The following is a 54,205-nucleotide window of genomic DNA, read 5'->3' as shown; positions in this document are numbered from 1 at the left end:
CGTGCGGCGAGCGCTTTGAGAGGACGTGAGTTGACGGACACGCTGGTTGCTCAAGACGGCGGAGTCGATCGGCCGAGCCGACAGGACCCTCCGGAACCCGCGATTCTGCCCACCGGTGTGCGGGATCATCTCGGCCTGCAGCTGCGCGCCGCCTACGAGGCCGTGACACGGGCACAGACACCGCCGCGTCTGCTGGACCTCGTCGCGCGGCTCGATGCAGCGCTGGAGGGGCTGCGCCAGGACGATGCCACCGCGTTTCGCGAGGGCCTGACCGAAACGCTGCCCGGCCTGCGCGCCTTCGCCCTCTCGCTCGTCGGCGATGCCTCGCGCGCCGACGATCTGGTCCAGGAGACTGTGCTCCGAGCCTGGGCGCGCCAGGACCTGTTCATCCCAGGTTCCAACCTGAAGGCGTGGCTCTGCACCATCCTGCGCAACCAGTTCTACACCGAGTGCCGCAAGCGAAAGCGCGAGATCGAGGACGTGAACGGTGCCGCCGCGGCGCAGCTCACGGCGCCCGCAGCCCAGGAGCACGGGTCCGATCTGCAGATCGTCTGGTCCCATATCGGCAAGCTGCCGGAACTGCAGCGTGAGGCCCTGCTCCTCGTGGGGGCCCAAGGCCTGACCTACGAGGCTGCCGCGGAGGTGATGGGCTGTCAGACCGGGACCGTGAAGAGCCGGGTGAGCCGCGCCCGGGCCTTGCTCGTCGCGCATCTCGCCTGAGACGGGCATCCTGACCGAGGGCGGATTTTCTACGCTCGACGGCCCCTGCATGGTTGAGACAGGTGCCCATCCGCGCTCCGCTCTGGGGCGAGTCCCGACGGGCGACGACCTGGGAACGGTCCCCCGCCGTCCTGGCCGGTGTCGAACCTCGACGGCTCGACCATCCTTGTCGGACGGATAGCCCGGGCAGAGAGACGAGGTGGGGCGCGCGACACGCTCGAAGGCCGGGGAAAGGCCAGGCGCAGGCCGGCAAAGCCGTCTCGGCCCCTATCGCGACCGCGAAACCGCAGCGGGACGCCCTCCCCCATCGCGCTTCAAGTCGCACGAGCGTGTCGCGAGCATCGACTGCACCACGCGGCCGCCATCGTCGATGGACACCGCCGCGGTTCAGTCCGCGCTTCGGCAAGGTTCGGGCCCGTCCCGGTCGCTGCCGCCGCAGCAGGCCGCTCGTCCCGGTCCGAGCCAGAGATCATCCCCAAGCACCTCGACGGACGCTCCGCCTCCACGCGCCGCCCGTGTCGCACGAAGGTCGGCCGTGGCGTCACCGACCATCGGGCAGTGCCGCGTCAGGCATCCTCGCCGCGGAGACTCTCGGCGCGGTCTCCGGTGCCGCTGCGGAACAGGTCGCCCTTAACAAACTCACCCATCCCCGTACGAATCCGGGTCGCCGCTGGACTCACTTTGCAGAATCGGTCCACATGAACAGTCACGTTGGCAGAATCGGGCGGGGACCGATGACCGCAGAGGAACGGCTGGCTGAGCTGAAGGCGGCGGACACGCGCCGTCAGACACGTCGCAGGGAGGCTCTGAAGCAGAAGGGCATGACCCAGCAGAACGTGTGGCTGAAGCCGTCGGTCAAGGCCGTCATCGACCAGGCGATCCAGAACGGTCGGTTCAGGAGCCGTACCGAGGCGATCGAGTGGGCGCTCGCGTCTGCCTTCGAGGAGAAGTCGGCATGATGTAACGGGCAAAGCAGAAGGCCCCGAGGCGGGAACCTCGAGGCCTTTGGACCTGACATACCCTGGGATGGGGCGCGACAGGCGATTCGCACCCCCTTTATGCCCCCTCCCCCAGGCCGTCGTCAAGAACACCCTTCGGGGTGAACGGTCCCGCTTTGCCTCCTGAGAGGAGGCGGACGAGGTGGAGACAGTTCATTCCGGTGGCCGGCCGCTCACGCGCGCCGCGCTCGCCGGCCGGAGACGTGCGCTCGAAGACGGGCGGACGGTCTCGCGCAGGGAGCTCTCGGCCGCGGGCCGGGACGCGGCCAAGGCCCTGAACCTGCGCCCTGCCCTGCGTTCGATCCTCTCGGCGCTCTGCGCCGTGTGGGGTGAGCAGGATTGGGAACGCTTGGTGGTGTGGCCCTCGAACGAGCACCTGTGCGGGATGACCGGGCTGTCGGAGCGCGCGCTCCGCTACGGCCTGCGCGACCTGGTGGCCCTGGAGGTCATCACACCTCGGGACAGCGCGAACGGCAAGCGTTTCGCCATCCGCGGGCCGGGCGGCGCCGTCATCGACGCGTACGGTTTCGACCTGACTCCCATCGTCGCCCGGAAGGGAGAATGGGCGACCGCGATCATGGAAGCCACCGCGAGGGACGCTCAGCGAAGCCGCGCGTTCGATCTCCTGACCGTTCGTCGCCGCGCGGTGTCGGAGGCCCTCGCCGCCCTGCGCGCCCGCTTCCCGGCGACGGATGCCGCCGATCTGCTCGCGGCGCAGGAGACCTTGGAGCGCAGCACGCCGAGGAGACGTGCTTCCGGCGCGGGTCCTGACGTCGTCCTCGATGCCTGGGGAGAACTGCAAGTCATGGCGGAGGATCGTTTCTATCAAGCCGCCTCTGCCGGCAACTCCGGCCGCCACATAGAACAAAACACCGGATCTCCTACCGATCCTTGTGCAAAGGCTCCCGAGAAGGAGCCTGAGCCGACCCGTAGGCCCGAACCGTCACTCGTCGCGGCTGCTTGCCCTGTCGCTGCCGAATTCGGCGTCACCCTCAGAACGGAAGCGGATGTCATCGAGATCGGCCGGCTGATGCGGGGCGGGATCGGCGCGCATCCGTCGGCCTGGAGCGAGGCTTGCGAAGCCCTCGGTCCGTTCCGGGCCTCGGTGCTCGTGCTGATCGTCGCGCAGCTCCACGACGACGACGTGCGCCGGGGTGAGATCCGCATCAAGAACCCAGGCGGCTACTTCAGGCAGCTCGTCCGCCTGTGTTCCGAAGGTCGCTACGGGCTCGAAGCCGAGCTCATGGCGATGCGCAGGAGGAAGATGACGTGACCTCGGGCGAACGTCACCCGCCCCGGACCGCGGAGCCCTGCAGATGCGCCACGCCGCGGCAGCGAATCCGGGCACCCGGATCCTGACCGATGTAGGTAGGCTCCGGATCCCGGAACTCACGCTACGCTTGCGCGGCCGTTGAACATGGGAGGCTTGCGGTGAAGGTGTTTCAGATCCGGCACGAGGTGACGGGCGCCATCCTCTGGACGGGCTCGGCGCCTGACCCGCTCGCTGCCCTCGACGCCATGGCCCACGAGGCGGGGTATTACGATCATTCCGACATCCCCGACCATCTCCGGGCCGGTGGACTCGCCATCGAGGAGATCCGGGTCTAGCGCGCCGACAACCACGCGAAGAGTCCGATCCCTGCGGGCGCCGGGCAGGCGCCCTCGCTTCACGGAAGATCGCCGCGGTGACGTGTCGGTGAGCGATACCGGATTGGTCAGGCGCCTGCAGTGCCGTTCCGCCAGGAGGCCGGGCAGGTTCCGCGGCACCCGGCGCTCTCGGTGCGAGGGGTTCGGCGCGTGATCGCCCCGAACCCGGTCCCCATCGGACAGGTTTGTGTGGGACGCAATCGGGATCAACTGCGTTACTGCGGCGACGAAGTGTGGAGATCCAGGATGGCAGACGCCGTCGCGTCGCAACGCGCTGTTCTGATTGTCGAGGACAATCCCGTGCAGCTCATGGATGCGGCTGCGGCCCTTCGCGACGCGGGATACGAAGTCGCGGAGGCCGCCACTGTCGAAGCCGCCCAGGCTCATCTGGCGGCCCGTCCCGAACTTGTGGCCATGGTCGCGGACGTGGACTTGGCAGGCGAGCCCTTGAGTGGCTTCACCCTGGCCAAAGCCGTCGCGGCGCGCTGGCCCGAACTGGCGATCCTGATCGTGTCGGGTGTGGCTTGGCCCGCCGAGGAGCAGATGCCGATGGGCGCTCGCTACCTGCGCAAACCGTTCACACCGGAGGGGCTGGCCGGCGCGCTGGGGGCTGTGCTGGCGACGCGGGGCGTAGGGTCCGTGCCGCATTGACGGTGGCCAGCCCAGCGTGCGCCGGCGCGGGAGAGCCGCGCCGTCGACGACGGGCCGCATCACGGCGAGGTTCAGGTCCCGCTGTCGCCGGCGCTGGCGTCGTCGCTACCGTCGAGCAGCCAGTCCGGTATCCCGGGAAGCACTTCCCCGGCGACCTCACCGGCGGTCTTCAGGGCCCGCTCCACTTTCGCTTCCGAGTACTCGCCGCGGACCTCGGCGAACAGCTCGCGCGCCAGACGGTCCAGCTCCTCGTCCGAGAGCGTCTGGTCCGGCTCGTCCCTCATGCGTGCCCCCCCAGCTTCGGCCGTCCTGCGCCACCGATCCCGTCACGGGGCGGGGGAGCGTCCGGTGTCACCACCCGTGAGCCGATACGCAACGCGGCCCGCCATCACGGTGCCTGGGCCCGGTTAGGGGATCGTCACCGGCGGGGAACCGAAGATGTCCCAGGCTGACGCTGACGCCGCCGATCCTTCCGTCGCGGTGATCGGCCACCCGCCTCAGTCCACGCCGCAGGCGAGGAGATCGCGCCTGCGCTGCTCGGACGTCTCTCGGGCCTCGTCCTGCCAGCTGGCCTCTGGCGGGTCTCGGTCGGCCTTCACCGGTCGCTCGCCAGGCAGGTACAGACTGCGGGGATCACCGGGCAACGCGCCCGTCGTCTCGGGGTCCCGGTCGCAATCCCGAGCCGGCTGATCGGCCAGGGCGAGCGCGGGACCCGCGCACACGACGACGGCCACGGCGAACGCGAGCAACTTTCTCATGGGGGTCCCGATGGGCCAGGCCCGGCGCATGTACCGCGTCGCCGGTAGGGCCGGAGGGCTTAACGGCGGTTCGCGATGGTCGCCACACCCGTGTCGGCACGGCAGACATGCGTGACCGTCGCCGCAGATCGATCGGCGCCCGGGGACGATTTCCACGTCGCCGGCACCGAACCGCGGCGGCCGGGCGTGGTGTCCGGACTGCCGCGTGCCCGTCACTCCGCTCGCGGCCTCGCCGGTCAAGGCTCGAACCGACGAGCCCCCACTGCGCCCCCGCGCGGATGTGAATGGCCGAATCCGCCCTGTCGGAACGGTCAGGCCTGCCGCATCTCCGTGGACGGCAGAAGCTCGGACCGGCGCGCGTGAGCGACGCCGCCCAGCAGGATGAGAAGCACGAGGGCGGGAAGCGGCATCAGAACGGGGTCGCCCGCGAGGAGATGGCTGCCGACCGCGCCGGCCATGAGCACGGCGAGAAGACCGGCGCCGAGGGCGACGCAACCGGGCGTCCAGAGGAGCACCGCGCCGAGGAGTTGCAGGGCGCCGACCACGTCCATGAACCACAGCGGGTAGCCGAAGCGGACGAAGCCCTCGACCTCGAACGGCACAGCGGCGAACTTCATGACGGCAGCCACCAGGAACACCGCGGTCAACAGGCGTCGCAGCGCCACGCTGCCGACACTCCGCCTATCCCGAACCCGAGCCATCCCCACACCCCTCCCTGCAGGCATCACTCTCGGCGGATCAGACGAAGTGCGTCGGCAGCGCCGCGGTCAGGGCGAGCTGGAGGACGGCGAGCGCCAAGCCAGTCAGCATCGACCAAGCCACGATGTGGTCGGTGACGGTCATGCCCTTGGTCATCATCTTGGTGGCCATCGGTGGTTGCCTCATCCGTGCAGCCGTGGATCGGCTGTCCCAGGACGGTCATATGGCCAAGCTGGATTGCGCCGTTATTGCTTCGATTATTGCGTTGGATTGCACCAAATCAGTTGAGACGCCGTTCTCGGTGAGCGATCCACAGCGCCACGCGCGATCGCCGGCACGCCTCCGGGATGCGCCGCGACGCCATGGCCGCGCGGCGACCGACCGCCGCCGGCCACATCGTCGGCTACATGCCGGGGTGAGGCCGTCCTCGCCCCCGCCGGCCCGGAGCGCCGTCAGTTTGCCGCCGTCCCGCTCGGCGGTGACGAAGGCCTTCGCGTCGGTAGGGATTGCCGACGGATCGACTGGCTCATAGGCGACGAACGGTGTCTCAGGCGACACCGCCACGGTCTCCGACGCGCCGCCCCCGTAAGCCTCCGCGGCGGGGACCCGACAATCCGGGAAGACGGGCGCGGCGCTCGGCGACGCCTGGAGTCCAGCCCGCCCGTCCGCGGGCGCGACGACGGTGCTGTCGGGAGGACGCTGCCGATTCAGGCGTCCGCGTCGGCGCGTCCGTCCCACGCGTCGAGGCGCGACGGCGCCATCGGTGCCGCGGCGGCGATCCCGAGTCGGGTCGCGGCGGCCACAGCGGCGATGATGAGGCCGATGAAGAGCAATGGTTCGAGCATGGCCGTGCCCTCAGCTATGGGCCCGCGCAGCGAGATGGCGGCGCGCCGAACGGTGGCGGGCACGCGCATTGTGCTGCCGCCGCATCTGTTCCTGGAGGATCTCGTCTTCGTGCTGAGGGAAAACTGTGATCGCGGTCGATTGCGGGACACGCAGACCGTCCTCACGCTGCGGATAGATTGGTTTCATGACCGCTCCCCCGTATTACCTACGTAGAAGCTTAACCGTTCTTTAACCGATTGCAACCCGGTGGCAGGGTCGGGTTCCGACGGCGCCGGCGCGCGCTGGAGATCCTTCTCCCTCGGGTAGTCCGCCCTGATCGCCGCGGCGACGCGCCTTCCCTCACCAGCCCGGGCACCGGCCGCATTTCGGGCCCGACGGCTCCGATCCCGGCAGACCCCCCGATCTCAGAGGCCGGGCGGCTGCTGATCCGGGCCGGGGAACTACCTCAGGCACGGTTGCCGCCTATGTCATCTGACCGGGAGCCGCCGTCGGACTGACTTTGATCGTGGAGGACGCAACGATGCCGCCCAAGCTGACCAAGACCATCATCGGAGCCGTTATCGCCGTCGCGCTCGCCGCTGCGGTCTCCTACGGAGTCATCAGCCAGCAGACGGCCGACAAGATCCAGACTCAGGCGAACCAGACCCTGCAGAACGATCAGGCTCCGGCCAGCACCGGTCAGCAGCCGCCGCCTCCGCCTCAGAACTCGATCCCGCAGGCACCCGCACAGCCGGGGGCGTCGCCGCAGAATCCCGCGCCGGCACCGCGTCAGTGAGCAAATCCGGGCGCGTCGATGGTGGATCCGCGACGTCGAGCATGCCCCGGGATCGGCCCGGGTCACTGGCATCGGGGTCGACGGCACATCCTCCCCTGTCGGCGATGACCTGAAGCCGCGGCAACGAGATCGCGGCCCTGTTCGAGCAGAATACTTCGGAGATACGGCGGTCATCGCGGAGGTGCCCTTGGCAAAACCGTTTGCCACGCTGCTGCTCGCAGCAGCCGTCTCTGTTCTGTCAGATCTGCCGGCGCGATCTCAGAGCCCGTCCGGTAAGGGTCTGAGGCGGGGTTGAGTGGCCGGGATGGCGATGATTCCAGGAGGGTGCTGAAGCCTGACCTGGAAGCGCCATGTGGACCCCGACCACCCGGCGGCAGCATAGCCGCGTGGGCCTTCGCTATGAAACCGACCTGACCGACGCCGAGTGGGCGGTGATCGAGCCACTGATGCCGAGGCCAGCGCCCTGTGGCCGGCCTCCGCTCTGGACGACACGGGAGGTCCTGAACGCCATCTTCTACGTTCTGAGGAGTGGGATCTCCTGGCGGTTGATACCCAAGGATCTACCGCCGCGCTCGACCACGTTCGGCTACTTCAGCCGCTGGCGCGACACAGGGCTGTTTGGCCGGATCAACCACCACCTGGTCATGGCCGATCGCGAACGAGTCGGACGGGAAGCCTCACCGTCTGCCGCGGTCCTCGACAGCCAAAGCATCAAGACGACGGAGAGCGGCGGCCCGCGCGGCTACGATGCCGGCAAGAGGGTCAAGGGGCGCAAGCGCCAAGCGCTGGTCGACATGGACGGGCGCGCTCGTCCTCGATCCTCAGCCTGCCGACGTCCAGGACCGCGACGGAGCCGTGCCGGTGCTGCGCCTGTCGCGTCGGACCTTCCCGTTCATCGCCAAAGCCTTCGCCGATGCAGGCTATGCCGGCAACAGACCGGCGACCGCCACGATCATCACGGTCGAGATCGTGCGCAAGCCGCCCCATCAAGTCGGCTTTGCCGTGCATCCACGCCGCTGGGTGGTCGAACGGTTCTTCGCCTGGATCAGCCGCAATCGCCGCCTCTGGAAGGACCCAGAGGCGACTCTCGCCTCGGCCAGAGCATTCCTCTACGCGGCAGCCGTCATGATCCTCGTCAGGCGACTGGCCCGCTCAGCCTGACTTCTCGGACGGACTCTCAGGTCGCGCCCGTCAACAACTGGGCTGAGTTCCGCGAGGCGATGGCCGCGTGCTGGACGGTGCCGCCCGGCACGGAGGGATCCCTGATTGCCTACCGGTTCGGCCTCGACAAGACGGGTGCCATCCGGGGCAAGCCGCTCACCACCGCGCGGCGACTGGTCGGCGACCAGGACGCGCACCGTCGCTACGAGGAGGCGGCATCCGCTGTGCTGGCACGCTGCTTCCCGCTCAAGGTGACACGGGCGTTCGGCGCGATCCTCGGCGAGAGCCCGATCTATCTGCGGTTGGTCAACACGAAGCCGACGGCCGCCTACCAGATCAACAGCAACGTGACGATCTTCGCGCCTCGCTAGGCTGCCCCTCGCGGATGCTCGCCTTGCCCGCCCGGGGGCCTCCCGAGACCGGCTGACAGGCGGTCCGGGAACGCAATGCCTTCGCGGGCAGCGCGCTCGACGGCCCGTTCCAACTGTGTTTGCTGACACGGCCGGCCAGGAGAACGAGCCGCGCGGGAGGGGGGACCATGCGGACCGGTTGGGTTCTTGCCGGCGCGCTCGGCTGCGCGCTCGGCGTCACGCCGACCCAGGCGCGCATCACCCAGATCGAGGTCGTCACCGTCGAGCCGTTCGCCGACGGCGCTGAATTCGGACCTGCCGGCGCGTACGAGCGGGTCATCGGTGCCGCCCGCGGCGAGCTCGATCCGGCAGATCCGGCCAATGCCGGCATCGTCGACATCGCGCTGGCGCCGCGCAACGCGCGCGGCATGGTCGAATACAGGACCGACCTGTTCATCCTGCGCCCGAAGGACCCCGCCCGCGGCAGCGGTACGCTGCTGTTCGAGGTGCTGAATCGCGGCCGCAAGTTCCTCTTCAACTGGGTGCTGGACGCGCCGGCCCAAGGGGCCCAGGCCGTCAACGATCCGCGCAACGCCGTCGACGCCGGAACCGGCCTCGTCCTGCGTCGCGGCGACACGATCGTCTGGTCGGGCTGGGAGGCGGACGCGCTGCGCCAGCAGGGCGGCATGGCCATCGACGTGCCGGTCGCCTCCAGGAGCGGCAAGCCGATCGTGGAGATCGTGCGCGACGAACTCGTGAGCGCGACGCGCGGGCCGCCGGAGGCGCCCTTCTATCTCACCTTCAAGGCGGCCAGCCAGGACAAGGCCGGCACGCAGCTGACCGTGCGCCGCCGGGAGGCCGACCCGCCTCGGCCGGTTCCGGAGGAGGCGTGGCACTACGCGACGCCGCGGCAACTCGAGCTCCTGCCCAAGGGAACGAAGCCGCTGCCGGGCTCGATCTACCAGTTCACCTACCGCGCCACCGAGCCGAAGGTGCTCGGCATCGGCTTCGCCGCGACGCGCGACGTGGTCGCCTACCTGCGCGGCGATGCCGCCGGTGGCGCCAACCCGGCGGGCGGAGCGATCCGGCACGCGGTCGCGCTCGGCATCTCCCAGAGCGGGCGGTACCTGCGCGACTTCATCGCCCAGGGCTTCAATCGCGACGAGGCCGGGCGCCGGGTCTTCGACGGCGTGCTGTCGCACATCGCGGGGATCGGCGGCGTCTTCCTGAACGCGCGCTTCGGCCAACCGTCCCGCACCAACACGCAGCACGAGGACCATCTCTATCCGGAGAATGCCTTCCCGTTCTCCGCGGCGGCTCAGCACGACCCGGTGACGGGACGGACCGGCGCGCTGCTGCGCGACGACGGCTTCGACCCGCTGCTGATCGAGGTGAACACCGCCACCGAGTACTGGCAGAAGGGTGCCTCGCTGCTGGCGACGGATCCCCTGGGCCGCACCGACCTGGCCTTGCCCGACACGACACGCGTCTACTTGGTCTCGAGCGGCTTCCACTACGGGCGCGCCGGACTGACCTCGAGCAGAGGCCCCTGCGCCAACATGCGCAGCACCCTCAATCCGGCGCCTGCCCTCCGGGCGCTTCTCGTCGCACTCGAGGACTGGGTGACGCTCGGCACGCCCCCGCCCGACAGCCGGATCCCGCGCCTGTCGGACGGCACGCTGGTGGAGCCGGCCGAGGCCGGCTATCCCTTCATCGTCGGTGTGCCGGTCCCGACCGCCCCGAACACGATCGCCCGCTTCAGCACCTACGTCGATCCCAAGCCCGAGAGCGGGCCGCAGTACCGGCCGCTCGTGCCCCGCGTCGACGCGGATGGCAACGACGTGGCAGGCATTCGCCTGCCGGCCGTCGCCGCACCGCGCGCGACCTTCACGGGCTGGAATCTCTACGCCGATCCCTTCCCGGCGGGGGCCCTCTGCGACCGGGAGGGGAGCCAGCTTCCGTTCGCCCGGACCCGGGCGGAGCGGGAGGCCAACGGGGATCCGCGGCCCTCGCTGGAGGAGCGCTACCCGGATCCGAATGCCTACCTGGCTGCCGTGCTCAAGTCCGTGGACGCGCTGGTTCGGGATCGCCTGCTCCTGCGCGAGGACGGCGACCGCCTTGTCCAGGCGGCGCGGCAGGAGTCCGCGCCATGACCGCTCCGGATTCGGTCGTGCCGCCGGCGTAGACATGCGTCGGGCGGACCTTGTCCTTCAGGGAGACGTCTCGGACAGTCGACGGTCTTCCAGGGCGGCGTAGACCATGGTGCGGGTCAGCGTGCGGTAGTGCTGGCGCTGGTCGGCCGAGGAGGTCTGCATCATCAGGAGCGCGAAGAACCCCTCTACAGGGTCAACCCAAAAGTATGTGCCTCCGACGCCGCTCCAGAACCAGTCGCCGACATTGCCGGGGAACGGCGCCTCGCCCGCCGCCAGGCGGACCGCCACGCCCAGCCCGAAGCCGTAGCCCGGCCCCGGCGGATAGTAGGCGGCCTTCGCGATCGCCGCCCCGAGATGATCCGAGGTCATGAGCCGCACGCTGGCCGGCGCCAGGATGCGCGCGCCGTCGAGACTGCCGCCGGTGAGAAGCATGCGCAGGAAGCGGGCGCAGTCCGCCGTGCTCGATACGAGGCCGCCATTGCCCCTCTGGCCGCGCCGCGGCTGCGCCGGATCGTGAAAGACAGGGCGCTGCCCCGGTGCTTGCGGCAGCGGTTGCGCGACGCGTGATCCCATCGCGGCCGAGATCTGGAACAGCGTGTCGGCCATGCCGAGCGGCTCGAGCACGGTCACGTCGAGGACCCGCTGCAGATCCGCGCCGCCCGAGATCTCCAGGACGCGGCCGAGCACGTCGGTGGCGTGCGAGTAGTTCCACACCGTGCCGGGCTCGTGCTCCAGCGGCAGGCGGGCGATCCGGTCGGCGAACGCCGCGTTGTCGAGATCCTCGGCGAGCAGGCCGTCGGCCGCGTAGGCGCGCCGCGCCGGCCCGTCGCCGAGATAGCCGTAGGCGATCCCGGCGGTGTGGCGCAGGAGATCCTGAACGGTCGGCCTGGCCCTGGCGGGCCTGAGGCCGCCGTCCGGATCGAGCACCGACAGGTGCTCGAAGGCGGGAATGAACGCTGCCACGGGCTGATCGAGGCGCAGGGCGCCGCGCTCGGCGAGCACCATGGTAGCGGCGGAGACGACGACCTTGGTCATGGAGTAGATGCGCCAGAGCGCGTCGGGCCCGAGGGGCGCGCGCGCGACGCGGTCGCGGTAGCCGACGGTGCGTCGCCAGATCGCCCCGTCCGCGCCGCCGACGAGCATGTCGGCCCCGGCGATCGCGCCGCTGTCGACATCGGCCGTCAGGCGGTCGCCGAGGCGGTCGAGGTGGCGGGAGGAGAAGACTGGCGCAGTCCGCATGGCACCGATGTAGCGCGCGCCACCGCGCCCGCATCGCCGCGGCCGCGAAAGGCCGGACGGCGACGCGCATCGGCTCCGGTGTCCTCGGGGCGCCGCGCGCCGGGGCGACGGTCCGGCCCGGCGAAGGATGGCGCGCCACGTAAGGACCGGGCGCGGCTCTAAGCCTCTGTTTCGACGCGCTCTCGTGCGCCGGACCGGTATCCACTTCGGTGCAGAGCGCTCTAGGCCGGCCTGACGTCGTAGAATTGCGGGAAGCCGTTGCGCACGCCCGTCAGGCCCCGATAGGCCGTCGCCTCGTAATAGGCGCCGAGCGGCAGGTACGGCACGTCGATGAAGAACTGTCGCTGGATCTCGGCGCAGATCGCCTTCTGCGCCGCAGAATCGGGCGCGGTGAACCACGCGGCGCGCAGCTCCTCGAGACGGGGCGCGCGGGGCCATCCGAACCAGGCCTGGTCGCCGTTGCCGCGGATGCCGAGCTGGCCGGCGGGATCGAAGTTGTTGGTGCCGTTCAGGTAGGTGACGAAGGTGCTCCAGCCGCCCTTGTCCGGGGGCTGGCGGCTCGCCCGGCGCTGCACCAGGGTCCCCCAGTCCATCGCGACGAGGTCCACGGCGAGCCCGCATTTCTGGAAGGCTTCGGCCGCGACGAGGGCCAGGGGATGGGTGGCCGGGTAATCGGTCGGGTCGAGCATGACGACGCGCTCGCCCCGGTAGCCGGCCTCCGCCAGGGCGCGCCTGACCGCGGCGTAGTCGCGGGGGCCGACCAGCCCGTCGGTGCCCGCGCGCGTCGCCATCGGCGCCTCGGGGCTGAAGACGCCGACATGGTCCTTCCACAGGGCGCGCTCGTCGCCCGCGACCGCGCTCATGAACTCGGTCTGGTCGATGGCGCCGAGCAGCGCCCGGCGGATCGCGGGATTGTCGAAGGGCGGATGCAGGTGGTTGAAGCGCAGGCAGCCGATGCCGCCGGCCGGATCGAGCACCTCCAGCCGGATCCCCGATCTGCTCCTGAGCAGCGCCTGCAGGTCCGGCGTCGGGTTCTGCCACCAGTCGACCTCGCCGGCCGCCAGCGCGCTCGCGGCGGTGGAGGCGTCGGGCACGATCCGCCACTCGATCCGCTCGAAATGGGCCTGCTTCGGTCCGGCGGTGAAGCTCGCCGCGCCGTCCGGGCGGGGCACGTAGCCGTCGAAGCGCTCGTAGACGGTGAGCGCCCCCGGGACGCGCTCGTCCGCCTTGAAGCGGAACGGGCCCGAGCCGACCATCTCGGTGACCTGCGTGTTCGGGTCGGTCTTCGCCAGGCGCTCCGGCATGATGCAGGGCATCGAGGTACCGGTCTTGCCCAGAGCCGCGGGCAGCAGCGGGAACGGCCGCTTGAGGCGGAACTGCACGACGCGGTCGGAGGTCGCCGCGAGTTCGTCGGTGGCGTCGATCAGCGCCCGGCCGAAGGCGTCGCGGGCGGCGAAGCGGCGCACGCTCGCCACCGCGTCGCGCGCCAGCACCGGCGCGCCGTCGTGGAAGCGCAGGCCCTCGCGCAGGGTCAGGCGCCACAGGCGGCCATCCGCCTCGACGGTGTGACCCTCGACCATCTGCGGCTGGAACTCGTAGCCCGCGGTCTGGCCGTAGAGGGTGTCGAAGACGAGGTAGCCGTGGTTGCGCGTCACGGTCGCCGTCGTCCAGATCGGGTCGATCACCGCGACGTCGCTTTCCGGGATGAAGCGCAGGACCTTGGCGGGCTGCGCGACGGCGGGCCGCGCGACCGCGGCGGCGGCCAGGGCGGCGAGGACCTCGCGGCGCCTCATCGGCAAGCGCTCGTGCTGGATGCCATCGGAGACCGTGCGCCCGTCACCCTCGTCGCGTCGCATGGTGCCCTCGGTGAGGCAGCGAGGCAAACGGGGGGCCGCGCCCCGCCGCGCGCGAACGCGTCACAGTGGGCGGTGTCCGGAGCACAGAGGCGGGGCAACTCGCGCCGCGAGCCCCCTGCACGACCCCGCGTCCGCCGGGCCGGAGCCTCCGTCCCGGCGCCTCGGGCCCTAGCGCTCGCGGTCGGCCCCGGAATCGGCCTGTTCGGGCGCGGTCATCTCCGGCGTCAGCAGACCGAGTTCAATCAGAAAGGCCGAAGTCGGTTCCAAGTAGACGCCGATCTGGATCGCATCCGGGTCCGAATGCGGCGTCACATAGGTGCGCCTCTCGTACAGCTCGGACTCGCCGCTCGCCAACAGGTCCAGCAACGCGCACCGGCGCATCCAAGAGATGATCCCGCGCGCGTAGGCGTCTTCGACCAGCTTGAATCCGCCGATCACGGCCTGTTCGAAATCGGGATCCGTTCGGATCACGACTCTGCGGGGTGTTTCCTGCATGTGTGTCCTGCGACGCTCTCGGATCGCGGCCAGCCGGCTCATGCTGATCTTGCGGCCGGCCGCCGAGGCTGACCCAGACTCGGACCAGTCCTGTCCAGGCGCAGAGCCCGCGCGGGCGTTTCCGTCGCCATCATTTGTGGTGCTCGGGGCTCGACCGAAGGACGTAGCACCCTGTCGCGGGCCGCCGCGCCCGCGGCTGAGGCCCCGCGGTCACATCGCTGCGCCGTGTCGTTCGATGTGCCGCACGCCTGCACGATCGCCGCGGGCCGCCGGAGGGGCCGTTCGGTCGGGCGCTCCCCGAGCCGGCCGCGGTCCGAGCCGGCGGCCACGGCGACCCCGTCGCTCCGGCAACGCCGCCGACGCGGGTGCTCCGGAACACGCCGGGCCTGAAAGCTTGAGCCTACATCGGGATCACACCGCGACGACAGTCGCGAGCCCGATGGAGACGACGATGACCTGGACGAACCGCATCACCGTAGCCGCGACCCTCATCGGCGGCGCGATCGCGCTGGTGACTTACGCGCAGGCCCTGAGTCTGCCGACGCACTTCGCCTGAGCCCGCCTGCCGGGGGAGCGCCCCGCGCCGCTCCTCCGACGCCGTCGTGACGGCCACCGTCGCGTTGAGACTTATCGCGCAGCCCACGATCGGGCCGCCTCGCTTCGTCCGAGGGGCGCCTGGCGGACCGCTCTGAGCCGCTCCGGGCCGCGCCGTCGGCGCGCGCGGTTCTCGGCAGGATCGGCCACGATCGCCCAGGATCGGGCGCCGGACCGCGTCGGCGCGGACGCGCCCGCCCCGCTTGCCGGGCCCGCCCTTTCGGCGTTTCAAGGCCGTGACCCCTGGACGTGGCCCGGCCGGCGATGGAACTGAAGTGGATCGAGGACTTCCTCAGCCTCGCCGAGACCCGTAGCTTCTCACGCTCGGCCGAGGCGCGGCACGTCACGCAATCGGCGTTCAGCCGCCGCATCCGCTCCCTGGAGGTCTGGCTCGGCACGGCCTTGCTCGACCGCAGCACCTACCCGATCACCCTCACGGCGGACGGGCGCCACTTCCTCGAGACCGCCGAGGAGGTGGTGCGCCTCCTCACCCTCAGCCGCGCCGACTTCCGCAACCGCAGCGAGAGGTCGAGCCTGCCCGTCGTCGCCATCACGGCCCTGCATTCGCTCTGCCTCTCCTTCCTGCCGCGCTGGCTCGGCACGCTCCGGGGCGAGCTCGGTGCGATGAGCAGCCGCGTGCTGCCGGAGAATTTCAACATCTGCCTCCAGGCCCTGGTCGAGGGCGGCTACGACCTCATGCTGACCTATCACCATCCGGGCATCCCGATCCCGCTCGGGCCCGATCGCTTTCCCTGCCTCGTCGTCGGCCAGGACAGCCTCGTGGCCGTGGCGGCGCCGGCGGATCTCCCCCGCGACCGGGAAGGCCGCCTGCCCCTCCTGCAATATTCCCGCGGCTCCTTCCTGGGCCGGCTCGCCGCCATCGCCCAGGCCCGGGAGGGCGCGCCCGCGACCTATCCGGTCCACACGAACGAGAACTCGATGGCCGAGGCCCTGCGGTCGATGGCGCTCGCGGGACACGGGGTCGCGTGGCTGCCGAGGAGCCTCGTCGCCGGCGAGATCGCGGCGGGCGCGCTCGCCATCGTCAGCCCCGAGATGTCGATGGAGATCCGGCTGTACCGCAGCGCGGAGCGGGCCCGGCCGTTCCTGGAGGCCGTCTGGTCGGCCGCCGCCGCGGATTCGAAGAACTATTCCGGTTCGGAATAGTTCTGGTCGCAACTAGCATTGGCGGCCCGCCGGCACCGGGACTATCAGACGCCGGCCGGTCAGGCGCGGTCGTCCGTGAGGGCGGGGCGACTGGCGGCGACCCTTCATCGCGCACCGTCGAGAGCGTCGACGCCCCCTCACGCGGGCCGGTCGCTCACGCGCAATCGTCTGCCCAACCGTCCTGCCCTACGGCGCGCCGGATCGCTTCCGCGCGCCAGGAGAGAGCCGTGTCCGAGATCGCTTCCGCCGCCGCCACCCGCACCGAGCACGACCTCCTGGGCGACCGCGAGGTTCCGCAGACGGCCTACTGGGGCATCCATACCCTGCGCGCGGTCGAGAACTTCCCGATCACCGGCACCACGCTGGCCACCTGCCCGGACCTGATCCGGGCGCTCGCGGCGATCAAGCAGGCGGCGGCGCTCGCCAACCGGGAACTCGGCCTGCTCGACGCGACGCGCTGCGACGCGATCGTGGCGGCCTGCGAGGAGATCCGGGCCGGCGGCCTGCACGATCAGTTCGTGGTCGATCTCATCCAGGGCGGGGCCGGGACCTCGACCAACATGAACGCCAACGAGGTCGTGGCCAACCGCGCGCTCGAACTGCTCGGCCACGCCCGCGGCGCCTACGGGCAGCTGCACCCGAACGAGCACGTCAACATGGGCCAGAGCACCAACGACGTGTACCCGACGGCCCTCAAGATCGCCGGCATCGGCGCGATCCGTCGGCTCGTCGCCGCGATGGCGTCGCTGCGCGGCAGCTTCGAGGCCAAGGCCGCCGAATTCTCGGACGTGCTCAAGATGGGCCGCACCCAGCTGCAGGACGCGGTGCCCATGACGCTCGGCCAGGAATTCGGCACCTACGCGCGCATGCTCGGCGAGGACGAGGCCCGGCTGGGCGAGGCCGATCTGCTGATCCGCGAGATCAACATGGGCGCCACCGCGATCGGGACCGGCATCACCGCGCATCCCCTCTACGCGGCCGCGGTCCGCGCGCGGCTGTCCGAGATCACCGGCATCCCGCTCGTCACGGCCGAGGATCTGGTCGAGGCAACCCAGGATTGCGGCGCCTTCGTGCAGGTGTCCGGCGTCCTCAAGCGGGTGGCCGTGAAGCTGTCCAAGACCTGCAACGACCTGCGCCTGCTCTCCAGCGGTCCGCGCGCGGGCTTCGGCGAGATCAACCTGCCGGCCCGGCAGGCCGGCTCCTCGATCATGCCCGGCAAGGTCAATCCGGTGATCCCCGAGGTGGTGAACCAAGTGGCGTTCGAGGTGATCGGCAACGACGTGACGATCAGCTTCGCGGCCGAGGCCGGCCAGCTGCAGCTCAACGCCTTCGAGCCCGTGATCGCCTACAGCCTGTTCCGCAGCTTCGCGCATCTCGAAGCCGCCTGCCGCACGCTCGATCTCCACTGCGTGCGGGGCATCACCGCCAACCGCGAACGGCTGCGCGCCAGCGTCGAGCACTCGATCGGGATCGTGACCGCGCTCAACCCCTATATCGGCTACCGCAACGCGACGGCCGTCGCCATGGAGGCGCACGCGACCGGCCGCGGCGTCTACGACCTCGTGCTCGAGAAGGGGCTGATGGCCCGCGCGCAGCTCGACGCGGTCCTCCGGCCCGAGCGGCTGACCCGCCCGCAAGCCCCCGATCCGGTCATCGCCCGGGCCGTCGCCGGGGCCTGATCCAGAAACCGGGATCCGCGTCCGCGACGCCAGCGGTCGGGTCCCGCACGCCGAACAACACGATCCCATGGGAGGACAACGGATGACGCACGCCGATACGGACCCGGATTCCACGACATCGCGCTCGGGCCGGCTCACGCTCTACACCGGGCTCGGGCTGGCACTCGGCATCCTCGTCGGCGCCGTCCTGCACGGACTGGCGGCCGGACCCGACGAGGCCAAGGCGTTCGCGGCGCACTTCACCCTCGCGACCGACATCTTCCTGCGTCTGATCAAGATGATCATCGCGCCGCTCGTGTTCGCCACCATCGTGGCCGGCATCGCGAGCTTCGGCGACGCCCGCTCGGTCGGCCGGGTCGCCGCGCTGGCCATGGGCTGGTTCGTCACCGCCTCGGTCGTCTCGCTCACCCTCGGGCTCCTGACCGCGTACCTGTTCCAGCCGGGCGCGGGCCTGGGCCTGCCGCTGCCCGACGCGGGGGCGCAGACCGGCCTGAAGGCCGCCTCGCTGAACCTGCGCGACTTCCTCGTCCACGTCTTCCCGACCAGCATCGTCTCGGCCATGGCCGGCAACGAGGTGCTGCAGATCCTGGTCTTCTCGATCTTCTTCGGCTTCGGTCTCAGCACGATCGACCGGCGCTACAGCGAGCCGATGGTGCAGCTTCTCGACGGCCTCGCCCGCGTGATGTTCAGGGTCACCGACACGGTGATGCGGCTCGCGCCGATCGCCGTCTTCGCGGCCATCGCGGCGGTCGTCACCGTCCAAGGGCTCGGCGTCCTTCTCGATTACGGCAAGTTCATCGCCAGCTTCTACGCGGGCCTGTCCCTGCTCTGGCTGCTGCTGATCGGTGCCGGCTGGGCCGTGCTGGGCCGGCGCGTGGTGGAGCTGCTGCGCCTGCTGCGCGCCCCGATGATCCTCGCCTTCTCGACGGCGAGCAGCGAGGCCGCCTTCCCGCGCACCGTCGAGGTGCTGGAGCGCTTCGGGGTGCGCCCGCGCGTGACGGGGTTCGTGCTGCCGCTCGGGTACTCGTTCAACCTCGACGGCTCGATGATGTACCAGGCCATGGCCGCCCTGTTCATCGCCCAGGCGTTCGGGATTCACATGGGCTTCGGCGAGCAGCTGACGATGCTGCTCGTCATGATGGTGACGAGCAAGGGCATCGCCGGCGTGCCGCGGGCCTCATTGGTCGTGGTCGCCGCCACCGTGCCGATGTTCGGTCTCCCGGCCGCCGGCATCCTGCTGATCATGGGCATCGACCAGATCCTCGACATGGGGCGCACCGTCACGAACGTCCTCGGTAACGGTCTCGCCACCGCGGCGGTCGCCAAGTGGCGGGGTGAGATCGCGGGCGGCGTCCGGGAGGTGGGCGCGGAGCCCGCGGGGCCGCGCCTCGACCTCGCCGCGGGGCCCGCGGCCGGCGCCGCCCGCGCTTGACGGCGCCGCCGTGGCCCGCTCGATGGCGGACGGGATCGCGCCGCTCGCCGCTGTCACGGATCGCTCCGGGCTCTGAGAGGCGACCGCGCCCGGGCACCGCTCCGGGCGCGGGGGCGCGGGGTCAGGGGCCGTGCCGGCCGGGTCCGGTCTGTCAGGTTCCGACCCGGAGCGGGGCTGTGAGCTTGCGCAGGTAGGCGATGGCCGACAGGGCCGTGATGCGGCCCGTGCGGGGGTTCTCGTCGGTCGGGACATTCTCGATCGTCATCGCGAAGCGCGCGGCGTCGGCCTCCACCTCGATGCGGTGCGTGTTGCGCTCCAGGCCGGGGTCGGCCCAGATCTCGAGCTCGGTCCGGTCGGGACCGATGCCGGCCAGCGAGAGCGCGACCGCGACGTTGAGATTCGCCGGGAAGCCGCGGGCCGCCTCGCGGGGGCTGCCGGCGAAGATGCGCATCGGCTCGGTGATGCCGCCGATCTCGATGCCGTTCTCCGCGAGGTAGGGGGCGCCGACGAGGCCGCGCACGGGCTTGCGGGTGATCATCCGCACCGTGCGGATGGTGCCCTCCGCGGCGGCCGTCACGGCGTCGAGGCCGAGCAGCGCGCCGGTCGGGACGACGATCTGACCGCCGTGGGCGCGGGCCGTCGCCACGAGGTCCTCGTGATCGAGGAGCGCGCCGCAGCTCAGCACGATCGCGGTCTTCCCCGCCGCCACGAAGGGCCGCACGATCGCCGGGAGATGCTGGGACGGCGCGCATTCCAGCACGATGTCGGCCCGCGGCTCCAGGGCGTCGAACGCGGTGACGACCTCCGGCGGCTCCGCGAGCGCCGCGAGCGCGGCCCGGGCTCTGGCGGCATCGCGAACCGCGACGGCGGTCAGCCTCAGCCCCGATATGGCGCCCGCATCGAGCACGCGCGCCACGGCCAGCCCGACGTTGCCGAGGCCGGCGATCGCGATGCGACCGCCGCGGATGGGCGACCTCGGGGCTTCCTGCAGCGGCATGTCGGGTATCCGTTCATCGGGGCCGGAGCGGCCGACCGCGCCAGCCCTCTGCATCGGCCATGCCGGGGGGGACGCGCCTCAGCCCTCGCCGCGGGCATCGCGCGGCCGGACCGCGTCGCCGCGCAGGGCACGCGCGGTCCGCGCGACGTGTCCGACGCCGACGTCACGGTCGTCGATCCTTTCCAGGGCGCCGTCGACGTCCCCCGCGACCCTGCCGCGCTGTTCCACGGCGCGCCGCTGCGCCGAGGCGAGGCGCGCCGCCTTCATCTCGAGGTGCCTCAGGCACGCGCACCGCAGGAGCGAGGCGAAATTGCGTGCCTCACCGTGGAGAGCGAGCACTTCGTCGTAGAGAAGCGTCACGAGGCGCGGAAGGGTCATGCCCTGAGCGGCGGCGATGTCCTCGAGCACGTTCCAGAACATCACCTCGATCCTGATCGAGGTCGAGTGTCCGCCGAGCCGGATGGAGCGGGTCTCGCCCTCGTAGTCGGCGGACGGCATCCCCGAGTACAGATTGCACATGTCCACCCCTGCGATCCGCGCCGCTCACCCGCGGCGACCGCCCGCGCTTCCCCGGGATGAGGAACAATAATGCAGCGCGCGCCCGTTTCCACCGCCTTCCGGGCTCTGGCATAACGCGCTCTGCGGATCGTCGCGGGCCCGCTCCGCAGTAGCATGATACTACCACCGCACGCTGGAGCGGCTCTAAGTTTCCGCTCGGCGGGACCCCTCGGGACCGTCGGGCTCGGGCCTCGACAGGGGGATCATGCGCGACATGTCCGACATGCCCGAGCGGATCCCCGCGATGATCCGGGTCCGGGACGCGGCGCGCTCCGCGCGTTTCTACCGGACCGCCTTCGGCCTCGACACCGCCGACCGGCCCGGCTTCGAAACCTTCACCCCGATCGATCTCGCGCATGCCGCGTCCGGTCTCGCGTCGGAGCTGACGGCCAACACGGGCCAGGACGGCGCCTGCGGCCTGGGCATGGGGGCCGCCCGGGGCACGGCGCGCTCCTGCTTCATCGACGACCCGGACGAGCACAAGATCGAGGTGCTCGCCCGCGGTTGGCGCTTCGCCTGATGACCCGCGACGGCCCGCCATCGGCCGCCGCGGCACCGGCACGACCGACACGGACAGGGGAGGACGGGATGAGGATGCAGGAGACGGGCGCGCACCTGTCCCGCCGCGGCTTCCTGGGCGCCGCGGGCTCGACGCTGCTCGCGGTCGCGGTCATGCCGGACGGCAGCGTGACCGGGCGGGCCTGGGCGCAGATGCCGAAGGCGACGAAGCCCGAGACCTTCGCCTCCCTCGTGCAGATGTCGCGCGACTGCTACCCGCACGACCGCGTCGCCGACAGGTACTACGCCGCCGCGGTGCAGATCCTCGACGACGCGGCGCGGACCGCTCCAGGAGAACTGACGCTCCTCGAGGACGGGATGGCCGCGCTCAACCGGGCGGCCGTCGAGAGGCACCGCCTGCCCTACGCCAAGGTTCCGCAGGACACGGACCGGGCGGCCCTCCTCGAGACCATCGAGCCGACCCCGTTCTTCCAGAAGGTGCGGGCCAACCTCATCGTCGGTCTCTACAACCAGAAGGAGCTGTGGCCGATCTTCGGCTACGAGGGCGCCTCCTTCGACAAGGGCGGCTACCTGGAGCGCGGCTTCGACGACATCGACTGGCTCTGACGGCGGCCCGGCGCCCGCGCCGGCGGCCGCGCGCGACACGCATTCACCGCTCGGTCCGACCATCCCGCGCGAAGACGGGACGGGGCCGATCCGCGGCAGGAGGAAACCATGTCAGCTCCCTACGACCTCAGCGACGGCTCCGTCTTCGTCATCGTCGGCTCGGGCGCCGGCGGCGGGACCCTCGGGACCCAGCTCGCGCTCAAGGGCATCGACACCGTCATCCTCGAGGCGGGCGACCGGCACGAGACCTTCGACTTCGTCAACGACGAGTGGGACTCGTTCGCCCAGCTCGCCTGGAAGGACAAGCGGCACGCCACCGGGCCGTGGCCGATCGCCAAGACGTTCCCCAACCTGCCGGCCTGGATCGTGAAGGCCGTCGGCGGCTCGACCGTGCACTGGGCGGGCGCGTCGCTGCGCTTCCAAGAGCACGAGTTCAGGACGCGCACGCATTACGGCGCCGTGAAGGGGGCCAACCTCCTCGACTGGCCCGTCGACCTCCCGGAGATGGACCCCTGGTACGCCATGGCCGAGAACCGGATGGGCGTCACGCGCACCAACGGCATCCCGGGCCTGCCGGGCAACAACAACTTCAAGGTGCTCGAGGCCGGCGCCCGCAAGATCGGCTACACGGAGGTGCATACCGGCCGGATGGCCATCAACTCCGAGCCGCGCGACGACCGCGCCGCGTGCATGCAGCTCGGCTTCTGCTTCCAGGGGTGCAAGTCGGGCGCGAAGTGGTCGACGCTCATCGCGGAGATCCCGAAGGGCGAGGCCACGGGCCGGCTCGAGGTCCGTTCGGGCTGCCAGGTCCTGCGGATCGAGCACGATCCCGGCGGCAAGGTCACCGGCGTGGTCTACGCCGACAAGGACGGCGTCGAGCACCGGCAGAGAGCGCGGGCCGTCGCCGTGGCCGGCAACTCCATCGAGAGCCCGAGGCTGCTCCTCAATTCGCACTCGTCGAAGTTCCCCGACGGTCTGGCCAACGCGTCGGGGCAGGTCGGGCGCAACTACATGCGCCACACGACCGGTTCGGTCTACGCCATCTTCGAGAAGCCGGTCCACATGTACCGCGGCACCACGATGGCCGGCATCGTGCGCGACGAGGCCCGGCACGATCCGAGCCGCGGCTTCGTCGGCGGCTACGAGCTCGAGACGCTCTCCCTGGGCCTGCCCTTCATGGCGGCGTTCCTCGACCCGCAGACGTGGGGCCGCGATTTCGCCGGCGCCCTCGACAAGTACCGGAACATGGCGGGCCTCTGGATCGTGGGCGAGGACATGCCCTGTTCCGACAACCGCATCACCCTGTCGGACGACACGGATGCCTACGGGATGCCGGTCGCGTCGGTCCATTTCGCCGACCATCCCAACGACGAGGCGATGCGCGAGCACGCCTACAGGCAGGGCAGCGCCCTCTACGAGGCCGTCGGCGCGGTCCGCACCATCCGCACCCCGCCCTATCCGTCGACGCACAACCTCGGCACGAACCGCATGAGCGAGAAGCCCCGGGACGGCGTCGTCAACCGCTTCGGCCAAGCCCACGATGTCGAGAACCTGTTCGTCTCGGACGGCTCCCAGTTCACGACCGGCGCCACTGAGAATCCGACCCTCACCATCGTCGCGCTGGCCCTGCGGCAGGCGGACCACATCGCCAAGCGGATGAGTCGCGGCGAGATCTGAGCGCGGATCCTGCGCCCGCATCCGGCCGGCGCAGGCGATCTCCGCGACCATCGCGATCGCGCTTCCCGCGCGGGCCCGCGGAAAGCTCGGCTCCCGCCCCCGGCGTCAGTGGAGGTGAAACTCGCTGCCGACGGCCCGCAATTCCGCGGGCCTGATCAGGCGGCTGTGGGCCACCTTCACCGAATGCAGCGGCCCATCGAGGGCGCCCTGCCAGAAGGCCAGGAAGCGCTTCAGCTCCGGGAAGACGGGGAAGAGGTCGTGCTGCTGCCAGATGAAGGTCTGGAGCAGGTGGGGATGGTCGGGCAGGTGATACAGGATCTCGGCTGTCGTCAGGCTGTAGCCTTCCAGCTGACGACGGAAGGCGGTCGAAACGCTCATGGCGGCCCCTCCTGCGCGCATCGTGAGAGTGACCCACGACGAAGCAAGAAAGTTGCCGGCTGAGCTGTTAACAAACGCCGAATCGCCCGCGATCTCAGTCGGTTAGCACTCAGAGCGGCCGATGGCTGCCAGAGCGGTTCGGGGTCGCGCGCACGCGCGCGCTGCACCGAGGTCGGGCCGCGCATGACGGGCTCGGCGACGCTCGGCTCCAACGCCCGGACCGCGAGCCGGCCTCTCCGTCGCCGGATCTGAACCTGTTCAGGACCCAAGTTTCTCAAATATTGCGCGTCTTCGAGCAATGAAACTCGATATTACTGCAGTCAAGGCATCGCTCGTGAAGCGTCTGCCGCGCCGATGTCATTCCTCCACCGTCGCGTGGGCGGCGAGGAAATCGACGAAGCTTCGGATGCGCAGCGCCAAGCGCGCGTGGCCGACATAGAGGACGTGGACGTCCTCGGCATCGCCGGGGTTGAACGCCTCCAGCACCGGCACGAGCCGACCGGCCGCGAGATCGGCCGCCACATGGAACCGGGCGAGGCGGGCGATCCCGGCGCCGCCGAGCGCCATCAGGCGCACCACCTCGCCGGAATTGCCGTAGAAATTCCCCTGGATCGGCCGCTGGTTGAGACCGGCTCCGACGCGGAACGGCCAGGTATCGAGGGAGCGGCGGAAGCTGAAGTTGAGGCACTTGTGCGCCGCGAGGTCGTCGGGATGCTCCGGGACACCTTCCCGCGCGAGATAGGCGGGGGCGGCGACCACGATCATCCGGCTGCGCCCGAGGCGTCGGGCCCGCAGGCGGGTGTCGCGGAGTGGGCCGATCCGGATCGCGACGTCCGCCTGCGTGGCGGGCAGGTCGATCACCTCGTCGGTCAGGGCGAGATCCAGGCTCATCCGCGGGTGCTGCGCGAGAAAGCGCGGCAGGACCGGCAGGACGACGTGGGTCCCGTACGGGACCGAGGCGTTCACCCGGAGCCGCCCGCTCGGCTCGGCGGCGGTCTGGGTGAGGCCCCGCTCCATCGCGTCGATTTCCGCCATCAGCTCGGCGGCCCGCTCGCGGTAGGCCTCGCCTTCCGGGGTCAGGGTCAGGGATCGGGTCGTGCGCCGGAGCAGCGCGACCCCGAGGCGCGCCTCGAGGCGGGCGACGGCCCGGCTCACGGCGGAGGGGGTTTGCCGCAGGGCTTTGGCGGCCGCCGCGAAGCTGCCGCACCGCGTCGCCTGGAGGAACGCCTCCATGTCCCCGAGCCGGTTGTCCATCGCGCCGCCACTCATGCATCCAAGTCACGATCATCGTGCCGCGATGCCTGCTACTCAGCAATCCGGCGGCCGTCCATCTCCTCGGGACCGACACGGCAACGAGGACGAACCGTCATGGATCTGCAGCTCACGGGACGAAGCGCCCTGGTCACCGGCTCGACCGCCGGGATCGGTCTCGCCGTGGCCAAACGGCTGGCCGCGGAGGGCGCGGAGGTCATCATCGCGGGGCGCCAGCAGGCCAAGCTCGACGCGGCCGCGGCCGCGGTCGCCGCGGCGGGCCGCGCGCGCGCGATCCTGGCCGATCCCGCCACGGCCGAGGGCGCTGCCGCGCTCGTGCGCGCGGCCCCCGCGGTCGACATCCTCGTCAACAATCTCGGGATCTACGAGGCCAAGGCCTTCCCGGATATCGCCGACGACGACTGGCACCGCCTGTTCGCGGTCAACGTCGTGTCGGGGGCCCGGCTCGCGCAGGCCTATCTCCCGGGGATGCAGGCGCGCGGCTGGGGGCGCGTCCTGTTCGTCTCGAGCGAGTCCGGGATCGTGCCGCCGCCCGACATGATCCACTACGCCGTGACCAAATCGGCCCAGCTGACGATCGCCCGCGGACTCGCGCAACTCACCAAGGGCAGCGGCGTCACCGTGAACACGGTGCTGCCCGGGCCCACGCGCTCCGACGGGATCGGCGATTTCCTGAAGAGTGTCGCCTCCGATCCCGACCTGTCGCCCGAGGCGATGGAGGCGGAGTTCTTCCGGCTCCATCGGCCGCTGTCGCTGATCCAGCGCCTGATCGAGCCGGACGAGGTCGCCGCCATGATCGCCTACCTGGCGAGTCCCCTCGCCGCAGCGACCAACGGCGCCGCGCTCCGGGTCGAGGGCGGGATCGTGCCGACCGCCGCCTGACCGCCGAGGCCCGCGACGCGGAGACGGGCGCGGGACGGATACCGGTGCGGGGAGCGGGCGCCGCGAAGGGCGGGCGATCGATCCCCGACCTCTCCCCGACCTCTCCCCGACCTCTCCCCGGCCTATCCCCGGCCGGTCCGCGGCTCTTCCCCGGCCAACCGTCCCGGCCCGATCGCGTTCCGGTCGAGCCTGAGCAGGAGCGTCACCGGGAGGAGACCGATCATCACGATGAGCACGGCGGCGACGGCGCCGTCCTCGTACGTGCCGCGCGCCGCCTCGCCGTAGAGATGCGTGCTCAACGTCTCGACGTTGAGGGGACGCAGGAGCAGCGTCACCGGCAGTTCCTTGGCGATGTCGACGAAGGCGAGGAGGCCGCCGCTCAGCACCGCGGGCCAGGCCAGCGGCAGCTGCACGGTGACCAGCGTGGCGAGCCGACCCCGCCCGAGCACCCGCGCGGCGTCGGGGATGGTGCGCGGGATCCGCGCGAAGCCGGCCTCGCTGGCGCCCACCGTGACGGTCAGGAAGCGCAGGGCGTAGGCGATGACGAGGGCGGCGCCGGTCCCGAGTCCCACCCGTGCGGTCGTCAGGCCGGCCTCGAACAACCCGGCCTCGACCAGCGCCAGAGGACCCAGGAGCCCGACCGCCAGCACGGTTCCGGGCATGGCGTAGCCGATCCCGGCCGCGCCGATGAGCAGGCGCCCGGCCCGGGCGCTCAGCAGGGAGGGAACGGCCGCCACCGCCATGCCCGCCAGCACCGTCACCGCCGTGGCGAGGCCCGCGTAGTAGACGGTGTTGAGGGCCTGGGCGGCGAGCGCGTCGGGCAAGCCGCTCGCGTCGATCCGGCGCCACGCCTCGAGGCCGAGAGAGCCCGCCGGCACCAGGAATCCGATCGCGACGGGGGCCGTGCCCAGGGCCAGGGCCGACCCCGCCCGCCAGCCGTCCAGCCGGCGGCGCGCGCCGGCCGTGTGGCGGCGGGCGCCGCCGGCATAGCCGCGGCCGGCCCGCGCGAGCCGTTCGAGGCCGACGACCGCGACCACCGCGGCCAGCATCACCAACGCGATCTGCGCGGCGCCGGGCAGGTCCGAGCGGTTCACCCAGGTGGCGTAGACCTGCACCGTCAGCGTGCGCACACCCAGGAACTCGGCCGCGCCGACATCGTTGAGCGCCTCCATCAGGGCGAGGCCGGTGCCGAGGGCGATCGCTGGCCGCGCGAGCGGGAGGGCGATCCGCAGGAAGCTGCGCCACGGCCCGGCCCCGAGCGCGCGCGCGGCTTCCAGCAGCGAGCCGGCCTGCATCAGGAACAGCGCGCGGGTCGGCAGATAGACGTAAGGGTAGAGCACGAAGCCGAGCAGCAGGCTGCAGCCCGGCAGCGAGCGCAGGTCCGGCAGGGCGAGATCGCGCGGGCTCGACAGGCCGAGCAGGCTCCGCAGCCCGACCTGGAACGGCCCGAGCGGGTGCAGCAGGTCGAGATAGGCGTAGGCGACCACGTAGGTCGGCATCGCCAGCGGCAGCAGCAGGGCGGCCTCGAGGAGGCGCCGACCGGGGAAGTCGAACGCCGCGACCAGCCACGCCGTCGCGGTCCCGAGCCCGATCACCAGGAGGCCAACGCCCGCGAGCAGCAGGGCGGTGTCGCGGATCGCCTGCGGCAGCACGTAGGCGGCGAGGTGCGGCCACAGCTCGCCGCCGCCCTCGGACGCCGTGAAGCCCAGGGAGATCACGGGCGCGAGCAGCAGCGCCGCCAGGGCGACCGCCCCCGCCCAGCCCAGAGAGCGGGTCACCGACATCCGGCCCGGCTCGAACTCAGTTGTCGAAGCCGACCTTGTCGACGAGCAGGCTCGCCGCCTTGCGGTTGCGGGCGATCTCGACGAGCGGCGTCGGATCGACGCTCAGCGGACCGAGTTCCGCGAGCAGCGGCTCGATCGGGGCGCCGGCCTTCACCGGATACTCGTAGTCGACCTTGGCGTAGAGCGCCTGCGCGGCGTCGGAGACGAGGTACTCGAGGAGCTTGACCGCCTGGTCACGGTTCGGCGCGTTCTTGGCGACGACCGCCCCCGACACGTTCACGTGCGTGCCCCCGCCCTCGAAGGTCGGCAGCACGACCTTGATGGCCGCGCCCCATTTCTGCTGGTCCGCCCCGCCGCGACCCGAGCGCATCAGTCCGACATAGTAGGAATTGCCGAGGCCCACCTCGCAGAGGTCGGCCGCGATGTCGCGGGCCACGTCCCGGTCGCCGCCCGTCGCCTTGCGGGCGAGGTTGTCCTTCACGCCCCGCAGCCACGCCTCCGTCTTCTCCGCGCCGTGGCGGACGAGGAAGGCGGCGATCAGGGCGGTGTTGTAGGGATGCTGGCCCGAGCGCAGGCACACCTTGCCCTTCCAGCGCGGGTCGGCGAGCGATTCGTAGGTCGCGGCCGCGAGATCGTTCAGGCCCGTGTCGGCGTAGAGCACGCGCGCGCGCATGGAGAGGGCGAACCAGCGCCCGTCGGCGCCGCGCAGGGGCGCCGGCACGGCCGCTTCGAGCACGGGCGAGCGCACCGGCTGGGTCAGGTCGCGGTCGACGAGTTCGATCAGGTTGCCAATATCGACCGTCATGAGGACGTCGGCGGACGAGCGCGCGCCCTCCGCGGCGACCCGCTCGGCCAGCCCCTTCTCCACGAAGACCGTGTTCACGGTGACGCCGCTCTGCGCCGTGTAGGCGTCGAGCAGCGGCCGGATCAGGCCCGGCTCGCGGGTGGTGTAGAGGTTGACCTCGGCCGCGTAGGCCGGTCCGCCGAAGCAGAGAGACAGGCACAGGCTCGCCCAGGCTCCGGTTCTGCAGACGTCCAACATGATAAACCCCGTTCGTCGAGCGACGAGCCGGTGCTATACAGTAAGAATGCGCCCTGCAAGGCAGATTTATTTAGATATATTCTAATTACAATCTGACAACACTTGGACTCCGTCCGGCAGCGGGAAGACGTGGGCGCGCCCGGGCAGCAGCTCGATGCCGACCTGCTCGCCCAGGACGGCCTCCGGCGGGAGGTCGAGGCGCAGCGGCGCGCCGAGGCCCGCGACCGCGATGTCCAGGCGCAGGCGCGGCCCCGCGAAGGCCCGGCCCAGGATCCTGGCCGGCACGCCGGCGCCCGCCGGCCCGAGGCGGATCGCCTCCGGGCGCAGGCAGACTTGGACCGCGCCCTCCGGCACGGCGTCGGGCCGGGGCAGCGTGCCGAGGGGTGTCGCGACGTGGCCGTCGACGGCGCGGCCCGGAATCTCGATGATCTCGCCGAGCGCCCGGGCGGCGAACGGCGTCGCCGGCGCGGCGTACAGCGCCTCGGCGCTGCCGCTCTGGACGATCCGACCCCGGTGCATCAGGACGATGCGGTCCGCGCAGGCGACCGCCTCGGCCGCGTCGTGCGTGACGAGGATCGCGCCGATGCCGTCCCGCCGCAGGACCGCCAGGGTGTCGGCGCGGACACGCTCGCGGGTGCCGGCATCGAGGTTCGAGAACGGCTCGTCGAGGAGCAGCACCCGCGGACGCGGGGCCAGGGCCCTGGCGAGCGCCACCCGCTGCGCCTCTCCGCCCGACAGCGTGCCCGGATAGCTGTCGGCGCGGTGTGCCAGCCCGACCTGATCGAGGCGCTCGCGGGCGATGTCCCGCGCGTCCGCGCCGCGGAGATGGGCGAGGCCGAAGCGGACATTGGCCAGCACGGTGAGGTGGGGAAACAGCGCGTAGTCCTGGAACATCAGGCCCACGCCGCGGCGCGCGGGCGGCGCGTTGCGGCCGCGCCCGGCGACGCGGCGATCGCCGAAGGCGATCTCGCCCGCGTCCGGCGCGTCCAGGCCGGCGATGAGCCGCAGCAGCGTGCTCTTCCCGCAGCCGGAGGCGCCGAGCACCGCCAGGATCTCGCCCGGACCGAGCGTCAGCGACACGTTGTCCAGCGCCAGCGTCCGGCCGTAGCGTCGGCTCACGCCCGACACCGCGAGTTGCCCCGCGGCGGGACCTGAACCGGCGCCGGGCGACGCGTCGGTCGGAGAAGTCTTGCGGCGTCGAAACACGGGCAGGAGATCCGGCGGGCGATGGGCCCTCGATCGAGAACGGGTGGAGTCACCGTTCTCATCCGGCCCTCCGGCACGGCGCGGCCCGCCGGGCGGTGCGGCTCCAGGGTGTCGTTGGTTGGGCCGCCCCGGTACCTGACGTCCGGCTGTCTCGGCCCCGGTCTCCGGCACCGCGGGTCCGGGGGGCGTAAGAAGGCTTGCCGGTGGGTCGTGCCCGGAAGTCCTGCCCGCGAGACTTGCCGCGGGGGCGTGTCCTCCCGGCTGCGCGGCCACACCGTATCGGTCGGCTCAGCACGCGACACGGCGGACGGTGCACGGCGCAATCGGTCATCGGCACGCCGGGAGCCGCTCTTGCCGAGGGATCGCGTTGTCCGGTCGATCGCGGCTCGGGGCCGACAGGTCAGGCGCGCGGAAATCCCGCGCTCTGCATTCATCAAATCAATCGAATTTGAAAGGTCATGGCAGCACTATTGAATTGGTTCGCTGCCATATTCCTCGCGTGCGGTGGGGGACATCATGCGCGCGTGGCTGGTGGCAGGTGTGGTGATTTCTACACTTGTGGGTAGCATCGACACGGTCGAGGCGCGCGGGCGTGGGCGTCTGTTCTTCGGGCGGTCGTCGACGGCGCAGCGACCCGCGTTGCCTCCGTCTGTCGCCGCGACCCACACGGCCCCGAGCGGCCGTGCCGGCTACCGTCCCACCATCGCGATCGCGCCGGCCCCCATCGCTGCGGCCCCCATCGCTGCGGCCGTTCCTGCGGCCGTTCCTGCGGCCGTTCCTGCGGCCGTTCCTGCGGCAGCCGCGGCAGCGGTGGCGAACACGCCGGCCGAAGCGCGCGAGCCGGAGCTTCGGCCACAGCACACCCTCCTCCGCCCGCCGCCCGAAACGCCGCGTGTCCAAGCGGTGCGCGCCGTCGCCCCGAGTTGCGAGACCGGGAGGCGCGTCGGCGGCGTCGACAGGGCGGAAGCCGGCTTCTGCCTGATCAACTAGACCGGGGATCCTGGCCGCCTCCCGATCGGGGCGGCGCAGCACGACGCGACGGTGGGGCCATTGCGCCGTCGACCCGGCAGCACACGGAGGCCGGCTGTGCCGCACTGCGGCCGAACGTAGCGCAGCGTGGTGGATCGGCCCGCGCGCGGGTGCGCTGCGCGTGCCCCTACCCCGCCGGTCGATCCCTCAGCGGTCAGGCTCCCGGTCTGGCCGGGGATTACTGCGCGCGTCCCGGCCCGTCTCTCAAGCCGAGCCGCAGAGCCCGCGCGAACAGGTCGCTGAGCGTGATCCAGTCAGCACCGTCGATCCGCCAGCGCGCGCAGTCGTCATCCGGCTCGACCGTATACCCGCGGCACCGAAGCACGGCGACCGCGTCGAGCACCGGGTCATCCCCTTCGCCCAGGTGGGCATCCTCTCGGTCATGGGCGTGGGTCAAGGCTGACGCTCATCACATCCGCGAGTTGAAAGAGGAGGTCGCCCACGACACCGATCGGCAGCAGGACGCAGAACTCACTGTCGTCGGGCGACTGCAATCGGATCGCCAGTGTGCCGCCGCCGTCGATGACTTCGACCGAGCGCACCGCCGCAGCGCCCAGCACGTAGGGGACCGCGCTGTCCGAGACCGTCATCCTCGGAGGCCGATCACGCGATTTCCATCTCGAGCGCGACGTCGGCCAGATAGGCCGCGATGCGCGCGCTCGCCCGGGTGTCCGACGCTTCGATGATGAGGCCGGCGCCGCCGGGCAGGACGTCGTAGCGCCGGAGAACGGATTCGGCCTTGAGCGCCGCCTCGCGCTCCGAGGTCGCGCGCAGGACGCGCCGATCGCCCTCGATGCGGATCAGGATGCGGAAGGGAGCGCGCTTCATGCTGGGACCGCCTCGGCCATCTGACCCGCGCCGTCGCGGCTCGATGGGTCAGTTACGGCGAGGCTGGCAAAACCGTTCCGCGACGGAGCGGGGGGAGAGTGAGGGGGACGTCGACCGCTTCGTGTAAGCCCGAGTGACGTTCAGGACGCCCGAGATCGGTCGGTATCTCGAACGGCATCCGTTTCACGCAGCCCTGACAGTGGTCAGAAGCCGAACAGGGACGCGGTATGGGCGCAGGCGACTAACCTCTGAGGCACGTGCTCATGAACGCCTTGCGCTCGGCGCCCTTGAGGCTCTTGGCCGAGGCATCCGCATTGCAGCTCTTCATCTTCATCTGCTGCGGCGTCAGCTCCTTGGCCGGCGCGGCGCTCTTTCCCGCGAGGCAATCTGCCATGAAGCTCTTGCGGGCGGCGCCCGACAGCCGTTGCGTCCCAGCATCCACGTTGCAGGATTTCATCCGATCCCGCTGCGCGGTCTGAGCCGCCGAGGGTGCGGGGGCCTGCGCTCGGACGGACACCGTGCAGGCGAGAACGAGGGCCGAGGCGAGAGCGAGCGTACGCACGGTGGAGGACCTCCGGTGATGCGGAGAACCCTAGCGACCTGCGGTTGTACGAGCCAGCGTCAGTGCCGCGTCTGTCCCATCAATTCGCGGCGATGTCTCGCCACCGCCGTCGTCGAATGGTCACGAGGCTATGCCTTCGTTCGCCGAGCCCGATGTCTCCAGAGGTCCTGGTGCGCTCTGTCATCTGCGCCCTCGCTGGCATCACGCTCGTTCTCGTCGCGCCGGTCGGCCGTGCCTTGGCCGAACCGGCCGCGGATCCGCTGGCGACGGCCGCGCGGGTCGCCGCGGAAGGCCTCGCCATCGGTTCACCCTCCGGCGCAGGTGGCGATCCGCAGACCTCGGTCGCTCAGCCCGTGTTCTCGGCCGGTCGCGCGGCGGAGGTCACGACCTCGTTCCAGCCCCTCCTCGGGGCCGCCGGCGATCCCGGCGGGTACCGCGCCTTCCTGGAGAGCCGCGGGATCACCTTCGGCCTGATCAGTGTGGCCGAGACCTACCGCAACCTGCGCGGCGGCCTGCGGCGCGGTTCCACGGGCCTGACGCTGCTCGATCTCGACGTCGATGTCGATCTCGACACGCTCGCCGGGTGGAAGGGGGCCACGGCCCACGCCACCGTCTACCAGATCCAGGGCAGCGGAGCCTCCCGCAGCCGCGTCGGCAACCTCATGACGATCAGCGAGATCGAGGCCCTGCCGGCTTCGCGGCTCTCGGAGCTGTGGCTGGAGCAGAGCCTGTTCGACGACAGGCTGTCCGTCCGTGTCGGCCAGCTCTCCGCCGACACCGAGTACATGGTGAGCCAGACCAGCATCCTGTTCACCAACGGTACCTTCGGCTGGCCGGAGATCTTCGCCGCGAACATGGTGGACGGAGGGCCGGCCTATCCGCTCTCGGCGCCGACCGTCCGCCTGAAGTACGTCCCGACGCCCGATCTCTCGTTCCAGGCGAGCGTGATCGACGGCACACCCGGCGGCGGCCGTCCCCGCTCGGGCGTAGACCCGCAGCGCCGCAATCCGAACGGTATCCGCTTCCCCGTCTCCGACCCCCCGCTCGTCATCGCCGAGGTTGCCTACGCCTACAACACCCGTCCGGGTTCCGAAGGCCGGCCGGGCACCGTCACGCTGGGCGGCTGGCACCGCTTCGGCCGCGTCGATGCCCTCACGCCGGATCCGGTGAGTGGCCTCGATCGGAGGGTTTCGGGCAATTCGGGCCTCTACGGGCTCATCGACCAGACGATCTACCAGGAGCCGGACGATCCCAACGACGGCGCCAGCGTCTTCCTGCGTGCGTCCGTCTCGCCGGGGGACCGCAATCTGGTGGACCTCTACATCGACGGCGGCATCGCCTATCGCGGCCTGATCCCCGGACGGTCGGACGACACGCTGGGCCTCGCCGTCGGCATCACCCGCATCTCCCCGGCGGCACGCCGGCTCGATGCGATCGCCGCGCTCCAGAGCACGACACCCGCACCCCGCCGGAGCGCCGAGATCTTGCTCGAGGCGACCTATCAGGCCGTGCTCGCGCCCGGCATCGCCCTGCAGCCGACCGTGCAGTACATCGCCCATCCGGGTGGCGGGATCGCCAATCCGCGCGATCCTGACGGCAAGCGGGTGCGCGGCGCCGCGGTGTTCGGCCTGCGTGCCATCACCCGCTACTGAGGTGAACGCGGCCCGTTTGTGCGACCCGCGCGCCGAGCGCGTTCCGGTCTCGGGAGGAGCGCGGCGGTTCGGCGCGAGCTCACGTCCGCGGGTGCGGCGCGTCGCGCGCGGGAAGCCGCCTGTGTGGCCGCGGCATCGGAACGCCCCGTCGGCTGACGGGTTTGTGAGCCGGCAGAAGGGGTCAGGTGAAGGTAGCGGTATGGCATCGATCCGGGAGATCGCGGACACGCTGAGGAGGATCGCCGCGCCGGGCATGAAGCCGAAGGCGATCCGTTCCGCCATCCGTGAGCGGCATCCGGAGGCGAGCAAGAAGGAGATCGTCCGCGCCGCGTTCTACGCCGTGACAGAAGGGCCGACCGCTACCGAGGGCGCGACCGCGGAGCTTCACGACTTCGCGCTGGCTGAGCGCATCGCCGAGGACAACGCGGACGTGGTCTTGAAAGCGAGCAAGCGCAAGAGGAAGAAGCGCTCGTCGGACGCATCGGACCGATCGCCGGCGCATTGAGCAGGGCGCGCATCGTCCGGTCTCTGCACGCTGGAGATCCGCTTCCGGGACACGTGCCGATACGCTCTGACGGCAGGGTCGGGTCGGTGGGAGGCCGTCCGCCTTTGCAGCGGTCGCGGTCCACAGCGGCCACTCCGCTCTCGGCCAGCATCCGCCATCGCGCGACGCCCGCCTGAACGTCTCAAACGGATGGCTTCCGGCTGGTCCGCCTTCGAGCGACATGGGTTCGAGGCAGACGTCGTTGTCGTCTCCTCTCTCGCTGTCTGCGCGCGGGCCACCCTGCAAGGTGTCCCCCGACGAACGCGTCGCGCGCGCCTGCGGATGACGCGTCCAGACCGGCGGGACGGCCTACTTCAGGAGGCCGTTCGCCAAGCACCGGAAGGCCTCGGTGGCCCTGGCGAGGACGGCCGGCGGATCGTCGGACGCGGCGACCCAGAGCGCGGCGTTGAGCGCCGCGCCGTTGATCAGGCGCGCCGCGGCCTCGGCATCGACAGGCTTGACCGTCCCGGCCTCCACGAGGGCCTGGATCGTCTCGGTCGTCGTGCGCAGGCAGGCGGTCTGGCCCGGCCACCGCGACGGATCGCCCAGCACTGCCGGTCCGTCGAGGAGCACGATGCGCTGGATCTCCGGCTCGAGGGCCAACTCGATGTAGGCGACGCCCTCGTCGAGGAAGCCGAGCCAGGGCGTTGGCGCCCTCTCGCGCGCGACCCGCGCCTGAGCGACCATCTCCGCGTCGAGCTGCGCGATGACGGCCTGAAGCAGGCCCTTCTTGTCGCCGAAGTTGTGATAGAGCGCGCCACGCGTCAGGCCGGCCGCTTCCGTCAGCTCATCCATCGACGCCGCTGCGTAGCCCTTCTCGGCAAAGGCTGCACGCGCCGCGCGGATCAGCCGCGCGCGGGTTTCCTCCATCTTCAGCGCGCGCCGTCCCGATGCCACAGGATGCCTCGATCCTTCACGTAGGCCCGCATGTGTTGACATACGCCGCGTATGTCACGATATTTCTACATACGCGGCGTATGTGAATGTTGCCGCGAGGTCGATGGAAGCCGTCGGCACCCTTCGCAGAGGACACGCGATATGTCGAAGCGCGATGCAGTCTTTCCGCCCGGACGGCAAGCCCTCTACGACAAGCACCGCTACTCGGCCGCGATCCGGTCCGGCGACCTGCTTTTCGTCTCCGGCCAAGTTGGCAGCCGCGAGGATGGCTCGCCTGAACCGGATTTCGGTGCGCAGGTTCGCCGTGCCTTCGACAGGCTGAACGCCGTTCTCGCGGCGGCCGGCTGCAGTTTCGACGACGTGGTGGACGTGACAACCTTCCACACCGACCCTGAAACGCAGTTCGACACAGTGATGGCGGTACGCGACGTAATGATCGGCGAACCGCCCTATCCGAACTGGACTGCCGTCGGCGTGACCTGGCTCGCGGGCTTCGACTTCGAGATCAAGGTCATCGCCCGTCTTCCGACCCCGGTCTGAGTCGGTGTTCGGCTCGGACGATGCCGGGAAGAATCGCCAAGCCGCTTGTTCCTCCACGGTCCCGATACCGGCATCATCGTTGATGAGACAGATTTAGACGATCGCTCCTGACCCTGTACGAACTTTGAACTTGGATCACCGCGTGGGGCCCATCACCCGGCGAGGAGCCCCGCCGATTGGACCACCACAACCGCGAGCATGCAGACCGCCGCCGCGGCCGCCGCGTACGACACGATTTTCGTGAATCCCTTCATGGATCTCCTCCTGACAAATCGGATCTTCGGGCGTCGACAGAGATCGCGGCGCGCGACCGCGCTCCGGGAAGGCAAGACGGCCCGGATCGCCGCGTCACACACCATATCGGGGTGTCACGTCGTCAACGCTCCTCGGTGGCGAGCGTAAACAACGACAGGAAGATTCGGTTCACCTCGGATGCGCGCGTCCTGTCCTCGAGCGACAACTTGCCGCTCGCGACGCGGCACGTCCTGGAACTTCGCAGGCGATGGGTGAGCGGGACGCGCGGCCCGCGCAGGTGCGCACGGGGCGTCCATGACCGGCCCGGTGCCGACGCCCGTCGCGCGAGCGGCCCGAAGGCGCCCTCCCCTCCCGGTCCCGCTCCGTAGCGCTCCGATGTGTCGGGCGGTCACCGACCGCGTCGTCGCGGGCCGCGACCGGATGCCCGACCGTCTCCGGATCACGGGACCTTGCCGGTCAGCGACGCCACCATCCGACGCGTCGCCGCACCACCATCCCGATCCTGCGGTGCGCGGCTCGCATCTGGGTCGTCCCTGCCGATCGGTTCACGCCGCCTCACGGGCGCGCGGGTTACGGTCCGCCGCTGGAAGCGCGTCGGCGAGGTCCCGAGCAGGCCGGGTCGCCACCCTTCGGCTGATCGCCCGCCTCGCGTCTCTGTCCAGTGGCGTCCGAGCGCGCCCGAGACGCGTCGCCGGTCAGTGGCCACCCAATGCGCTGATGCCGGGCCTTGCGACGCGACCGCTTACAAAAATCAGCGCCCCCGGGTCCGCTCCTGAGAAAACTCAGCGCGGCCCCAGCGGTGTCCGACGGCGCGGGACTTACAAAAATCAGCGCAGGTGGACGCGCTTGCCGCGGTTTGGAAGGTCGCCAAGCGCCCTCACCCGTCACCGACGGCGTGCGCCACGCTGACTTTTGCCAGCGGACGGTCGGCGAGCGCTGATTTTTCGCACTCGCGCCGCCGCGACCGGCGCCAACGGCGGTCGCAGCCGTGCCGGGACGCCGTCGCGGCTCGACCGCTGTGCGGCCGTAGGCCGCCGACGCTGAGTTTTGTAAAGAATCCCGGTCGGCGCGCTGAGATTTGGAAACCCGATGATTGCGCCCGGTCGGCGACTCGCGACTGATAGCCTCCAAATTGCCCTGTGCTCGGCACGAGGAGAGCGAGACCGGCATGAACGCGGCAGAGACCCGCCAGCTGAGCCTGTGGGAGCAGAGCCTGCTGCGCCCCGAGGCCGGAGCTGACCGGCCGACGACCGGGCTCGGTCCCGCGCTCGACGGCCGCATGGATGTGTCGTTCCTCCACAAGGGCTTCTGCATCGCCGGCCTGCCGCTGCGCCGGCCCAAGAACACGATGGAGCCGTGGAACCGGCGCGACGGTCGCTTCTCGCTGACCGTCGAGCCGGCCCGGTTCGTCCTGCCCAACGGGCGCCAGATCGAGGTGGGCGTCCCGTTCGGACCCAAGGCGCGCCTCCTCTCCATGTGGCTGGCCACGGAGGCCCGCGATCCGCGCCGGAGCGCCGGCGACCGCTGGATGGAGATGGGGCGGATCACCGAGTGGTTGAAGGCCGTCGGCTTGCCGGTCACGGGCGGCGAGCGGGGCTCGATCGGGCCGACCAAGGACCAGCTCGTCCGGCTGAGCTTCCCCATCTTCACGATGGTCCTGAACGGCGACGAGGGCGGCCACGTGTTCAAGCGCGAGAGCCTGATCGAGGGGGGCGCGTTCAAGGATGACGACCTCGAGGTCTGGGCCGCCGGGGGACACAGCGCCATGCGCTGGCCGGAAGCGCTGATGCTCAGCCAGAACGCCTACGACCGCTTCACGCGGCACTCGATCCCGGTGCCGACCGCCAGGCTGCGCCAGGTCGCCCACAACGCCATGGCGATCGATATCCTCGTGTACCTCTGCTACCGGCTGCCGCTGCTGTCGCGCGGGGAGAGCGAACTGCTGACCTGGCGCGATCTGATGGCGCAGTTCGGCTCCTCGGAATTCGCCTCCCGCTTCAAGCAGGCCTTCTCGGAATCGATCAAGCGCACCCTCGACGCGTACCCGGAAGCCAACGTCGCGATGACGGCCGAGGGTCTGGTGCTGCGGCACTCGGACCCGGCGGAGCTGCGGCGCGCCTTCGTCGCCGTCGCGGGGGGGCCAACCCGTCGCGCCCGTGCCGCGCCGCGGGCGCGCAAGGCCGCGCGGGTCCCGGATCAGACGGGCCCCTGCGAGAGCGCGGCGGACCTGCTGACGCCGGCCGGTGCCGCGCGAGGCTGACGGCGGGTCACCCCCCTCTGGACGGAGCAACCCGGCAAAAGAAAAGGCCCCCGAGACGTTCGCCCCGGAAGCCCTCTCTGTCGTCTGGACAACCTCAGAGAATCACTCCCGGACATCGCTGTCAACCACGCGACGCGGCCATCGCCTCGGCGGGCGCTGCTCTTTTGCCTCATCGCGGGCGAGGACCATGCATCCCGGACACGAACCCACGACACCCTTCGGGCGGCGACCGCTCTCGCTCGGCATGATGGCCGCGCAGGCGGCGGCCAAGGCCTGCCCCGACGACGCGGTCGGGCACAAATGGCGCATCTTCCGCGACGTGACCGTGGCGAAGGATCACCTCGCCGTCTCGGACCGTGCCCTCGCGGTGCTGAGCGCGCTGCTCACGTTCCATCCCGAGACGGCGCTGCCGCCCGGCACGCCGCTCGTGGTCTTCCCGTCGAACCGCGAATTGTCGCTGCGGTCGCACGGCCCGTCCCCGGCGACGCTGCGGCGCGCGCTGGCCCAGCTCGTCGCGGCCGGCCTGGTGATCCGGCGGGACAGCCCGAACGGCAAGCGCTACGCGCGCCGCGACGGCGCCGGCGCGATCGCGCACGCCTTCGGGTTCGACCTGACGCCGCTCGTGGCGCGCGCGGGGGAATTCGCCGCGCTCGCCCGGGCGGTGCAGGCGGCCGCGCGCCGGCGCCTGCTCCTGCGCGAGGAGATCGCCCTGCACCGCCGCGACCTGTCGAAGATCCTCGCCCTGGCCGCCGAATCCGGATGGCCCGGGCCCTGGGCGGCGCTCGCGGATCGGTTCGCGGCCTGCGGCGGCATGCCGGGTCGGACCGCCGGCGAGCCCCACCTGCACGCCGCCGCCGAACCGCTGCGCGCGCTGCGCCGGGAGGTGGACAAGTGGCTGCCAAATTTGGCGAATGCGCCGAAAATGGTCGGCACTGCGTCTCACGGTGAGCGCCACCATCAGAATTCAGATCCAGATCCTGCTGACGATTCTGAACGGTGCCCCCGGCGAGGCCCGGCCGGAGCCGCGCGATCCGACGTCGCTCCCGCGCCCGGCCAGCCGCGTCCCCTCCCCGCGCCGGTCCCCTCTTCCCTCCCCTCGCCCCTGCCTCTGCCGATGGTGCTCGAGGCCTGTCCCGACGTCGTGCTCTACGCCCGCGACGGCATCCGGAGCTGGTCCGATCTGGCCGGCGCGGCGGAGGTCGTTCGTCCGGTGCTGGGAATCGGCCCGGACGTCTGGGAGGCGGCCCTGGCCGCGATGGGGCGGGACCACGCGCTGGCGGCGCTGTCGGCGATCCTCCAGCGCGCCGAGTCGATCGGCGCGCCCGGCGCCTATCTGCGCGACCTGACGCGGAAGGCGTGCTCGGGCCGGTTCTCGGCCTGGCCGATGCTCTTCGCCCTGTGGCGCCAGCGCCGTCGAGCGTCAGCCGACGGCCCAAGCGGTCCCCTCCGCGTCGCGGGAGTTGACCGCGGTCAACACGCTCGCCCGCCCGGAAGCGGGGCGGCGCGAGCGTCAACATTCTGTTAAGGTTGACTGTGATCTTGTCACGGTGCGGCGGCGTTTGCAGCCGCGAAAACCGTGACAGGAGTTCGGAACCGTGGCCAGCCCCGCGGCGCTCGCCGCCCTACCCTCTTCGGGGTCAACCTCCATGGCGATGCACGATCTGATCGCCGGCGACGCGCAGGCGCTGTCGGCCAAACTGCAGTCGCACCGGCAGCGGCTGTTCCCGCCCGAGGCGCGCAAGCAGCTGCGGCGCTTCTCGTCCGGCGAGGCCGCCAAGCTGATCGGGGTCGACGACGGCTACCTGCGGCGCCTGTCGCTCGACGGCAAGGGGCCCGCCCCCGAGATCGGGCCGTCCGGGCGGCGATCCTACTCGAGCGCCGACATCCAGGCGCTGCGCGGCATGCTGGACGAGGGGGCCAAGACCGGCCGGCGGTACCGGAAGGAGCGGCGGGCCGAGGAGCATCTCCAGATCATCGCGGTGGTGAACTTCAAGGGCGGCTCGGGCAAGACCACTACGGCGGCCCATCTCGCGCAGCACATGGCGCTGCAGGGCTACCGCGTCCTCGCCGTCGATCTCGACCCGCAGGCGAGCCTGTCGGCCCTGCACGGGATCCAGCCCGAATTCGACGTGCGGGACAACGAGACCCTCTACGCCGCGATCCGGTACGACGCGGCGCGCCGTCCCCTGACCGACGTCATCCAGAAGACCTACTTCCCGGGGCTCGACCTCGTTCCGGGCAATCTCGAGCTGATGGAGTTCGAGCACGAGACGCCGCGCGCCCTCCTCCAGCGGAGCAGCGACGGCGATTCGCTGTTCTTCACGCGCTTCGCCCAGGCCCTGGCGCCGGTCGCCGACCGCTACGACGTGGTCGTGGTCGATTGCCCGCCGCAACTCGGCTACCTGACGCTCTCGGCCCTGTGCGCGGCGACCAGCGTGCTCGTCACCGTGCACCCGCAGATGCTCGACGTGATGTCGATGTGCCAGTTCCTGCTGATGACCTCCGAGATGCTCGGAGTCGTCGCCAAGGCCGGCGGCGACATGAACTACGACTGGATGCGCTACCTCGTCACGCGCTACGAGCCGACCGACGGCCCGCAGACCCAGATGGTCGCGTTCATGCGGACCCTGTTCGGGGAGCGCGTGCTCACCAACGCGATGCTGAAGAGCACGGCGGTCTCGGATGCCGGCATCACCAAGCAGACCCTGTTCGAGGTCAGTCGCGACCAGTTCACGCGGGCGACCTACGACCGCGCGATGGAGAGCCTGGACGCGGTCAACGGCGAGATCGAGGCGCTGATCCGCACGGCATGGGGACGCTGATCCGATGGCCCGCAAGAACCTCCTCGCCGGCCTGCTCGATCCGGCCGACCAGACCGAGTTGACCGCGGTCAACTCGCCCCGTGATGACGCGGCGGCCGCGCGATCGGAGCGGGGCCCCGCCCCGGCCGTTCCCAGCTTCACCGGCCGCGGCGCGGTCGGCGCGATGAGCCGGTCCCTGGAGCGCCTGACCTCCGAGGTCGTCTCGGCGCGCGCCGCGGAGGACCAGCTCAGGTCCGGCAGCGTCGCGGTCGATCTCGATCCGGGCCTCGTCGACCCGTCGCCGGCCCCCGACCGGCTGCCGGTGATCGACGGCCCCGGCGAGGATGCTTTCGTCGCCGTCATCCGGGCGCAGGGGCAGCAGACCCCGATCCTGGTGCGGCCCCATCCCACCGTAAGCGGGCGCTATCAGGTCGCGTTCGGCCACCGGCGGCTGCGGGCCGCCGCCGCGCTCGGCCGACCGGTCCGCGCGCTGGTGCGGACGCTCACGGATGCCGAACTCGTCGTCGCCCAGGGTCAGGAGAACAACGCGCGGGCCGATCTCAGCTTCATCGAGCGGGCCGCCTTCGCCCTGACGCTGGAGCGGCTCGGGCACGGGCGCGACGTGATCATGGCCGCCCTGCTCGTCGACAAGACCGAGCTGTCGCGCCTGATCGCGGCGCGGCGCGCCCTGCCCGATTCCGTGATCGCCGCCATCGGTCCCGCCCCGAAGGCGGGTCGCCGCCGGTGGATGAGCCTCGCGGATCGCCTCGCCAGCCCGGAGATGCGGGCGCGGGTCGATGAGATCGTCGCCGCGGACGCCTTCGCGACCCTATCCTCCGACCAGCGGTTCGTGCGCGTGTACGCGGCCGTGGCGCCGGTCCCAGCCCCGGCGCCGCCGGTGGTCCGCGCGGGGCCGGAGGCGGGGCTGGCGGAGGACGGGCGCCGCTTGGCGCGCATCGAGCGGACCCCGACGACCGTGGGCGTGATCATCGACGAGACGCTCCATCCCGCCTTCGGCGACTTCCTCGTCGCGCGCCTCCCGGAGCTGTTCGCGGCCTACGAGCGCGAGCAGGCGCGCGGTCCGGAGCGATCCGGGCTCTGAGGTCGCGCCGCCCGGGCCTCGCGCCGCCGGGGCGGACCGGTCGCGAGGCCGCCGGTCCCCGAGATCCGCCGCGCGCGATCCGCCCGCACGGGGGAGGGGGCTCCGGCGCGCTGCGTGAGGCCCCGGCTACCTGCAGGCCTCGGCCCGCTTGTCGATCAGGCCGCGCAGCCCGGAGAGGCTGATCTCCTCCGTGATGGCCTCGTGCCATCGGTCCAGCAGGCGGATGCTGAAGCGTCGACCGGCCAGAATATCTTTCAATACGTCCCCGTTCAGCGTGATCACTCCGGCGTCCTGCATCTGCGTTGTGGGAAACATCGCGTTTGAAACAGGTCCGTCGTCGATCCGATACTGATAATTGAAGATGGAATTCTTCGGTAGGCCGGTGATCTCGATGCGGTCGCCGACGATCTGGATGCGCGACCGCGCCTTCGGCGCCAGAACGCAGGCGACGTCGCCGCTCGACGGGGCCGCCGATTTCCTGAGCACCCAATCGCCCTCGCCGGCGACCGTCTGTCCGGCCTCCTGAGCGTGGCCCAGGCCCGCGACAAGGCAGAGCGCGACGGCGCAGATCGTGACCCTCATGAACGACATCCCCGCTTCACCCGCCGGTCCGGCCCTGGGACCAACATCGTTCGCGCGGCGGCGCCGTCGATCTGAGACACATTCGCCCGGTCACCGGCAGGCGCGCGCCGGCGGATCCGCGATCGGGTCAGCCCCGCCTCTGCGACTCCTCCGGGGCCCTCGGCGGCCCTACGGCGTCACGCCGGCCGACCGGAGCCGCGCCGCGAGTCGCGGATACACGCGCAGCGCGTTCCCGGCGTAGATCTTGGCCCGGTCCGCGTCCGGGATCGCCGCGGCCTCGACGTAGCGCTTGGTGTCGTCGTAGGCGTGGCCGGTCTCGGGATCGACCCCGTTCACCGCGCCGACCATCTCTGAGGCGAACAGCACGTTCTCGCGCGGGACGACCTTGAGCAGCAGGTCGATGCCGGGCTGATGGTAGACGCAGGTGTCGAAGAAGACGTTGCGCATCAGCTCGGACAGCGGCGGCCGCTTCATGTCCTGGGCCAGCCCCCGGTAGCGTCCCCAGTGATAGGGCACGGCACCCCCGCCGTGCGGGATGATCAGGCGCAGCGTCGGAAAGTCCTTGAACAGGTCCGAGGTCACGAACTGCATGAAGGCGGTGGTGTCGCCGTTGATGTAGTGCGCCCCGGTCGCGTGGAAGTTGGGATTGGCCGAGGCGCTGACATGCACCATGCCGGGCACGTCGAGCTCGACCATCTTCTCCCAGAGCGGGTACCAGAACCGGTCGGAGAGCGGCGGATCGGTCCAGTAGCCCCCCGACGGGTCCGGGTTGACGTTGCAGCCGACGAAGCCGAGCTCCTTGACGCAGCGCTCGAGCTCGGCCGTGCAGTTCTTGGGCGAGACACCCGGCGATTGCGGCAGCTGGCAGACGCCGACGAAGTTCTGCGGCATCAGGCTCGTCACCCGGTGGATCATGTCGTTCGACACGATCGACCAGTCGAGGCTGGTGCGGGCCGTGCCGATATGGTGGCCCATCCCGCCGGCCCGCGGCGAGAACAGCGCCAGGGAGATGCCGCGCTCGGACTGGAGCTTGAGCTGCCGCCCGCTCACGCTGGCGCGCACCGCGTCGTCGCTGACTTGCAGGTCCGACGGCTTGGGGGACTGGCCCGGGTCGTTGAGCGCGCCGATCTGGCGCTTGCGCCAGTCCAGCATGGCGGCCGGCTCGGTGGTGTAGTGCCCGTGGCAATCGATCACCAGACCCGTGTAGCGCGACGGCTCGGCCCGCGCGGCGCCGGCCGTCAGCGCCGCCGCACCCAGCCCCGCGAGGCGGCCCAGGAAGCCGCGCCGGGGCAGGCAGCACGCGCAGTCGGCGCCGGCGACCGGCGTGGCCGGATCGGCCGCCGCGATCATCGCGCGCCGCCCTCCGGCAGGGCGGCGCGCTTGCGCAGCACCATGTCGCCCCGGAACAGGAACTTCTGCGCGCGCTTGCCGGTGTCGACCTCGGTGGTGAAGACGTTGCCCTTGGAGTCGATGGCGAGGTTGTGGACCCAGTGGAAGTCGCCGGCCATCCGGCCGTTGCGGCCGAAGCGGCCGAGGATCTCGCCGGTGTCGCGGTTCAGGGTGCGGACCTCGTTGTTGGCCCCGTCGGCGTTGAGCAGGTAGGTCTGGCGCTCGTCCGGCCACAGGGCGAGTTCCCAGACCGAGCCGTTGGCCCGGGTGTTCTTCTCGACGAACATCTCCTTCACGAAGGTGCCGTCCTTCCGGAACACCTGGATCCGGTCGTTGGTCCGGTCACACACGTAGACGAGGCCGTCGCGGGCGACCTGCACGCAGTGCACCGGGTTGGCGAATTGCTGGGACGGGGCCGCCGCCGGATCGTAGGGGCCGAGCTTGTCGTCGGTCGGCGGCTTGCCGTAGGCGCCCCACATCCGCTTGAACGCGCCGGTCTCCGCGTCGAACACGATGACGCGGTGGTTGTAGTAGCCGTCGGCCACGTAGAGCTCGTTCGTCTCCGGATCGACCATCATGCCGGCCGGCTTGCCGAGGCGGCTCGTGTCCCGGCTGTCGGTCTGCGGCCCCTGCTTGCCGATCTGCAGCACGAACTTGCCGTCCGGGGTGAATTTCAGGATCTGGCCGTCGGTGTCGCCGTTGCCGGCGAGCCAGACGAAGCCCTTGTGGTCAATGTGGATGCCGTGCTCGTTCTGGGGCCACTGATAGCCCTCGCCCGGGCCGCCCCAGGACTTCACCAGGCGCCCGGCCTGGTCGAAGACGAGGACCGGGGGCGCCGGCTTGCAGCAGCGGGTGCGGGGCGGATCGAGGCTCGCGGCCTTCTCGTCGTCGGTGAGGGTGCGCGGCCGCTGTATCACCCAGACATTGTCCTGCGCGTCGACCGCGACGCCCGCCGCCTGACCCATGATCCAGTCGTTCGGCAGGCGCTGCGGCCAGGCCGGATCGACCTCGAAGCGCAGCGGCTCCTCGGCGCCGGCCGGAACGGCGAATGTCAGCACTGTCAGCACTGTCAGCGAGGCCGCAGCCGTCAGCCGACGCAGCACGCGTCGCAGCATCTCGGTTTCCTCTCCCGGTTTTTACTCAATTCGTGCCGCCATGAGAGGCTGAAAGGCCGCCCTCGTCCAGCATCGCGCAGCATATCTGGGTAACATCCCGGGACGCTTGCGCCCGGATGTGCCCGTCCGCGCGCGGTCCCGGCGGCCGCCGGGTCGCGCCGAGATGCGCGCCGAGATGCGCGCCGAGATGCGCCCTGGGCGGCCCGAGGCCGTATCCTTCCCGCGCCGGCGGCGAACAGGGACGGTACGTCCCGCATCGACGAGTCCGGATGGAGGCGCCCCCATGATGACGCGCAGAACGCTGACCCGCACCCTTGCCGCCGGCGCGGCCGCCGCGCTGCTGCCCGGACCGGCCACCGCCCAGGACCTGCCGCGGGCGCGCAACGCCGTGCTGGTCCACGGGCTGTTCGCCGACGGGTCGTGCTGGTCGGAGGTGATCCCGCACCTGCAGGCGGCCGGCCTCTCCGTCACCTCCGTGCAGAACCCGCTGACCACCCTCGCGGAAGCGGTGGCCTCGGCGCAGCGCGTGCTGGCCCGCCAGGAGGGACCGACCGTCCTCGTCGGCCACTCGTTCTCCGGCATGATCGTGACCGAGGCCGGGATCGACCCGAAGGTCTCGGCGCTGGTCTACGTGGCGGCGCGGGCGCCGGACGCGAACGAGGATTACGCGGCGCTGGCGAAGGCCTACCCGACCCCGCCCGCCTCGGCCGGCATCGTGTTCGACGGCGACGAGGGGCGCCTAAGCGAGGCGGCGTTCCTGCGGGATTTCGCGGGCGACCTGCCGGTGGAGAAGGCGCGGGTGCTGTTCGCGGTCCAGCAGCCGTTCCGCAAGGCCCTGCTGACGGGACGGACCACCCAGGCCGCCTGGCGCTCGAAGCCGAGCTTCTACGCGGTGTCGACCGAGGATCGGACCATCGACCCGGACCTCGAACGGTTCATGGCCCAGCGCATGAACGCGCGGACCGTCGAGCTCCGGGCGAGCCACCTGTCCCTGATCTCGCGCGCTCCGGATATCGCGGACCTCATCCTCGAGGCGGCCGGCCAGCCCCGCCGTCGGCGCTGACCGGACGCGGTGCGCCCTCGGGCGCTCGTCCCTCCCTTCCCGGGGTTCCCGGTCCGGGGTTCTCGTGCCGGGGTTCCTGTGCCTGGCCGAACGGCGGGGAGGGGGCTGGGCTGCGTGCGGCGAAGGTCCCGGGATGTCCGGACGCGGTCCCTCGGCCCTACCTATCGGTCATCGGGCCGAAACGGATCTGGAGCGCGCGCATGCAGGACATCCCGTTGGGGGCGAAGGGGAGCTTCGCCATGCTGGTCGGGCCGTCACATCTGGCCAGCCAGTTCAAGGACAACATCCTTCCGCCGGTCTTCGCCACGCCGATGATGGTCCTGATCATGGAGAACGCGGCGCTGAACGCCGTCCGCCAGTACCTCGATCCCGGCGAGAGCGCCGTCGGGACCAAGGTGGACGTGACCCACATGGCGGCGACGCCGGTCGGGCACCGCGTCCGGGCGGAAGCCGAGGTGGTCGGCGTCGCCGGACGCCAGATCCAGTTCCGCGTCGCGGCCTGGGACGAGTCGGAGCAGATCGGGGCCGGGACGCACGAGCGGATGATCGTCGACATCGAGCGGCTCGGCAAACGTCTCGCCGCCAAACAGCCCGCCCCGTCGAAGCGCGCGTAGCGTCCGGGCCGTGGCCCCTGGCACCCGTGGGACCGGCGAGCCCGGCTCGGTGCCGACGGGCCTCGACCCTCAATCCGGGCGGCCCGCGCCAGCGGACTCGGTCTGCCGCACCGCGACGGCAGCCCTGATCGCCTCGTAATCGGCCTTCTTCAGGACACGCCGGGTCACAAGATCCTCCGGGGAGCCGTAGGGCCGGAACGCGACGATCCGGCGCCCGATCATGCCGGCCCCGAGGGCGTTCAGCTCCTCGACGGACGCCGTGTTGAGGTCGACGCCCTGGCCCGGAGAGGCCGGCGGCTGGCCGGAGCCCGGCGCGCCCTCGGCCTGCTGCGGCGGCGGCGCCGCCGGCTTCGCCACCCCGCTCGCCGCGGGGGCATCCGGCGACACTGCCGGCGACGCTGCCGGCGATGCGGGCGGCGATGCGGGCGGGGTTGCCGCCAGGGACGACGGGGGGGCGGCTGTCGCGTTCCGCGGTGCCGGGGCGACGCGCGGGGCGGATCCGGCGTTCGGCCCCGGATAGACGGACCGGATGGCCTCGCCCTGCGGGTCGATCCCGGATCGGTCCTGCTTGGACACGGGGATCGCCGTGGACGCCTGCCTGTCGCGGCTCGCGTGAGGGCGGGGCCCGTAGGAGATCCAGAGGCCCGCCAGGACGACTGCGGCCGCCGCCAGACCGGCGCTGATGGACAGCGTGGATCGGCTCATTCTCACAACCTCCTCTTGGCGGGCGGGGCACTGCCCCACGGCGATGGCGCGATCGAGGCGGGCTAACCCAGCCCGCGCGGCATCGCCATCCGCCGCGTGAGGTTCGCTGATCCGAATCGTGCGGCGCGCTGGCGCAGCTCACGGTCGCGCGGGCCGCGCGGCGAGGCTGCCGGCGTCGTCGCCCGCGCGGGGCCGCACGTCTGATAACGCCGCAGCGCGGGTCCGGCCGTCAGAGCTCGAGCGTCACGGCGTCCCGCGCACGTGAGACGCAGGGCATCATGCGGCTCCCGCGCTTGGCGAGCGGCAGGACCGCGTCGCGGTGGAGGACCGCGCCGTCGCGATAGCCGCACTCGCAGGCGCCGCAGACGCCGAACTCGCAGGAGGAGGGCAGGTCGAGCCCCGCGCCGCGCAGCACGTCGAGCAGCGACCAGTCGGCGGGCACGTGGAGCACCTGCCCGGTGGAGGCGATGCGCGCCTCGAACGGCTCCGGTACGAAGCCCTCGTCGCGCAGCGGCTCGAAATGCTCGCTGTGCACCCGCTCGGCGGGCCAGCCCCGCACGACCAGACCCTCCTGGACCGCGTCCATGAGGCGCCGCGGCCCGCAGGCGTAGGCGTGGGTCCCGGTCTCGGCCGGGCCGAGGGCGTCGGGGTCGAAGCGCCACCCCTCGGACCCGAACCAGCACCGGAGGCGCGGCCCGCAGACCGCCCGCACCGCCGCCAGCAGCGGCGCCGCCTCGGGGGAGGGGGCGCAGAGGTGGAACACGAACTCCGCCCCCGACGCGGCGAGCGCGCGCGCCATGGCGAGCAGGGGCGTCACCCCGATCCCGCCGGCCACGAGCAGGTGGCGGCGCGCCTCGGGGTCGAGGGGGAAGTTGTTGCGGGGCGCCGAGACGTGGGCGAACGCCCCGGGCGCGAGCGTCTCGTGCGCCCAGGCCGAGCCACCCCGGCCGGCCGCCTCCCGCTTGATCGCGATCTCGTAGCGGCTTCGGTCGGCCGGGTCGCCGCACAGCGAGTACTGCCGCACCCGCCCGTCCGGCAGGCGCAGGTCGACGTGGGCGCCGGCCGTCCAGGCGGGGAGTTCCGGGCGCGCGGGATGGACCAGACCGAGGTGCAGCACCTCCGGCGTCGTCGCGACCGCGTCGGCGACGCGCAGCTTCATGATCAGGCGGGCCGTCATCGCGCGCAGCTCCGTCAGTCCAGCAGCGCGATCGCGTCGCCGGGCCGGATCACGCCGCCGCTCTCGATCCCGCAGTTCAGGCCCGAGCGGTTGTAGAGCGGCAGGTAGACCGGCATTCCGAGCAGCTCCTCAAGATAGCGGCAGGGGAAGTTGAGGCGCCCGCCCCGCAGGATCACCGCGCCGACCCGGAAGCGCCGGCCGACCAAGTGGTTGAGCGGCACGCCGCGCACCGTGAGGTTGCGCCGATGGTCCCCCGGCAGGAGGCGCAGCGGCCCCTCCTGCAGCGGCGGGTCGTTGCGGTTGAGGGCGTCGAGGGCCTCCTGCTCGATCAGCGTGACCTCGCGCACGTCGGGCTTGGGCGAGTAGGTGCCGGTGCCGAGGAAGTAGCGGTCGCCCTCGATCCCGCGGCCGGCCACGCACACGGCCTCGGACACCTCCTCCATCTCGTAGCTCGCCGCGGGGGCGATGTGGATGTGGGTCAGGCTGCCGACCCAGCCGGCGGCGCCGCCCGGAACCCGGACGGCGGCCGATCCGGCCGCGTGCGCGAAGGCCTCGACCATGCGGGGTGCGGTCTCGCCGGTCATCGTGCTGGTCGCCTCGGTTGTCATGCGGCCTCCGTGGCGAGCGCGATCGCCTCGATCTCGACCCGGGCGTCGCGCGGCAGGCGCGCGACCTCGACCGTGGAGCGGGCCGGGGCCTCGCCCGGGAAGTGCTCGGCGTAGACCGCGTTCATCGCGGCGAACTCCGCCATGTCCTTGAGGAACACGGTCGTCTTCACGACGCTCGCGAGGCTGGCGCCGCCCGCCTCGAGGACGGCGGCGAGGTTGGCGAGGGAGCGCCGGGTCTGCGCCTCGATCCCGTCCGGGAACGCGCCGGTGGCGGGATCGATCGGCAGCTGTCCGGAGGCGAAGATCAGCCCGCCGGCCCGGATCCCCTGTGCGTAGGGCCCGACCGCCGGAGCGGCCTTCTCGGTGCGTATGGTGTGCTTCGTCATGCGGTCGATCTCGCGTCGGTCTGTTTCAGATAGTGGACGATAATCCACTGTATGGGAAGCCGCCGCGCGCGTCCGGGGCGGCGGCTCATCCGGTCAGTCGATCGGCTTGCGCGCCGTCTCCGGGGCGAGGAGCGTCGCCGTCAGGGTGATGCAGGCGAGGGCGATCAGGTAGACGGAGATCGGCCAGGTCGCGCCGGAACTCCAGCCCAGCAGGGCCGCGGCGATCAGCGGGGTGAAGCCGCCGCTGAGGGCCGCGCCCACCTGGAAGCCCAGCGAGGCGCCGCTGTAGCGCAGGCGCGCGTCGAACAGCTCGGACATCCAGGCGGCGCCGGTGCCGAACATGATCCCCTGGCCGAAGCTCAGGGCCACCGCGACGGTCAGGGTGATGATCGTCGGGTCGCGCGTGTCGAGCAGGGTGAACAGCGGGAACGCGAAGGCGATCGAGAACAGGCAGGCGGCGACGAACAGGGTCCGGCGGCCGTAGCGGTCCGACAGCCAGCCGAAGGCCGGCAGGGTGAAGAGCTCGATCACCGCCGCCACCAGGATGCCGTTCAGGATGATGCTGCGCGACAGCCCGAGCTGGCCGGTCACGTAGGAGATCGAGAACACGGTCACGACACTGACGTAGGCGATCTCGGAGACCTTGAGGCCCACGGCCTTCAGGAAGGTGCGCGGGTGCTCGGTGAGGATCTCCATGACCGGCAGCCGCGCCACGGCTGACCGCCGCTTCACTCGCTGGAACGCGGGCGTCTCGTGCAGGCGCAGGCGGATGAACAGCCCGAGGCCGACCAGCAGCGCGCTGGCCAGGAACGGGATCCGCCAGCCCCAGGCGAGGAAGTCCGCCTCCGGCAGGAAGCCGCACAGCGCGAAGGCCCCGATCGACGCGATGACGCCGAGGGGATAGCCGAGCTGGACGATGCTGCCGAAGAAGCCGCGCCGCTCCGCCGGGACGCTCTCCACCACCATCAGGACCGCGCCGCCCCACTCGCCGCCGATCCCGATGCCCTGGACCAGGCGCAGCGCCACGAGCAGGATCGGGGCCCAGATGCCGATCTGCGCGTAGGTCGGCAGGCACCCGATCAGGAACGTGCCGAGGCCCATGATGATGATGGTCAGGGACAGCATCGCCTTGCGGCCGATCTTGTCGCCGAAATGCCCGAAGATGACGCCGCCGAGGGGGCGCGCCAGGAAGCCCACCGCGTAGGAGCCGAACGCCGCGATGGTGCCGACCAGCGGGTCGAAGCTCGGGAAGAACAGCTTGTTGAACACGAGCGCCGTGGCCGTCCCGTAGATCAGGAAGTCGTACCACTCGACCGTCGTGCCGATGACGCTCGACCAGACGATCTGGCGCCGGTCGGCGACCGGCACCGGGCCGGCATCGGGAGCCGGGGACGCCTCAAGGGGCAACGCGGTATCGGCCACGGTACATCCTCCACTGTGATGGATAAAAATCCATTCTTGTGGAGGCAAGCGGCGTGCCAGCCCGGCGACGCGCGTTTCGGAGTGCGCTTCGGCGCAAGGTGCGGCGCAAGGTGCATTTCGGCAGCCCCTGCGCTAGGCGGGGGCGACTCTCTCGGTGCCGCGCCCCGGTCGCGCGGGCCGGACGCGGGCGCGGATGACGGGGCATGACGGCGAGGACGATCATCGGGGCGGACCCGGCAGCGACGGAGACGTCCCCGCAGATCCACATCGCCGAGGAGATCCGGCGGCGCCGCAGGGAGCAGGGCCTGTCGCTGGAGACGCTGGCGGCGCGCTCGGGCGTCAGCCGCTCGATGATCTCGAAGATCGAGCGCTCCGAGGCCGTGCCGTCGACGGTGGTGCTGTCCCGCCTCGCGGAGGCGCTCGGCGTCACCTTCTCGCGGCTGATGGCGCCCGCGACGGAGCGCGAGATCCTGGTGATCCCGGCGAGCCGCCAGCCGATCCTGCGCGACGAGGCGTCCGGCTACCTGCGGCGCTGCATCTCGCCGGTCCTGCCCGGGCGGGGCATCGACTGGGTGCTCAACACGCTGCCGCCGGGCGCCAGCACCGGCGAGTTCACCGCCCATCGCCGCGGCGTGTCCGAGTACATCTACGTCCTGCGCGGCCGCCTGCGGGCGGTGATCGGCGAGCGCGCGGTCATCATGGAGACCGGCGACAGCCTGTATTTCGAGGCCGATGCCGGGCACGCCTTCACCAACGTCGGCACGGAGGCGTGCGAGTACTTCCTGGTGATCGACCCGTCGCGCGTCCGCTGAGCCGGCGCCCCCCGGACGTCCGCGGCGCGCGGGCCCGGCGCGACGGGCCCGGTCGGGCGCGTCAGTGGAAGGCCTTGAAGGCGATGATCGTCTCGGAATCCTTCACGCCGTCGAGGCGCAGGAGGAAGTCGTTCACGAACAGCCCGATATCGACGCCGTTGAGCACGTGGAACTTGGCCATGATGTCGAACCGTCCGGCCGTAGAGTAGATCTCGGACGCGATCTCCATCGCGACGAGCGCGTCGGACACGGCGTAAGTCTTGCCGATCTCGCATTTGATCTGCACGAAAAATGTCTTCATGTCCGTCTCGCTGGATGGCGCGCCGCCGCGGCCGCGCGGATCGGGGCCGCCGACCCCGCCGGAGCGGCCGAACCTAGCACCGTTCCGCGCGTCCGCTCAGGCGGCGCCCGGCCGGAGAAACGCCAGGACCTCGCGGGCGAAGATCTCGGGGGCCTGGAGCTGCGGGACGTGGGCGCAGTCCGGCAGCGTCACGAACCGCGCGTCCGGCAGCCCGGCCGCGAGCTCGCGGGCCATGGCCGGCGGGGTCGCCTCGTCCTCCTCCCCGACGAGCACCAGCGCCGGCGCGCGGATCTCGGAGAGCCGCGCGCGCAGGTCGAGGCCGGCCAGGGCCGCGCAGGCCGCCCGGAACACGTCGACGTCCGTGCGCAGGAAGGCGGCCCGGCGCTCGGCCATCAGGTCCGGGTGCGCGGCCTGGAACGCCGGCGCGAACAGCCGGCGCATGGCCGTGTCGGCGAGCGCCGCGAGCCCCTTCTCGGCCGCCGCGCCGGCCATGCCGCGGAACGCGGCCCGGCCGGGCTCCGGGAAACAGGCGCCGCAATCGGCGAAGACGAGCCGGTCGAAGAGGTCGGGATGGCGCAGGGCGCAGAGCAGCAGCACGAAGCCGCCGTAGCCGTTGCCCAGTCCGGCCGCCGGCCGGCCCCCGGCCGCCGCGCGCAATGCCGCGCCGACCCGGTCGGCGACGGCCTCGAGGCCGCCCGGCGCGGGCGCGGAGGCGCCGAACCCGGGCAGGTCGGGGACGAGGAGCCGGAAGTCGCGGCCGAGCGCCGGGGTGACCCGGTCGAAGCTCGTCCGGTCGGCGAGCAGCGAGTGCAGCAGGACGAGGGGCGGGCCCTCGCCGGACAGGGTCACCGCGACCTGGCCATCCGCGAACATCGCCTGCATCCGAGACCTCCCCCGCCGCCTCTGCCGGCGGCTCCACGACGCTGTCGCATCCGACGCGTTCGCTCGCAATCCGGTTGACGTGATATTTCACGAATGGCAGCATGTGTCGATCGAACGAGGCCGTGCGTGCTGCTCCGAGACAACATCTACGCGGCGATCCGCGCCGACATCCTGGCCTGCGTCCTGCGCCCCGGCGCGGAGGTGCGCGAGCAGGAACTGGCCCAGCGCTACGCCGTGAGCCGGCAGCCGGTCCGGGAGGCGCTGCTGCGCCTGGAGCGCGAGCGGCTCGTCACGGTTCACGCGCGTCAGGGATATCAGATCAACGCGATTTCGGTGGCGGACGCGCGCGATCTGCTGCGCATGCGCCTCGCCCTGGAGCCGGCCTGCGCGGCCGAGGCCGCGGCCGGCGCGCCCGCTTCCGTCCTGGCGTCCCTCGACGCGTTCCGCGCCGTCGCGGACGGCGCCGACTTCATCGCGGAGAACCGCGCCTTCCACATCGCCCTCGCCGAGGCGTCGGGGAACCGCCGCATGGCCGCGACCG

At 71.2% G+C, this 54,205-nt stretch carries 57 protein-coding genes and 1 pseudogene (1 of these 58 running past the window's edge); 28 read left to right on the top strand and 30 right to left on the bottom strand.

The features are described 5' to 3' along the window. Window positions 1-30: 30 nt before the first annotated feature. The 5 genes from ACLBYB_RS24595 to ACLBYB_RS24575 all read left to right on the top strand — a co-directional run bounded on the left by ACLBYB_RS24595 (window position 31) and on the right by ACLBYB_RS24575 (window position 4,016). Window positions 31-720 (top strand): sigma-70 family RNA polymerase sigma factor, encoded by a 690-nt coding sequence (locus tag ACLBYB_RS24595; protein ID WP_447700347.1) that lies wholly within the window; start codon window positions 31-33, stop codon window positions 718-720. Between the two features lie 734 nt (window positions 721-1,454). Beyond that, window positions 1,455-1,679: a hypothetical protein gene (locus ACLBYB_RS24590; RefSeq protein ID WP_020095907.1), complete on the top strand. Its 225-nt coding sequence runs from the start codon at window positions 1,455-1,457 to the stop codon at window positions 1,677-1,679. Between the two features lie 181 nt (window positions 1,680-1,860). After that, entirely contained in the window at window positions 1,861-2,991 is a 1,131-nt protein-coding gene (repC, locus tag ACLBYB_RS24585; RefSeq protein ID WP_447700346.1) for a plasmid replication protein RepC, read from the top strand. A gap of 158 nt (window positions 2,992-3,149) precedes the next feature. Further along, window positions 3,150-3,326: a hypothetical protein gene (locus ACLBYB_RS24580; protein WP_020095909.1), complete on the top strand. Its 177-nt coding sequence runs from the start codon at window positions 3,150-3,152 to the stop codon at window positions 3,324-3,326. A gap of 285 nt (window positions 3,327-3,611) precedes the next feature. After that, complete coding sequence (locus ACLBYB_RS24575) at window positions 3,612-4,016, top strand: response regulator (protein WP_447700345.1); 405 nt, start codon at window positions 3,612-3,614, stop codon at window positions 4,014-4,016. A gap of 71 nt (window positions 4,017-4,087) precedes the next feature. Here the strand turns inward: ACLBYB_RS24575 and ACLBYB_RS24570 are convergent, their stop codons facing one another. The 5 genes from ACLBYB_RS24570 to ACLBYB_RS24550 form a co-directional block, all read right to left on the bottom strand. Next, the gene (locus tag ACLBYB_RS24570) at window positions 4,088-4,300 is read right to left on the bottom strand and encodes a hypothetical protein (RefSeq protein ID WP_020095911.1); all 213 of its coding nucleotides are present in this window, start codon (window positions 4,298-4,300) and stop codon (window positions 4,088-4,090) included. A 213-nt stretch (window positions 4,301-4,513) separates the two neighbouring features. Continuing rightward, window positions 4,514-4,774, bottom strand: coding sequence for a hypothetical protein (locus tag ACLBYB_RS24565; RefSeq protein WP_026605355.1), 261 nt, complete (start codon window positions 4,772-4,774; stop codon window positions 4,514-4,516). Window positions 4,775-5,085: 311 nt separating this feature from the next. After that, window positions 5,086-5,475, bottom strand: a complete 390-nt coding sequence (locus tag ACLBYB_RS24560) for a DoxX family protein (protein ID WP_447700344.1) — start codon at window positions 5,473-5,475, stop codon at window positions 5,086-5,088. Window positions 5,476-5,512: 37 nt separating this feature from the next. Next, window positions 5,513-5,644 (bottom strand): hypothetical protein, encoded by a 132-nt coding sequence (locus ACLBYB_RS24555; protein WP_020095914.1) that lies wholly within the window; start codon window positions 5,642-5,644, stop codon window positions 5,513-5,515. Window positions 5,645-6,180: 536 nt separating this feature from the next. After that, a complete protein-coding gene (locus tag ACLBYB_RS24550; RefSeq protein ID WP_447700343.1) occupies window positions 6,181-6,381 on the bottom strand; it encodes a hypothetical protein in 201 nt (66 codons plus the stop codon). Between the two features lie 458 nt (window positions 6,382-6,839). Here ACLBYB_RS24550 and ACLBYB_RS24545 point away from each other — a divergent pair, with 458 nt between their 5' ends. The 5 genes and pseudogenes from ACLBYB_RS24545 to ACLBYB_RS24525 all read left to right on the top strand — a co-directional run bounded on the left by ACLBYB_RS24545 (window position 6,840) and on the right by ACLBYB_RS24525 (window position 10,758). Next, on the top strand, window positions 6,840-7,094 hold the full coding sequence (locus tag ACLBYB_RS24545) for a hypothetical protein (RefSeq protein WP_026605357.1): 255 nt from the start codon (window positions 6,840-6,842) through the stop codon (window positions 7,092-7,094). Window positions 7,095-7,444: 350 nt separating this feature from the next. Beyond that, window positions 7,445-7,936: pseudogene (locus tag ACLBYB_RS24540) on the top strand (IS5 family transposase); the annotation flags it as partial. A gap of 19 nt (window positions 7,937-7,955) precedes the next feature. Further along, the gene (locus ACLBYB_RS24535; protein ID WP_447700356.1) at window positions 7,956-8,255 is read left to right on the top strand and encodes a transposase; all 300 of its coding nucleotides are present in this window, start codon (window positions 7,956-7,958) and stop codon (window positions 8,253-8,255) included. 59 nt (window positions 8,256-8,314) lie between these two features. Beyond that, complete coding sequence (locus ACLBYB_RS24530) at window positions 8,315-8,626, top strand: hypothetical protein (RefSeq protein ID WP_447700355.1); 312 nt, start codon at window positions 8,315-8,317, stop codon at window positions 8,624-8,626. A 167-nt stretch (window positions 8,627-8,793) separates the two neighbouring features. Next, window positions 8,794-10,758: an alpha/beta hydrolase domain-containing protein gene (locus tag ACLBYB_RS24525; protein ID WP_447700342.1), complete on the top strand. Its 1,965-nt coding sequence runs from the start codon at window positions 8,794-8,796 to the stop codon at window positions 10,756-10,758. A gap of 57 nt (window positions 10,759-10,815) precedes the next feature. Here ACLBYB_RS24525 and ACLBYB_RS24520 read toward each other — a convergent pair whose 3' ends face one another. The 3 genes from ACLBYB_RS24520 to ACLBYB_RS24510 all read right to left on the bottom strand — a co-directional run bounded on the left by ACLBYB_RS24520 (window position 10,816) and on the right by ACLBYB_RS24510 (window position 14,390). Beyond that, window positions 10,816-11,997 (bottom strand): serine hydrolase domain-containing protein, encoded by a 1,182-nt coding sequence (locus ACLBYB_RS24520; RefSeq protein ID WP_447700341.1) that lies wholly within the window; start codon window positions 11,995-11,997, stop codon window positions 10,816-10,818. Window positions 11,998-12,218: 221 nt separating this feature from the next. Beyond that, entirely contained in the window at window positions 12,219-13,790 is a 1,572-nt protein-coding gene (locus tag ACLBYB_RS24515; protein ID WP_447700354.1) for an ABC transporter substrate-binding protein, read from the bottom strand. A gap of 231 nt (window positions 13,791-14,021) precedes the next feature. Then, window positions 14,022-14,390 carry a hypothetical protein gene (locus tag ACLBYB_RS24510; protein WP_132368888.1) on the bottom strand — a complete coding sequence of 123 codons (369 nt, stop codon included), beginning with the start codon at window positions 14,388-14,390 and terminating at the stop codon, window positions 14,022-14,024. Between the two features lie 816 nt (window positions 14,391-15,206). On the opposite strand from ACLBYB_RS24510, the gene ACLBYB_RS24505 reads away from it, so the two are divergent. From ACLBYB_RS24505 to ACLBYB_RS24495, 3 genes are all read left to right on the top strand, one after another. Further along, entirely contained in the window at window positions 15,207-16,106 is a 900-nt protein-coding gene (locus ACLBYB_RS24505) for a LysR family transcriptional regulator (protein ID WP_020095923.1), read from the top strand. 227 nt (window positions 16,107-16,333) lie between these two features. After that, window positions 16,334-17,785: an aspartate ammonia-lyase gene (gene aspA, locus ACLBYB_RS24500; RefSeq protein WP_447700340.1), complete on the top strand. Its 1,452-nt coding sequence runs from the start codon at window positions 16,334-16,336 to the stop codon at window positions 17,783-17,785. A gap of 82 nt (window positions 17,786-17,867) precedes the next feature. Beyond that, a complete protein-coding gene (locus ACLBYB_RS24495; protein ID WP_447700339.1) occupies window positions 17,868-19,217 on the top strand; it encodes a dicarboxylate/amino acid:cation symporter in 1,350 nt (449 codons plus the stop codon). A 151-nt stretch (window positions 19,218-19,368) separates the two neighbouring features. Here ACLBYB_RS24495 and ACLBYB_RS24490 read toward each other — a convergent pair whose 3' ends face one another. Beyond that, entirely contained in the window at window positions 19,369-20,214 is an 846-nt protein-coding gene (locus ACLBYB_RS24490; RefSeq protein WP_447700338.1) for an aspartate dehydrogenase, read from the bottom strand. 78 nt (window positions 20,215-20,292) lie between these two features. Then, entirely contained in the window at window positions 20,293-20,733 is a 441-nt protein-coding gene (locus ACLBYB_RS24485) for a ribbon-helix-helix domain-containing protein (RefSeq protein ID WP_447700353.1), read from the bottom strand. A gap of 253 nt (window positions 20,734-20,986) precedes the next feature. On the opposite strand from ACLBYB_RS24485, the gene ACLBYB_RS24480 reads away from it, so the two are divergent. From ACLBYB_RS24480 to ACLBYB_RS24470, 3 genes are all read left to right on the top strand, one after another. After that, window positions 20,987-21,292, top strand: a complete 306-nt coding sequence (locus ACLBYB_RS24480) for a lactoylglutathione lyase (RefSeq protein WP_447700337.1) — start codon at window positions 20,987-20,989, stop codon at window positions 21,290-21,292. 68 nt (window positions 21,293-21,360) lie between these two features. After that, window positions 21,361-21,897, top strand: a complete 537-nt coding sequence (locus ACLBYB_RS24475; protein WP_244527024.1) for a gluconate 2-dehydrogenase subunit 3 family protein — start codon at window positions 21,361-21,363, stop codon at window positions 21,895-21,897. Window positions 21,898-22,005: 108 nt separating this feature from the next. Continuing rightward, window positions 22,006-23,574: a GMC family oxidoreductase gene (locus ACLBYB_RS24470; RefSeq protein ID WP_447700336.1), complete on the top strand. Its 1,569-nt coding sequence runs from the start codon at window positions 22,006-22,008 to the stop codon at window positions 23,572-23,574. A 105-nt stretch (window positions 23,575-23,679) separates the two neighbouring features. Here ACLBYB_RS24470 and ACLBYB_RS24465 read toward each other — a convergent pair whose 3' ends face one another. Both ACLBYB_RS24465 and ACLBYB_RS24460 read right to left on the bottom strand, forming a co-directional pair. Continuing rightward, window positions 23,680-23,952, bottom strand: coding sequence for an usg protein (locus tag ACLBYB_RS24465; RefSeq protein ID WP_020095930.1), 273 nt, complete (start codon window positions 23,950-23,952; stop codon window positions 23,680-23,682). 357 nt (window positions 23,953-24,309) lie between these two features. Beyond that, window positions 24,310-25,206 (bottom strand): LysR family transcriptional regulator, encoded by an 897-nt coding sequence (locus ACLBYB_RS24460; RefSeq protein WP_447700335.1) that lies wholly within the window; start codon window positions 25,204-25,206, stop codon window positions 24,310-24,312. A 114-nt stretch (window positions 25,207-25,320) separates the two neighbouring features. On the opposite strand from ACLBYB_RS24460, the gene ACLBYB_RS24455 reads away from it, so the two are divergent. Beyond that, window positions 25,321-26,106 carry an SDR family NAD(P)-dependent oxidoreductase gene (locus tag ACLBYB_RS24455; RefSeq protein ID WP_427510350.1) on the top strand — a complete coding sequence of 262 codons (786 nt, stop codon included), beginning with the start codon at window positions 25,321-25,323 and terminating at the stop codon, window positions 26,104-26,106. A gap of 122 nt (window positions 26,107-26,228) precedes the next feature. Here the strand turns inward: ACLBYB_RS24455 and ACLBYB_RS24450 are convergent, their stop codons facing one another. The 7 genes from ACLBYB_RS24450 to ACLBYB_RS24420 all read right to left on the bottom strand — a co-directional run bounded on the left by ACLBYB_RS24450 (window position 26,229) and on the right by ACLBYB_RS24420 (window position 32,557). Next, window positions 26,229-27,890, bottom strand: coding sequence for an ABC transporter permease (locus ACLBYB_RS24450; protein WP_447700334.1), 1,662 nt, complete (start codon window positions 27,888-27,890; stop codon window positions 26,229-26,231). A 16-nt stretch (window positions 27,891-27,906) separates the two neighbouring features. Continuing rightward, window positions 27,907-28,932: an extracellular solute-binding protein gene (locus ACLBYB_RS24445; protein WP_020095934.1), complete on the bottom strand. Its 1,026-nt coding sequence runs from the start codon at window positions 28,930-28,932 to the stop codon at window positions 27,907-27,909. Between the two features lie 81 nt (window positions 28,933-29,013). Next, window positions 29,014-30,060, bottom strand: coding sequence for an ABC transporter ATP-binding protein (locus ACLBYB_RS24440; RefSeq protein ID WP_447700352.1), 1,047 nt, complete (start codon window positions 30,058-30,060; stop codon window positions 29,014-29,016). Window positions 30,061-31,345: 1,285 nt separating this feature from the next. Continuing rightward, window positions 31,346-31,564 carry a hypothetical protein gene (locus tag ACLBYB_RS24435; protein WP_020095937.1) on the bottom strand — a complete coding sequence of 73 codons (219 nt, stop codon included), beginning with the start codon at window positions 31,562-31,564 and terminating at the stop codon, window positions 31,346-31,348. After that, complete coding sequence (locus tag ACLBYB_RS24430) at window positions 31,548-31,757, bottom strand: hypothetical protein (protein WP_447700333.1); 210 nt, start codon at window positions 31,755-31,757, stop codon at window positions 31,548-31,550. Before ACLBYB_RS24430 ends, ACLBYB_RS24435 begins: the two co-directional genes overlap by 17 nt. Window positions 31,758-31,770: 13 nt before the next feature. Then, window positions 31,771-31,995: a hypothetical protein gene (locus ACLBYB_RS24425; protein WP_020095939.1), complete on the bottom strand. Its 225-nt coding sequence runs from the start codon at window positions 31,993-31,995 to the stop codon at window positions 31,771-31,773. A 241-nt stretch (window positions 31,996-32,236) separates the two neighbouring features. Then, on the bottom strand, window positions 32,237-32,557 hold the full coding sequence (locus tag ACLBYB_RS24420; protein ID WP_447700332.1) for a PsiF family protein: 321 nt from the start codon (window positions 32,555-32,557) through the stop codon (window positions 32,237-32,239). Window positions 32,558-32,709: 152 nt separating this feature from the next. Between ACLBYB_RS24420 and ACLBYB_RS24415 the strand changes: the two genes are divergently transcribed. Next, window positions 32,710-34,209, top strand: a complete 1,500-nt coding sequence (locus ACLBYB_RS24415; protein WP_447700331.1) for a carbohydrate porin — start codon at window positions 32,710-32,712, stop codon at window positions 34,207-34,209. 199 nt (window positions 34,210-34,408) lie between these two features. Beyond that, the gene (locus tag ACLBYB_RS24410; protein ID WP_447700330.1) at window positions 34,409-34,714 is read left to right on the top strand and encodes a hypothetical protein; all 306 of its coding nucleotides are present in this window, start codon (window positions 34,409-34,411) and stop codon (window positions 34,712-34,714) included. A gap of 348 nt (window positions 34,715-35,062) precedes the next feature. Here the strand turns inward: ACLBYB_RS24410 and ACLBYB_RS24405 are convergent, their stop codons facing one another. Continuing rightward, the gene (locus ACLBYB_RS24405) at window positions 35,063-35,650 is read right to left on the bottom strand and encodes a TetR/AcrR family transcriptional regulator (protein ID WP_100253110.1); all 588 of its coding nucleotides are present in this window, start codon (window positions 35,648-35,650) and stop codon (window positions 35,063-35,065) included. A gap of 141 nt (window positions 35,651-35,791) precedes the next feature. On the opposite strand from ACLBYB_RS24405, the gene ACLBYB_RS24400 reads away from it, so the two are divergent. The 5 genes from ACLBYB_RS24400 (at window position 35,792) to repB (ending at window position 42,608) form a co-directional block, all read left to right on the top strand. Continuing rightward, on the top strand, window positions 35,792-36,190 hold the full coding sequence (locus ACLBYB_RS24400; protein ID WP_091682109.1) for a RidA family protein: 399 nt from the start codon (window positions 35,792-35,794) through the stop codon (window positions 36,188-36,190). Window positions 36,191-37,613: 1,423 nt separating this feature from the next. After that, window positions 37,614-38,705 (top strand): replication protein RepA, encoded by a 1,092-nt coding sequence (locus ACLBYB_RS24395; RefSeq protein WP_447700329.1) that lies wholly within the window; start codon window positions 37,614-37,616, stop codon window positions 38,703-38,705. A gap of 187 nt (window positions 38,706-38,892) precedes the next feature. Beyond that, the gene (gene repC, locus ACLBYB_RS24390; RefSeq protein WP_447700328.1) at window positions 38,893-40,230 is read left to right on the top strand and encodes a plasmid replication protein RepC; all 1,338 of its coding nucleotides are present in this window, start codon (window positions 38,893-38,895) and stop codon (window positions 40,228-40,230) included. Window positions 40,231-40,351: 121 nt separating this feature from the next. Next, entirely contained in the window at window positions 40,352-41,527 is a 1,176-nt protein-coding gene (gene repA / locus ACLBYB_RS24385; protein ID WP_020096188.1) for a plasmid partitioning protein RepA, read from the top strand. A gap of 4 nt (window positions 41,528-41,531) precedes the next feature. Continuing rightward, on the top strand, window positions 41,532-42,608 hold the full coding sequence (gene repB / locus ACLBYB_RS24380) for a plasmid partitioning protein RepB (RefSeq protein WP_447700327.1): 1,077 nt from the start codon (window positions 41,532-41,534) through the stop codon (window positions 42,606-42,608). A 126-nt stretch (window positions 42,609-42,734) separates the two neighbouring features. On the opposite strand, the gene ACLBYB_RS24375 is transcribed toward repB, so the two are convergent. The 3 genes from ACLBYB_RS24375 to ACLBYB_RS24365 all read right to left on the bottom strand — a co-directional run bounded on the left by ACLBYB_RS24375 (window position 42,735) and on the right by ACLBYB_RS24365 (window position 45,694). Further along, window positions 42,735-43,190, bottom strand: coding sequence for a hypothetical protein (locus ACLBYB_RS24375; RefSeq protein WP_447700326.1), 456 nt, complete (start codon window positions 43,188-43,190; stop codon window positions 42,735-42,737). Window positions 43,191-43,358: 168 nt separating this feature from the next. Next, window positions 43,359-44,387: an amidohydrolase family protein gene (locus ACLBYB_RS24370; RefSeq protein WP_056524304.1), complete on the bottom strand. Its 1,029-nt coding sequence runs from the start codon at window positions 44,385-44,387 to the stop codon at window positions 43,359-43,361. A gap of 149 nt (window positions 44,388-44,536) precedes the next feature. Beyond that, window positions 44,537-45,694, bottom strand: a complete 1,158-nt coding sequence (locus ACLBYB_RS24365) for a hypothetical protein (protein ID WP_447700325.1) — start codon at window positions 45,692-45,694, stop codon at window positions 44,537-44,539. Between the two features lie 283 nt (window positions 45,695-45,977). On the opposite strand from ACLBYB_RS24365, the gene ACLBYB_RS24360 reads away from it, so the two are divergent. Together ACLBYB_RS24360 and ACLBYB_RS24355 are read left to right on the top strand one after the other, a co-directional pair. Further along, a complete protein-coding gene (locus tag ACLBYB_RS24360; RefSeq protein WP_447700324.1) occupies window positions 45,978-46,757 on the top strand; it encodes an alpha/beta fold hydrolase in 780 nt (259 codons plus the stop codon). Between the two features lie 200 nt (window positions 46,758-46,957). Beyond that, entirely contained in the window at window positions 46,958-47,371 is a 414-nt protein-coding gene (locus tag ACLBYB_RS24355; RefSeq protein ID WP_091927586.1) for a thioesterase family protein, read from the top strand. A gap of 69 nt (window positions 47,372-47,440) precedes the next feature. Here the strand turns inward: ACLBYB_RS24355 and ACLBYB_RS24350 are convergent, their stop codons facing one another. From ACLBYB_RS24350 to ACLBYB_RS24330, 5 genes are all read right to left on the bottom strand, one after another. Beyond that, on the bottom strand, window positions 47,441-47,728 hold the full coding sequence (locus ACLBYB_RS24350) for a helix-hairpin-helix domain-containing protein (protein ID WP_244527020.1): 288 nt from the start codon (window positions 47,726-47,728) through the stop codon (window positions 47,441-47,443). Window positions 47,729-48,305: 577 nt separating this feature from the next. Then, window positions 48,306-49,253 (bottom strand): PDR/VanB family oxidoreductase, encoded by a 948-nt coding sequence (locus ACLBYB_RS24345; RefSeq protein WP_447700323.1) that lies wholly within the window; start codon window positions 49,251-49,253, stop codon window positions 48,306-48,308. Between the two features lie 14 nt (window positions 49,254-49,267). Continuing rightward, entirely contained in the window at window positions 49,268-49,837 is a 570-nt protein-coding gene (locus ACLBYB_RS24340) for an MOSC domain-containing protein (protein ID WP_026605417.1), read from the bottom strand. A gap of 20 nt (window positions 49,838-49,857) precedes the next feature. Beyond that, window positions 49,858-50,247: a RidA family protein gene (locus ACLBYB_RS24335; RefSeq protein WP_447700322.1), complete on the bottom strand. Its 390-nt coding sequence runs from the start codon at window positions 50,245-50,247 to the stop codon at window positions 49,858-49,860. 93 nt (window positions 50,248-50,340) lie between these two features. Beyond that, window positions 50,341-51,669 (bottom strand): MFS transporter, encoded by a 1,329-nt coding sequence (locus tag ACLBYB_RS24330; RefSeq protein WP_447700321.1) that lies wholly within the window; start codon window positions 51,667-51,669, stop codon window positions 50,341-50,343. 203 nt (window positions 51,670-51,872) lie between these two features. Between ACLBYB_RS24330 and ACLBYB_RS24325 the strand changes: the two genes are divergently transcribed. Further along, window positions 51,873-52,481 carry a helix-turn-helix domain-containing protein gene (locus tag ACLBYB_RS24325; protein WP_020096176.1) on the top strand — a complete coding sequence of 203 codons (609 nt, stop codon included), beginning with the start codon at window positions 51,873-51,875 and terminating at the stop codon, window positions 52,479-52,481. Between the two features lie 61 nt (window positions 52,482-52,542). Here the strand turns inward: ACLBYB_RS24325 and ACLBYB_RS24320 are convergent, their stop codons facing one another. Together ACLBYB_RS24320 and ACLBYB_RS24315 are read right to left on the bottom strand one after the other, a co-directional pair. Then, the gene (locus ACLBYB_RS24320) at window positions 52,543-52,782 is read right to left on the bottom strand and encodes an Lrp/AsnC ligand binding domain-containing protein (RefSeq protein WP_447700320.1); all 240 of its coding nucleotides are present in this window, start codon (window positions 52,780-52,782) and stop codon (window positions 52,543-52,545) included. Window positions 52,783-52,878: 96 nt separating this feature from the next. Beyond that, the gene (locus ACLBYB_RS24315; RefSeq protein WP_447700319.1) at window positions 52,879-53,664 is read right to left on the bottom strand and encodes an alpha/beta fold hydrolase; all 786 of its coding nucleotides are present in this window, start codon (window positions 53,662-53,664) and stop codon (window positions 52,879-52,881) included. A 126-nt stretch (window positions 53,665-53,790) separates the two neighbouring features. Here ACLBYB_RS24315 and ACLBYB_RS24310 point away from each other — a divergent pair, with 126 nt between their 5' ends. Further along, window positions 53,791-54,205 carry the 5' portion of a GntR family transcriptional regulator gene (locus ACLBYB_RS24310; RefSeq protein WP_020096173.1) on the top strand. 218 nt of this gene lie beyond the right edge of the window, so only the first 415 of its 633 coding nucleotides appear in the window; its start codon is at window positions 53,791-53,793; the stop codon falls past the right edge of the window.

The sequence above is a fragment of the Methylobacterium sp. D54C genome (assembly GCF_053345595.1).
Note: the sequence above shows the minus strand (reverse complement) of the source record. Positions and strands in the feature narration are given on the sequence as shown.

Excerpts from the sequence above, each read along its gene's own strand:
- ACLBYB_RS24590 (WP_020095907.1), top strand. The coding sequence starts at position 1,455 with ATGACCGCAGAGGAACGGCTGGCTGAGCTGAAGGCGGCGGACACGCGC.
- ACLBYB_RS24575 (WP_447700345.1), top strand. The coding sequence starts at position 3,612 with ATGGCAGACGCCGTCGCGTCGCAACGCGCTGTTCTGATTGTCGAGGAC.
- ACLBYB_RS24570 (WP_020095911.1), bottom strand. The coding sequence starts at position 4,300 with ATGAGGGACGAGCCGGACCAGACGCTCTCGGACGAGGAGCTGGACCGT.
- ACLBYB_RS24565 (WP_026605355.1), bottom strand. The coding sequence starts at position 4,774 with ATGAGAAAGTTGCTCGCGTTCGCCGTGGCCGTCGTCGTGTGCGCGGGT.
- ACLBYB_RS24560 (WP_447700344.1), bottom strand. The coding sequence starts at position 5,475 with ATGGCTCGGGTTCGGGATAGGCGGAGTGTCGGCAGCGTGGCGCTGCGA.
- ACLBYB_RS24555 (WP_020095914.1), bottom strand. The coding sequence starts at position 5,644 with ATGGCCACCAAGATGATGACCAAGGGCATGACCGTCACCGACCACATC.
- ACLBYB_RS24545 (WP_026605357.1), top strand. The coding sequence starts at position 6,840 with ATGCCGCCCAAGCTGACCAAGACCATCATCGGAGCCGTTATCGCCGTC.
- ACLBYB_RS24530 (WP_447700355.1), top strand. The coding sequence starts at position 8,315 with ATGGCCGCGTGCTGGACGGTGCCGCCCGGCACGGAGGGATCCCTGATT.
- ACLBYB_RS24525 (WP_447700342.1), top strand. The coding sequence starts at position 8,794 with ATGCGGACCGGTTGGGTTCTTGCCGGCGCGCTCGGCTGCGCGCTCGGC.
- ACLBYB_RS24520 (WP_447700341.1), bottom strand. The coding sequence starts at position 11,997 with ATGCGGACTGCGCCAGTCTTCTCCTCCCGCCACCTCGACCGCCTCGGC.
- ACLBYB_RS24515 (WP_447700354.1), bottom strand. The coding sequence starts at position 13,790 with ATGAGGCGCCGCGAGGTCCTCGCCGCCCTGGCCGCCGCCGCGGTCGCG.
- ACLBYB_RS24510 (WP_132368888.1), bottom strand. The coding sequence starts at position 14,390 with ATGAGCCGGCTGGCCGCGATCCGAGAGCGTCGCAGGACACACATGCAG.
- ACLBYB_RS24505 (WP_020095923.1), top strand. The coding sequence starts at position 15,207 with ATGGAACTGAAGTGGATCGAGGACTTCCTCAGCCTCGCCGAGACCCGT.
- ACLBYB_RS24495 (WP_447700339.1), top strand. The coding sequence starts at position 17,868 with ATGACGCACGCCGATACGGACCCGGATTCCACGACATCGCGCTCGGGC.
- ACLBYB_RS24490 (WP_447700338.1), bottom strand. The coding sequence starts at position 20,214 with ATGCCGCTGCAGGAAGCCCCGAGGTCGCCCATCCGCGGCGGTCGCATC.
- ACLBYB_RS24485 (WP_447700353.1), bottom strand. The coding sequence starts at position 20,733 with ATGTGCAATCTGTACTCGGGGATGCCGTCCGCCGACTACGAGGGCGAG.
- ACLBYB_RS24480 (WP_447700337.1), top strand. The coding sequence starts at position 20,987 with ATGTCCGACATGCCCGAGCGGATCCCCGCGATGATCCGGGTCCGGGAC.
- ACLBYB_RS24475 (WP_244527024.1), top strand. The coding sequence starts at position 21,361 with ATGAGGATGCAGGAGACGGGCGCGCACCTGTCCCGCCGCGGCTTCCTG.
- ACLBYB_RS24470 (WP_447700336.1), top strand. The coding sequence starts at position 22,006 with ATGTCAGCTCCCTACGACCTCAGCGACGGCTCCGTCTTCGTCATCGTC.
- ACLBYB_RS24465 (WP_020095930.1), bottom strand. The coding sequence starts at position 23,952 with ATGAGCGTTTCGACCGCCTTCCGTCGTCAGCTGGAAGGCTACAGCCTG.
- ACLBYB_RS24460 (WP_447700335.1), bottom strand. The coding sequence starts at position 25,206 with ATGGACAACCGGCTCGGGGACATGGAGGCGTTCCTCCAGGCGACGCGG.
- ACLBYB_RS24455 (WP_427510350.1), top strand. The coding sequence starts at position 25,321 with ATGGATCTGCAGCTCACGGGACGAAGCGCCCTGGTCACCGGCTCGACC.
- ACLBYB_RS24450 (WP_447700334.1), bottom strand. The coding sequence starts at position 27,890 with ATGTCGGTGACCCGCTCTCTGGGCTGGGCGGGGGCGGTCGCCCTGGCG.
- ACLBYB_RS24445 (WP_020095934.1), bottom strand. The coding sequence starts at position 28,932 with ATGTTGGACGTCTGCAGAACCGGAGCCTGGGCGAGCCTGTGCCTGTCT.
- ACLBYB_RS24430 (WP_447700333.1), bottom strand. The coding sequence starts at position 31,757 with ATGACGGTCTCGGACAGCGCGGTCCCCTACGTGCTGGGCGCTGCGGCG.
- ACLBYB_RS24425 (WP_020095939.1), bottom strand. The coding sequence starts at position 31,995 with ATGAAGCGCGCTCCCTTCCGCATCCTGATCCGCATCGAGGGCGATCGG.
- ACLBYB_RS24415 (WP_447700331.1), top strand. The coding sequence starts at position 32,710 with ATGTCTCCAGAGGTCCTGGTGCGCTCTGTCATCTGCGCCCTCGCTGGC.
- ACLBYB_RS24410 (WP_447700330.1), top strand. The coding sequence starts at position 34,409 with ATGGCATCGATCCGGGAGATCGCGGACACGCTGAGGAGGATCGCCGCG.
- ACLBYB_RS24400 (WP_091682109.1), top strand. The coding sequence starts at position 35,792 with ATGTCGAAGCGCGATGCAGTCTTTCCGCCCGGACGGCAAGCCCTCTAC.
- ACLBYB_RS24395 (WP_447700329.1), top strand. The coding sequence starts at position 37,614 with ATGAACGCGGCAGAGACCCGCCAGCTGAGCCTGTGGGAGCAGAGCCTG.
- repC (WP_447700328.1), top strand. The coding sequence starts at position 38,893 with ATGCATCCCGGACACGAACCCACGACACCCTTCGGGCGGCGACCGCTC.
- repA (WP_020096188.1), top strand. The coding sequence starts at position 40,352 with ATGGCGATGCACGATCTGATCGCCGGCGACGCGCAGGCGCTGTCGGCC.
- repB (WP_447700327.1), top strand. The coding sequence starts at position 41,532 with ATGGCCCGCAAGAACCTCCTCGCCGGCCTGCTCGATCCGGCCGACCAG.
- ACLBYB_RS24375 (WP_447700326.1), bottom strand. The coding sequence starts at position 43,190 with ATGAGGGTCACGATCTGCGCCGTCGCGCTCTGCCTTGTCGCGGGCCTG.
- ACLBYB_RS24365 (WP_447700325.1), bottom strand. The coding sequence starts at position 45,694 with ATGCTGCGACGCGTGCTGCGTCGGCTGACGGCTGCGGCCTCGCTGACA.
- ACLBYB_RS24360 (WP_447700324.1), top strand. The coding sequence starts at position 45,978 with ATGATGACGCGCAGAACGCTGACCCGCACCCTTGCCGCCGGCGCGGCC.
- ACLBYB_RS24355 (WP_091927586.1), top strand. The coding sequence starts at position 46,958 with ATGCAGGACATCCCGTTGGGGGCGAAGGGGAGCTTCGCCATGCTGGTC.
- ACLBYB_RS24345 (WP_447700323.1), bottom strand. The coding sequence starts at position 49,253 with ATGACGGCCCGCCTGATCATGAAGCTGCGCGTCGCCGACGCGGTCGCG.
- ACLBYB_RS24340 (WP_026605417.1), bottom strand. The coding sequence starts at position 49,837 with ATGACCGGCGAGACCGCACCCCGCATGGTCGAGGCCTTCGCGCACGCG.
- ACLBYB_RS24335 (WP_447700322.1), bottom strand. The coding sequence starts at position 50,247 with ATGACGAAGCACACCATACGCACCGAGAAGGCCGCTCCGGCGGTCGGG.
- ACLBYB_RS24325 (WP_020096176.1), top strand. The coding sequence starts at position 51,873 with ATGACGGCGAGGACGATCATCGGGGCGGACCCGGCAGCGACGGAGACG.
- ACLBYB_RS24320 (WP_447700320.1), bottom strand. The coding sequence starts at position 52,782 with ATGAAGACATTTTTCGTGCAGATCAAATGCGAGATCGGCAAGACTTAC.
- ACLBYB_RS24315 (WP_447700319.1), bottom strand. The coding sequence starts at position 53,664 with ATGCAGGCGATGTTCGCGGATGGCCAGGTCGCGGTGACCCTGTCCGGC.